The sequence below is a fragment of the Xanthomonas sp. WHRI 7064 genome (genome assembly GCF_040202355.2).
Lineage (GTDB): Bacteria > Pseudomonadota > Gammaproteobacteria > Xanthomonadales > Xanthomonadaceae > Xanthomonas > Xanthomonas arboricola.
On the sequence record NZ_CP167821.1, the window covers coordinates 2574470 to 2632140 of the forward strand.

General features: G+C 65.0%; 44 protein-coding genes and 1 pseudogene (1 of these 45 cut by a window edge). 17 read left to right on the forward strand and 28 right to left on the reverse strand.

Annotated features, from left to right (window positions below):
• Positions 1-2235: the 3' portion of a phosphoenolpyruvate synthase gene (ppsA, locus tag ABQY74_RS11110; protein WP_349791433.1), read on the forward strand. Its footprint begins 144 nt before the window's first position; the window shows 2235 of its 2379 coding nt (coding positions 145-2379); the start codon falls outside the window, past its left edge; the stop codon is at positions 2233-2235.
• A complete protein-coding gene (locus ABQY74_RS11115) occupies positions 2235-3200 on the forward strand; it encodes a mechanosensitive ion channel domain-containing protein (RefSeq protein ID WP_349791435.1) in 966 nt (321 codons plus the stop codon). The genes ppsA and ABQY74_RS11115 overlap by 1 nt, the downstream gene beginning before the upstream one ends.
• Before the next feature lie 197 nt (positions 3201-3397).
• On the opposite strand, the gene orn is transcribed toward ABQY74_RS11115, so the two are convergent.
• The 3 genes from orn to mntR form a co-directional block, all read right to left on the reverse strand.
• Positions 3398-3982, reverse strand: coding sequence for an oligoribonuclease (gene orn, locus ABQY74_RS11120; protein ID WP_024939185.1), 585 nt, complete (start codon positions 3980-3982; stop codon positions 3398-3400).
• Positions 3983-4052: 70 nt separating this feature from the next.
• Positions 4053-4562, reverse strand: a complete 510-nt coding sequence (gene tadA / locus ABQY74_RS11125; protein ID WP_372470096.1) for a tRNA adenosine(34) deaminase TadA — start codon at positions 4560-4562, stop codon at positions 4053-4055.
• Between the two features lie 2 nt (positions 4563-4564).
• Positions 4565-5032, reverse strand: coding sequence for a manganese-binding transcriptional regulator MntR (mntR, locus tag ABQY74_RS11130; RefSeq protein ID WP_024939187.1), 468 nt, complete (start codon positions 5030-5032; stop codon positions 4565-4567).
• Positions 5033-5176: 144 nt separating this feature from the next.
• Here mntR and ABQY74_RS11135 point away from each other — a divergent pair, with 144 nt between their 5' ends.
• The 4 genes from ABQY74_RS11135 to ABQY74_RS11150 all read left to right on the forward strand — a co-directional run bounded on the left by ABQY74_RS11135 (position 5177) and on the right by ABQY74_RS11150 (position 9815).
• Positions 5177-6523 (forward strand): Nramp family divalent metal transporter, encoded by a 1347-nt coding sequence (locus ABQY74_RS11135; protein WP_104573411.1) that lies wholly within the window; start codon positions 5177-5179, stop codon positions 6521-6523.
• A gap of 329 nt (positions 6524-6852) precedes the next feature.
• The gene (locus ABQY74_RS11140; RefSeq protein ID WP_349791439.1) at positions 6853-7677 is read left to right on the forward strand and encodes an alpha/beta hydrolase; all 825 of its coding nucleotides are present in this window, start codon (positions 6853-6855) and stop codon (positions 7675-7677) included.
• Positions 7678-8022: 345 nt separating this feature from the next.
• Entirely contained in the window at positions 8023-9150 is a 1128-nt protein-coding gene (locus tag ABQY74_RS11145; RefSeq protein WP_102251931.1) for a Cache 3/Cache 2 fusion domain-containing protein, read from the forward strand.
• 44 nt (positions 9151-9194) lie between these two features.
• Positions 9195-9815 (forward strand): hypothetical protein, encoded by a 621-nt coding sequence (locus ABQY74_RS11150; RefSeq protein ID WP_349791441.1) that lies wholly within the window; start codon positions 9195-9197, stop codon positions 9813-9815.
• A gap of 837 nt (positions 9816-10652) precedes the next feature.
• On the opposite strand, the gene ABQY74_RS11155 is transcribed toward ABQY74_RS11150, so the two are convergent.
• Together ABQY74_RS11155 and ABQY74_RS11160 are read right to left on the reverse strand one after the other, a co-directional pair.
• Positions 10653-11309: a nucleotidyl transferase AbiEii/AbiGii toxin family protein gene (locus ABQY74_RS11155; protein ID WP_349791443.1), complete on the reverse strand. Its 657-nt coding sequence runs from the start codon at positions 11307-11309 to the stop codon at positions 10653-10655.
• Positions 11306-11797: a helix-turn-helix domain-containing protein gene (locus tag ABQY74_RS11160; RefSeq protein ID WP_102256642.1), complete on the reverse strand. Its 492-nt coding sequence runs from the start codon at positions 11795-11797 to the stop codon at positions 11306-11308. The genes ABQY74_RS11155 and ABQY74_RS11160 overlap by 4 nt, the downstream gene beginning before the upstream one ends.
• 212 nt (positions 11798-12009) lie before the next feature.
• Between ABQY74_RS11160 and ABQY74_RS11165 the strand changes: the two genes are divergently transcribed.
• Positions 12010-18642 carry a DUF3320 domain-containing protein gene (locus tag ABQY74_RS11165; protein ID WP_349791445.1) on the forward strand — a complete coding sequence of 2211 codons (6633 nt, stop codon included), beginning with the start codon at positions 12010-12012 and terminating at the stop codon, positions 18640-18642.
• Positions 18643-18926: 284 nt separating this feature from the next.
• Here the strand turns inward: ABQY74_RS11165 and ABQY74_RS11170 are convergent.
• The 4 genes and pseudogenes from ABQY74_RS11170 to folD form a co-directional block, all read right to left on the reverse strand.
• Positions 18927-19705: pseudogene (locus ABQY74_RS11170) on the reverse strand (tyrosine-type recombinase/integrase); the annotation flags it as partial.
• Between the two features lie 80 nt (positions 19706-19785).
• Positions 19786-21351 carry a glutamine-hydrolyzing GMP synthase gene (guaA, locus tag ABQY74_RS11175; RefSeq protein ID WP_039521782.1) on the reverse strand — a complete coding sequence of 522 codons (1566 nt, stop codon included), beginning with the start codon at positions 21349-21351 and terminating at the stop codon, positions 19786-19788.
• Between the two features lie 100 nt (positions 21352-21451).
• Positions 21452-22909, reverse strand: coding sequence for an IMP dehydrogenase (guaB, locus tag ABQY74_RS11180; RefSeq protein ID WP_016903541.1), 1458 nt, complete (start codon positions 22907-22909; stop codon positions 21452-21454).
• A gap of 90 nt (positions 22910-22999) precedes the next feature.
• Positions 23000-23884 (reverse strand): bifunctional methylenetetrahydrofolate dehydrogenase/methenyltetrahydrofolate cyclohydrolase FolD, encoded by an 885-nt coding sequence (gene folD / locus ABQY74_RS11185; protein ID WP_039521785.1) that lies wholly within the window; start codon positions 23882-23884, stop codon positions 23000-23002.
• A gap of 49 nt (positions 23885-23933) precedes the next feature.
• Between folD and ABQY74_RS11190 the strand changes: the two genes are divergently transcribed.
• Entirely contained in the window at positions 23934-24254 is a 321-nt protein-coding gene (locus ABQY74_RS11190; protein WP_046342931.1) for a DUF1244 domain-containing protein, read from the forward strand.
• Positions 24255-24377: 123 nt separating this feature from the next.
• On the opposite strand, the gene ABQY74_RS11195 is transcribed toward ABQY74_RS11190, so the two are convergent.
• From ABQY74_RS11195 to cmk, 9 genes are all read right to left on the reverse strand, one after another.
• Positions 24378-26234 (reverse strand): monovalent cation:proton antiporter-2 (CPA2) family protein, encoded by a 1857-nt coding sequence (locus ABQY74_RS11195; protein WP_349791447.1) that lies wholly within the window; start codon positions 26232-26234, stop codon positions 24378-24380.
• 172 nt (positions 26235-26406) lie between these two features.
• A complete protein-coding gene (gene galU / locus ABQY74_RS11200) occupies positions 26407-27300 on the reverse strand; it encodes a UTP--glucose-1-phosphate uridylyltransferase GalU (protein WP_016903544.1) in 894 nt (297 codons plus the stop codon).
• The gene (locus ABQY74_RS11205) at positions 27300-29207 is read right to left on the reverse strand and encodes a nucleoside-diphosphate sugar epimerase/dehydratase (RefSeq protein WP_349791449.1); all 1908 of its coding nucleotides are present in this window, start codon (positions 29205-29207) and stop codon (positions 27300-27302) included. The genes galU and ABQY74_RS11205 overlap by 1 nt, the downstream gene beginning before the upstream one ends.
• 13 nt (positions 29208-29220) lie before the next feature.
• The gene (locus ABQY74_RS11210) at positions 29221-30198 is read right to left on the reverse strand and encodes a lipopolysaccharide biosynthesis protein (protein WP_104600467.1); all 978 of its coding nucleotides are present in this window, start codon (positions 30196-30198) and stop codon (positions 29221-29223) included.
• A complete protein-coding gene (gene lapB, locus ABQY74_RS11215; RefSeq protein WP_016903547.1) occupies positions 30198-31376 on the reverse strand; it encodes a lipopolysaccharide assembly protein LapB in 1179 nt (392 codons plus the stop codon). The genes ABQY74_RS11210 and lapB overlap by 1 nt, the downstream gene beginning before the upstream one ends.
• Before the next feature lie 6 nt (positions 31377-31382).
• Positions 31383-31688, reverse strand: coding sequence for a lipopolysaccharide assembly protein LapA domain-containing protein (locus tag ABQY74_RS11220; RefSeq protein ID WP_016903548.1), 306 nt, complete (start codon positions 31686-31688; stop codon positions 31383-31385).
• 65 nt (positions 31689-31753) lie between these two features.
• Positions 31754-32065: an integration host factor subunit beta gene (locus ABQY74_RS11225; RefSeq protein WP_016903549.1), complete on the reverse strand. Its 312-nt coding sequence runs from the start codon at positions 32063-32065 to the stop codon at positions 31754-31756.
• 88 nt (positions 32066-32153) lie between these two features.
• A complete protein-coding gene (gene rpsA / locus ABQY74_RS11230) occupies positions 32154-33839 on the reverse strand; it encodes a 30S ribosomal protein S1 (protein ID WP_016903550.1) in 1686 nt (561 codons plus the stop codon).
• Positions 33840-34022: 183 nt separating this feature from the next.
• Positions 34023-34706 carry a (d)CMP kinase gene (gene cmk / locus ABQY74_RS11235; protein ID WP_039521796.1) on the reverse strand — a complete coding sequence of 228 codons (684 nt, stop codon included), beginning with the start codon at positions 34704-34706 and terminating at the stop codon, positions 34023-34025.
• A gap of 172 nt (positions 34707-34878) precedes the next feature.
• On the opposite strand from cmk, the gene ykgO reads away from it, so the two are divergent.
• The 6 genes from ykgO (at position 34879) to ABQY74_RS11265 (ending at position 39417) form a co-directional block, all read left to right on the forward strand.
• On the forward strand, positions 34879-35004 hold the full coding sequence (gene ykgO / locus ABQY74_RS11240) for a type B 50S ribosomal protein L36 (protein WP_005913193.1): 126 nt from the start codon (positions 34879-34881) through the stop codon (positions 35002-35004).
• Positions 35005-35244: 240 nt separating this feature from the next.
• Positions 35245-35568, forward strand: coding sequence for a hypothetical protein (locus ABQY74_RS11245; protein WP_047128776.1), 324 nt, complete (start codon positions 35245-35247; stop codon positions 35566-35568).
• Between the two features lie 92 nt (positions 35569-35660).
• The gene (locus ABQY74_RS11250) at positions 35661-36695 is read left to right on the forward strand and encodes an agmatine deiminase family protein (protein WP_349791452.1); all 1035 of its coding nucleotides are present in this window, start codon (positions 35661-35663) and stop codon (positions 36693-36695) included.
• An 80-nt stretch (positions 36696-36775) separates the two neighbouring features.
• Positions 36776-37660: a carbon-nitrogen hydrolase gene (locus ABQY74_RS11255; RefSeq protein WP_016904714.1), complete on the forward strand. Its 885-nt coding sequence runs from the start codon at positions 36776-36778 to the stop codon at positions 37658-37660.
• 4 nt (positions 37661-37664) lie between these two features.
• A complete protein-coding gene (locus ABQY74_RS11260) occupies positions 37665-38192 on the forward strand; it encodes an N-acetyltransferase family protein (protein WP_349791454.1) in 528 nt (175 codons plus the stop codon).
• Complete coding sequence (locus ABQY74_RS11265) at positions 38185-39417, forward strand: TraB/GumN family protein (RefSeq protein ID WP_049818118.1); 1233 nt, start codon at positions 38185-38187, stop codon at positions 39415-39417. Before ABQY74_RS11260 ends, ABQY74_RS11265 begins: the two co-directional genes overlap by 8 nt.
• A 121-nt stretch (positions 39418-39538) precedes the next feature.
• Here the strand turns inward: ABQY74_RS11265 and ABQY74_RS11270 are convergent, their stop codons facing one another.
• The 10 genes from ABQY74_RS11270 to ABQY74_RS11315 all read right to left on the reverse strand — a co-directional run bounded on the left by ABQY74_RS11270 (position 39539) and on the right by ABQY74_RS11315 (position 53510).
• A complete protein-coding gene (locus ABQY74_RS11270; protein ID WP_372469830.1) occupies positions 39539-40456 on the reverse strand; it encodes an endonuclease/exonuclease/phosphatase family protein in 918 nt (305 codons plus the stop codon).
• A gap of 65 nt (positions 40457-40521) precedes the next feature.
• A complete protein-coding gene (locus ABQY74_RS11275) occupies positions 40522-43659 on the reverse strand; it encodes a discoidin domain-containing protein (RefSeq protein ID WP_349791458.1) in 3138 nt (1045 codons plus the stop codon).
• 26 nt (positions 43660-43685) lie between these two features.
• Positions 43686-44522: a carbohydrate ABC transporter permease gene (locus ABQY74_RS11280; protein WP_016904891.1), complete on the reverse strand. Its 837-nt coding sequence runs from the start codon at positions 44520-44522 to the stop codon at positions 43686-43688.
• Positions 44519-45403, reverse strand: a complete 885-nt coding sequence (locus ABQY74_RS11285) for a carbohydrate ABC transporter permease (RefSeq protein ID WP_024940601.1) — start codon at positions 45401-45403, stop codon at positions 44519-44521. The genes ABQY74_RS11280 and ABQY74_RS11285 overlap by 4 nt, the downstream gene beginning before the upstream one ends.
• Positions 45400-46758 (reverse strand): sugar ABC transporter substrate-binding protein, encoded by a 1359-nt coding sequence (locus ABQY74_RS11290; RefSeq protein WP_104574734.1) that lies wholly within the window; start codon positions 46756-46758, stop codon positions 45400-45402. Before ABQY74_RS11290 ends, ABQY74_RS11285 begins: the two co-directional genes overlap by 4 nt.
• 3 nt (positions 46759-46761) lie before the next feature.
• Positions 46762-48381, reverse strand: a complete 1620-nt coding sequence (locus ABQY74_RS11295) for a glucoamylase family protein (protein ID WP_039527041.1) — start codon at positions 48379-48381, stop codon at positions 46762-46764.
• A gap of 101 nt (positions 48382-48482) precedes the next feature.
• A complete protein-coding gene (locus ABQY74_RS11300; RefSeq protein ID WP_349791460.1) occupies positions 48483-51470 on the reverse strand; it encodes a TonB-dependent receptor in 2988 nt (995 codons plus the stop codon).
• A 121-nt stretch (positions 51471-51591) separates the two neighbouring features.
• On the reverse strand, positions 51592-52614 hold the full coding sequence (locus ABQY74_RS11305) for a LacI family DNA-binding transcriptional regulator (protein WP_039521810.1): 1023 nt from the start codon (positions 52612-52614) through the stop codon (positions 51592-51594).
• 330 nt (positions 52615-52944) lie between these two features.
• Positions 52945-53214, reverse strand: a complete 270-nt coding sequence (locus tag ABQY74_RS11310) for a BolA family transcriptional regulator (RefSeq protein ID WP_016904540.1) — start codon at positions 53212-53214, stop codon at positions 52945-52947.
• Positions 53211-53510 carry a YciI family protein gene (locus ABQY74_RS11315; RefSeq protein ID WP_016904541.1) on the reverse strand — a complete coding sequence of 100 codons (300 nt, stop codon included), beginning with the start codon at positions 53508-53510 and terminating at the stop codon, positions 53211-53213. The genes ABQY74_RS11310 and ABQY74_RS11315 overlap by 4 nt, the downstream gene beginning before the upstream one ends.
• 350 nt (positions 53511-53860) lie before the next feature.
• Between ABQY74_RS11315 and ABQY74_RS11320 the strand changes: the two genes are divergently transcribed.
• Genes ABQY74_RS11320 through ABQY74_RS11330 form a run of 3 tightly spaced genes read left to right on the forward strand, consistent with a single transcriptional unit; the run spans position 53861 to position 57654 of the window.
• A complete protein-coding gene (locus ABQY74_RS11320; protein WP_016904542.1) occupies positions 53861-54766 on the forward strand; it encodes a ScpA family protein in 906 nt (301 codons plus the stop codon).
• Positions 54744-56015 (forward strand): SMC-Scp complex subunit ScpB, encoded by a 1272-nt coding sequence (gene scpB, locus ABQY74_RS11325; protein WP_349791463.1) that lies wholly within the window; start codon positions 54744-54746, stop codon positions 56013-56015. Before ABQY74_RS11320 ends, scpB begins: the two co-directional genes overlap by 23 nt.
• The gene (locus ABQY74_RS11330) at positions 56008-57654 is read left to right on the forward strand and encodes a pseudouridine synthase (RefSeq protein WP_039527028.1); all 1647 of its coding nucleotides are present in this window, start codon (positions 56008-56010) and stop codon (positions 57652-57654) included. The genes scpB and ABQY74_RS11330 overlap by 8 nt, the downstream gene beginning before the upstream one ends.
• Positions 57655-57671: the final 17 nt, after the last annotated feature.

Genomic DNA, 57671 nt, shown 5'->3' on the forward strand with positions numbered 1-57671 from the left:
GAGGCTTTCAAGGACTTCATCGCGCATAACGATCTGTCCAAGCGCATCTTCGACAAGCTGGCAACGCTGGATGTTGAAGACGTGTCTGCCCTCACCGTTGCCGGCAAGGAAATCCGCGGCTGGGTGATCGATGCTCCGCTGCAGCCGGAACTGGACCGCGATATCCGCACCGCGTACGCACAGCTGTGTGCGGAAAACGGCGGTGGCGAAGTGGCCGTGGCGGTGCGTTCGTCGGCCACTGCCGAAGATCTGCCCGATGCCTCGTTCGCCGGCCAGCAGGAGACCTTCCTCAACGTGACCGGCGCCGACGATGTCGTGCACAAGGTCAAGGAAGTGTTCGCCAGCCTCTATAACGATCGCGCAATCGCCTACCGCGTGCATCATGGCTTCAAGCACGAAGACGTGTTCCTGTCGGCCGGCGTGCAGTTGATGGTGCGCTCGGGCGTCGGTGCGGCTGGCGTGCTGTTCACGCTGGACACCGAATCGGGCTTCCGCGACGTGGTGTTTGTCACCTCCAGCTTCGGTCTAGGCGAGATGGTCGTGCAAGGCGCGGTCAATCCCGACGAGTTCTACGTCTACAAGCCCACGCTGACCGCAGGCAAGCCGGCGATCCTACGCCGCTCGCTCGGCAGCAAGGCGATCCGCATGGTCTACTCGGATGTGCCCGGCGAACGCGTGCGCACCGAAGACACGCCGATGGAACTGCGCAGCACCTTCTCGATCAGCGACGAAGACGTGCAGGAGCTTTCCAAGCAGGCGCTGGTGATCGAAAAGCATTACGGCCGCCCGATGGATATCGAGTGGGCCAAGGACGGCGTCAGCGGCAAGCTGTTCATCGTGCAGGCGCGCCCGGAGACCGTGAAGTCACGCAGCCATGCCACCCAGATCGAGCGTTTCTCGCTGGAAGCCAAGGACGCCAAGATCCTGGTCGAAGGCCGTGCGGTAGGCGCCAAGATCGGCAGCGGCGTGGCACGCGTGGTGCGCTCGCTGGACGACATGAATCGCGTGCAGGCCGGCGACGTATTGATCGCCGACATGACCGATCCCGATTGGGAGCCGGTGATGAAGCGTGCCTCGGCCATCGTCACCAATCGCGGCGGCCGCACCTGCCATGCGGCGATCATCGCGCGCGAACTCGGCGTGCCGGCCGTGGTCGGCTCGGGCAACGCCACCGATGTGATCAGCGACGGTCAGGAAGTGACGGTGAGCTGCGCCGAAGGCGATACCGGCTTCATCTACGACGGCCTGCTGCCGTTCGAGCGCACCACCACCGACCTGGGCAACATGCCGCCTGCCCCGCTCAAGATCATGATGAACGTGGCCAACCCGGAGCGCGCGTTCGACTTCGGCCAGCTGCCCAACGCCGGCATCGGTCTGGCGCGTCTGGAAATGATCATCGCCGCGCATATCGGCATCCATCCCAACGCGCTGCTGGAATACGACAAGCAGGACGCTGACGTCCGCAAGAAGATCGATGCCAAGACCGCTGGCTACGGCGACCCGGTGAGTTTCTACGTCAATCGCTTGGCCGAGGGCATCGCGACGCTGACCGCCTCGGTGGCACCGAACACAGTGATCGTGCGCCTGTCGGACTTCAAGTCCAATGAGTACGCCAACCTGATCGGCGGCTCGCGTTACGAACCGCATGAAGAGAACCCGATGATCGGCTTCCGTGGCGCCAGCCGCTACGTCGATCCGTCCTTCACCAAGGCCTTCTCGCTGGAGTGCAAGGCGGTGCTGAAGGTGCGCAACGAGATGGGCCTGGACAACCTCTGGGTGATGATCCCGTTCGTGCGCACGCTGGAAGAAGGCCGCAAGGTGATCGAGGTGCTGGAGCAGAACGGGCTCAAGCAGGGCGAGAACGGCCTGAAGATCATCATGATGTGCGAGCTGCCGTCCAATGCGCTGCTGGCCGACGAGTTCCTGGATATCTTCGACGGTTTCTCGATCGGCTCCAACGACCTGACCCAGCTGACCCTGGGCCTGGACCGCGACTCGTCGATCGTGGCGCACCTGTTCGACGAGCGGAATCCAGCAGTCAAGAAGCTGCTGTCGATGGCGATCAAATCGGCGCGCGCCAAGGGCAAGTATGTGGGCATCTGCGGCCAGGGGCCGTCCGATCACCCGGAACTGGCCGAGTGGCTGATGCAGGAAGGGATCGAGTCGGTATCGCTGAATCCTGACACCGTGGTGGACACCTGGCTGCGTCTGGCCAAGTTGAAGAGCGAGAGCTAATGGGTATGTTGGGTGCGGTGTTGGCGGCGGCTGCGGGAGCAGTCGCCGCAAGGCCGGTGGCGGCCAGGACGGCGGAGCCGGCGTTCAACTGGGCCAATATCCCGTGGGCGCAATACGCGCTCAACTGGGGGCTGGCCCTGCTGATCGTGGTGGTTGGCATGTGGCTGGCCAAGCAGCTCAGCCAGTGGCTCCACCGTGCGCTGACCCGCGCGCGCATCGAGATCACGCTGACCAATTTCCTGCGCAACGTGCTGTACGCGTTGCTGCTGGTGCTGGTCTTCGTCAGTGCGCTGAGCAAGATCGGCGTGCCGCCGACCTCGCTGATCGCGGTGCTGGGTGCGGCCGGCCTGGCGGTCGGTCTGGCGTTGAAGGACTCGCTGTCCAATATCGCTGCAGGCGTGATGCTGATCGTGCTGCGGCCGATGCGCGATGGCGACCATGTGGTGATTGCCGGCCAGGAAGGCATCGTCGACGAGATCCGGATCTTCCAGACCCGGATCCGCTCGTTCGACGAGCGCATGATCACCCTGCCCAACAGCACCATCACCACCTCGCCCATCGTCAACTACAGCACCCTGCCCAACCGGCGCCTGGAAGTGACCGTGGGCGTGGGCTACGGCGACGATCTGAAGAAAGCCCAGCAGCTGTTGCTGCAGATCGCCAAGGACAACCCCAACATCCTTCAGTCGCCGGCACCGTTCGTGCAGGTCACCAACCTGGGCGAAAGCACGGTGGATCTGATGTTGTTCGCGTATGCGACCAACGGCAATTTCGGCGCGGCCAAGAGCACCACGCTGGAACAGATCCGCAACCAGTTGCTGGAAAACGGGCTCAACATCCCGTATCCGCAGCGCGACCTGCATGTGTATCACCACGATGCCGACGGCAAGCCGATCTCCGACCTACTGCTGAAAGGCATCGCCGACGACGGCGACCTGAGCAAGGGTCCGCCGTTGGCGCGCTGATGCATTCAGTGGCGTGATGGAAAAGCAGAAAGGCCGCATCGAACGATGCGGCCTTTTTGTTGGATGCGCTGCCACTGTGAGGCTTCTGGCCTGCCTGACCGGCAGCAAACGTTGCCGGACGTACGCCTGAGCGTCGTCCGCAACTAGGCGCCCTCAATCAACATGCCAACAGCGTGCAACAACGCCGCGGCCAGCGCTCAGGCCGGTACGTCGGCCTGGGAATCGCCGCCCAGCGCGCCCATGAACTGGCGGTAGTGGCGCAGCTCGTCGATCGAATCACGCACATCGCTCAACGCGGTGTGGGCCGAACTCTTGGCAAAACCATTGGCCACCGTCGGCGCCCAACGCCGTGCCAGCTCCTTGATGGTGGACACGTCCAGGTTGCGGTAGTGGAAGTAGCGCTCCAGGCGCGACATCTGGCGATGCAGAAAGCGGCGGTCCTGGCAGATCGAATTGCCGCACATCGGCGAGGCGCCGGCGCGGATCCACTCGCTCAGGAAGGCTACCGTCTGCGCCTCGGCCTGGGCATGGGTGACCTGGCTGTCGAGCACGCGCTGCCACAGCCCCGAACGGCGGTGCTGATTGCGGTTCCACTCGTCCATGGCTTCAAGCGTGGCCAGCGGGTGGGCGATGGCCAGCTCCGGCCCTTCGGCAAGCACGTTCAACTGCGCATCGGTCACGATGGTGGCGATCTCGATGATGGAATCGCGATCGGTATCCAGGCCGGTCATTTCCAGATCGATCCAGATCAGTCGGTCGTTGCCTGCAAGGGTGTCTGCCATATCGCCGTCCTGTGGAGGGCCGTCGCCGGCCGGATGCTGAAGGGCGCGCATCATACCGCGGCCGCGCCGCTCAGGGCGCGAGGGGCGGCTTGCCGCGCTTGGCCCTGAAGTAATTGGTCAGCCGCAGGCCGGCCTCTGCGGCCAGCACGCCACCGCTGACCTGCACGCGGTGGTTATGGCGCGGGTCGGCGGGCAGATCGAACACGCTGCCGCAGGCGCCGGTCTTGGGGTCGCTGGCGGCGAACACCACCCGCGCGATGCGTGCGTGGATCATCGCCATCGCGCACATCGCGCACGGCTCCAGCGTGACATACAGCGTGCAGCCGATCAGCCGGTGGTTGGCCAGGCGGCGGCCGCCTTCGCGCATGGCCATGATCTCGGCATGCGCGCTGGGATCGTGGCTGGCGATATTGAAGTTCCAGCCCTCGCCCAGCACGGTGCCCCCGGCATCGACCAGCAGCGCGCCGACCGGGATCTCGTCAAAGTCGCGTTCGGCACGCTCGGCCAGTTGCAGGGCGCGTTGCATCCACTGTTGGTCGATCAGCGCCTGCGCCGCATCCACCGACGTTTCCACCGGCATGCTCACGCGGCGCTGCCGCCCTGGCGATCCAGGAAGGCGGCGAACGCGGCCACGGTGGCTTCGCTGACATGGTGCTCGATGCCTTCGGCGTCACGGCGCGCGGTGGCCTCGTCGATGCCCAGGGCAAGCAGGAAACGTTCGACGATCTGATGGCGCTGCCGGCTGGACGCGGCCAGCGCCTCGCCGGCCGGGGTCAGGAACACACCACGATACGGGCGCTGCACCACCCAGCCGTCGCGCACCAGCCGCTTGAGCATCTTGGCCACGGTCGGCTGCGCCACGCCCAGGCGCGCGGCGATATCGACCTGACGCGCCTCGCCACCGTCGACCAGCAGGTCGGAGATCAGCTCCACATAGTCCTCGACCAGCTCGGCGCGGCGCGCTTCGCGCACCTGACGGAAGCTCTCCATATGCACCTGCGCGTCGATCAGCGCCGGCGCGGCTGCTTCCAGCTTTTCGCTCTTGCCCACCCTCATCCCCGTCATCACGTCCGGCGCCAGTGCCGGGATGCGTAGTTTGAAGCACGCAGCCGATCATTACGATTTAAATTGCCAATGCTCAACAGCATAGCAATTGCTATATCATCGGTGTGACTCCCTGCCAGCCTGCGCCGCATGTCCGTCGATCTCCGTCCTCACCCAGCCTCGCCCCTCCCCTTGCCGGCCGCGGCCAATGGCGGGTTGGGCGATCACCACGCCAGCGTCGCCGTACCCAAGGGCGGGCACTGGTGGTTCCGGCTGCTGGCGTTCCTGGGCCCGGGCTACATGGTGTCGGTCGGGTACATGGACCCGGGCAACTGGGCCACCGACCTGGCCGGCGGCTCGCAGTTCGGCTATCTGCTGCTGTCGGTGATCCTGCTGTCCAACCTGATGGCGATCGTGCTGCAGAGCCTATCGGCACGGCTGGGCATCGCGACCGGACTGGACCTGGCGCAGGCCTGCCGGGCGCGCTACCCGCGCGGAGTGAACCTGGCGCTGTGGGGCATCTGCGAACTGGCGATCATCGCCTGCGATCTGGCCGAGGTGATCGGCACCGCCATTGCGTTGAAGCTGTTGTTCGGCATTCCGCTGACCGTGGGCGCCATCATCACCGCGGTGGATGTGGTGCTGGTGTTGTTGCTGATGAACCGCGGTTTCCGCGCGCTGGAAGCGTTCGTGATCGCGCTGCTGTTGATCATTTTCGTCTGCTTCGGCATCCAGATCGCGCTGGCGGCACCGCCGATCGCCGCCGTGCTGGGCGGCTTCATTCCGCGTGCGCAGGTGGTCACCGACCCGCGCGCGCTGTATCTGGCGATCGGCATCATCGGTGCGACGGTGATGCCGCATAACCTGTACCTGCATTCGTCGATCGTGCAGACACGTGCGTATCCGCGTACCGATGCGGGCCGCAAGTCGGCGCTGCGCTGGGCGGTGACCGACAGCACCGTGGCGTTGATGTTCGCGCTGTTCATCAACGCCTCGATCCTGATCCTGGCGGCGGCGGTGTTCCATGCGCAGGGCCGCACCGATGTGCAGGAAATCGAACAGGCCCATGCCCTGCTCGCGCCGATGCTGGGCGTGGGCCTGGCCTCGACGCTGTTTGCAGTGGCGCTGCTGGCCTCCGGCGTCAATTCCACCGTCACCGCCACGCTGGCCGGGCAGATCGTGATGGAAGGCTTCCTGCAACTGCGCTTGCCGCCGTGGCTGCGGCGCCTGCTGACGCGTGGCATCGCCATCGTGCCGGTGGTGATCGTGACCTGGTTGTATGGCGAGGCCGGTACCGCGCGGCTCCTGGTGCTCAGCCAGGTGGTGCTGTCGATGCAGCTGCCGTTTGCGGTGATCCCGCTGGTGCGCTTCGTGTCGGATCGTGAGTTGATGGGCGCGCTGGTGGCACCGCCGTGGCTGGTGCGCATTGCCTGGGTCATTGCGGCGGTGATCGTCGGCTTGAACCTGAAGCTGCTGTGGGATACCGCACTGCAGTGATCCGCCTCGGCGATCTGTCGCAGCCGTCAGCTTGCGGTCGAAGCTGATGGTTGGCGGCGCCTTGCGCGTCCCGTGTGCAGCGACCAGTTCGACGCATGCGCTACTGACCGCATCACGCCAAGCCCGTGATCACGACGTCCGGATTGCATGCCCTCGCCCGCGGCAGCGCCCATGCCTCCGTTCGAGACGCGCCCGGTCGACGCAGCTTTCTCATCTCTGCAACGGCCGCTCTGGCAGCGTTAGCGCTGCAGAGCTTGGCCAGTGCTGTCCCGGCGCTACGCGCCCCTCCCACCACACCGCCCCACCCGACCAACAACGGAGTCAACCCGATGTCCAATTTCGTCACCCGCCCCGACGGCGCCAACATTTTTTACAAGGACTGGGGCAAGGGCCAGCCGGTGGTGTTCTCGCACGGCTGGCCGCTCAGCGCCGATGCCTGGGACGCGCAGATGCTGTTCATGGGCCAACACGGCTTCCGCGTGATCGCGCATGACCGTCGCAGTCATGGCCGCTCGTCGCAGACCTGGGACGGCAACGACATGGACACCTACGCCGACGATCTGGCGGCAGTGATCGAGCAGCTGGATCTGCAGGACGCGATCCTGGTCGGCCATTCCACCGGCGGTGGCGAAGTGGCGCATTACATCGGCCGCCATGGCAGCAAGCGCGTGGCCAAGGTGGTGCTGGTTGGCGCAGTGCCGCCGCAGATGGTCAAGAGCCCGACCAATCCCGGTGGACTGCCGATCAGCGTATTCGACGGCATCCGCGAAGGTATGGCCAAGGACCGTTCGCAGTTCTACCAGGAGTTGACCACGGCGTTCTTCGGCGCCAACCGCGACGGCCACAAGGTCACCCAGGGCATGCGCGATGCGTTCTGGCTGCAGGGCATGCTGGGCGGCCACAAGGGCCAGTACGACTGCATCAAGCAGTTCTCCGAAGTGGACTACACCCCGGACCTGGAGAAGATCGATGTGCCGGCATTGGTGGTGCATGGCGACGACGACCAGATCGTGCCAATCGATGCGTCGGGCAAGCTGTCGGCCAAGATCATCCAGAACGCCGAACTGAAGATCTACCCTGGCGCCCCGCACGGCCTGCCCGTCACCCACGCCGATCAGTTCAACCAGGACCTGTTGGCCTTCGCCAAAGCCTGATCCGGTTCGATTCGCGACACCAAGCCGGCTCGTGAGAGTCGGCTTTTCTATGCGTTTCTCCTTCGCGCCGCCGGCTTCCAGGCGCGCAAAGGCCATCGCGCCGTTTGTCGGCCACGTCCATCGCGCCGCAAGCCTGTGACGTTCTCGACCGTTCTTGAACGCCACGCCACTCGGCGTAACCGCCGCGCTTCCAAAACGATCGGCTTGAGCTATCGTATGCACCGCCAGCGGCGTGGGGGCCGCTTCAGCATCATGCGCAACAGCCGATAACGGCTAGGTCCGACCGCTGCCGGGGGGCTGCGACGGCGTTCGATTCAATCACTAAACGCGTTCAGGGGAATTGCGATGCTTCGTCACTCTTTGCGGGTGCGCCTGCTGTTGCCGGTGCTGGCCTTGGTGCTGGTCGTGGTGGTGGCACTGACGGTCATCCTGGCCATTACCGAAGCGAACCGGGTCAAGTTCGAGACCGGCGACGCGATCGAGCGCCAGTCGGTGTCCTTGCAGACCCTGTTCTCGGTCACCCGCGCGATGATGCTCGATCGCGTCAATTCCTCCATGCGCCAGCTGCGCAAGGAAGCCAACGCACACGGCGCCGCCAGCGTCGGCAACGAAGTGCGCGTGGGCGAGCGCAGCGCCAACGACTTGCTGCTGGGCCAGAAGGCGCAGGCCAACGTCTTCGACATGCTCGACGATGTCACCGCCATCCACGAAGGCACCGCCACGCTGTTCTCGCGTACCGGCGATGACTTCGTGCGCATCTCCACCAACGTCAAGAAGGACGACGGCAGCCGCGCCATCGGCACCGTGCTCGATCCCAACGGCCAGGCCGCCGCCAAGCTGCGCAACGGCGAAAGCTTCTACGGCGTGGTCGACATCCTCGGCAACCCGTACGTCACCGGCTACGAGCCGATCTTCGCCGGCAACGACAAGCGCGTGATCGGTGCCTGGTACGTGGGCTACAAGGCCGACACCCAGGCGCTGGAAAACGTGGTCAGCAGCCGGCGCGTGCTCGACTCCGGCTTCATCGCCGTGTTCGACAGCAAGAACAAGCTGCGCTTCCAGTCCACCACCGGTGCCACCACCGATACCGCCACCATCGAGCGGATCGTCAAGGAAACGCCGGACGACTGGGTCGTCACCAAGCAGGAAGTGCCCGATTGGGGCTTCACCCTGGTGTCGGCATACCCCAAGAGCGACGTCAATGGCGTGATCGTGCGCCAGTCGCTGTGGATCGCCGGCATCGGCCTGCTGGTCTGCGCGCTGTTGCTCGGCCTGCAGTGGGCGTTGATCTGGAGCCGCGTGTTGCGCCCGATCCAGCACCTGACCACCGTGGCCGAAGAGCTGAGCCTGGGCAAGTGGAACCACACCATCGACGAGGTCAACCTCAAGGATGAAATTGGTACCCTGGCGCGCGCCATCTCCCGCCTGTCCAACAGTGTCCGGCTGGCCATGGAGCGGCTCAGCAAACGCTGAGCTGCGCGCCCCCACTCCGTACCAGATGATGCAAGGAAGACGCCATGTCCACTGAATTCCGTCCGCTGATCGAGGTCCTGCGCGAACTCAAGGCGCTGGCACTGAAGAAGGCGTCCGGCTTTCTGTTCATCGTCACCGAGGAGAACCACTCCTGCATCATCCGCCTCAACGCCGGGCAGATCGAAGAGGTGGTGTTCCGCATGCTGCGCAATGATGAGGCGGTGCAACGCCTCACCATGGTCAATGCGGCCAAGGCCCGCTTCCAGGCCGATCCCGGCGCCGGCATGGGCAAGCCCTCGCTGCTGAGCGACGACTCGCGGCAGTGGTTGATGGGCGGTTTCGAACAGGATCTGGGTGGTGCACCGGCTGCGCCGCGGGCAGCGGTTGCAGCGGCTCCGGCACCGGCCGCCGCAACGCCGCTCGCCGCACCGAACGCAGCACCTGCAGGCGCTGGCTCCCCACCCGACGAGCGCGTCCGCGAGGCACTGGAAAAAGTCGCGCTGAATTATCTCGGCCCGATCGCCGGCATGCTCTGCGACGAAGCCTGGGACTCATCGAGCGACATCGAGCAGGTGCTCAACCAGCTCGGCGCCAACCTCTCCACGCCACAGGAAACGCAGAAGTTCATGGCAGATGCGCGCGTGGCGCTGGCCAAGCTGCGCTGACGGGCAACTGCAGTGGATCCAGGATCAAACCGCGCATTGCGCGGTTTTTTTTCGCGCCCACTCGTGCGGAGATAGCGGAATTATCGCTGGCTAATCCGCACTTTTCGCGCTTATGCCATTCAAGAACAAGTCGACGAAATGCCCGATCCGCGATTTCGATGACGGGTCATTCTTCCTGGCATCAAGCGAGAGCAGCTTTGTCGCCGGCCATGAGCTTTTCGTCGACGGTGGTGTCGCTGCGGTTTAGGCCTTGGGCGAAGCGCGTGCGGTGCATGGCGATCACTGCGCGTCGAAGCCGTGCGGATCGTGCAGGCATGACTGCGTCTCTGATCGGAACGCTTCGTCGAGCGCAGGGTATCCCGCTGTGCGGTCTTGTTTGACACAAAGGCTCGATGCAGCCCGCGCTTCTAGAGCGTGGTCCTGTCATCCAGCGACGGCACGAGCGCAGCGAGCATCCCATTATCCGCGAAGGTCGAGCGTACCTGAGTGCAGAACGCCTCACCCTCCCCCGCCAACGGCGGGGCCGGGCGCATGCGCACCCGGACTATTTCACCATCATCGATACCTGCGTCATCTTTTCGACGACTGGCGACAGTCACGAAAACCTGATGTCATTCCCCACTCTGTCATCAACGGGCCTCGTAAACCCCCGTGATTTAAGGGATTTTCAGTAATCGACAAGTCTATACCGTCGCGATCTACCGTCAAAAACACGCGTTTAATGCTGGTGCGGGTTATGGAGCGACCCGCGCGGCGTCGACACTTTCGGGCTTATTGTCGATCACGATGCATCTTAGGGCGCTCCACTACGACCGGGAACGACCACACGCTAAGGGATTACAGTTCGCCCAGGAAGTCCCCGACCACGGCTACGCAATGATCGAAGCTGGGCGTGTAATCCAGCATCGCGATGGCGTTGAACGCGGCGCGCAGGCCGGCATGCGGCGCCTGGATCTGGGACAGAAACGCCTTCCGATGGCGTAGGAGAAACGGCGTCGCCGCCAGAAGCTGCTGAGGCTCGCGCTCGATCACGAGCGCCAGGTCGAAAAGATCACGCGCCGTGACCCGATCGCCACGGTGGTACATCTTCTTGGCAATGATTTCGGCGGCTGTCTCCACCTTCACAGCGCGACCGCCGATATCCCAGGTGTCCCAGGCGTCGTTCAGCAGATTGGGAGCGGCAACGAAGTCGACTTCGCCCTCCTCGAATTGCAGTTTGACGAAGGCGCCTGGCTGCTCAGTGTAGTCCTGCGTCAAGTCCGCCGCCGAGTCGCTCAAACGAGGCGTGACAAAGCCGAGGTACTGCGGATCGGGCACAAAAATGTCGATGTCCTTGCTCAGCCGATGGCGGTAACGGAACATCAGCACGGTTCCACCGCCCAGGGTCCAGAACGGGTCCGTGATGCCGCCGTACTGGCTAATCTCGTCGATCAGCGCCAACGCCCGCGGGAAAAGCTTCTCCCATGGACCGCCGGGCAGTGCCACGGGCTTCATGCCCACAGCGCCCGACGGTGCACGGACAAGGACCCGGCCAGCTTCGCCACGTTGCGCCAGACCTGCCTTGGCGGCAGGTGCGCACGCGAGGCCGCCTCTTCCACGGCCATCACGACGATGGGCACAGGCGCCTCGTCGAGTAAATGTGTCAGGTGAGGGACAAATGGAGCAGGCACTTCGCCACTCGCCAGGGCCTGCTCCAGCGCCTCGGGCGCCAGTTCACGTGCATAGCTGACGCTCACCGTCTTGGCCGCCATCCACAGGCCGCGCTTCTTGCGCCTCGCTTGCGTATCGAGCTTGGGACTGTCCAAGCCCAGTACCGCCGTCACCTGCCCCACACGGTTGACGCCAAGATCGCTCAGCGTGCCATTTTCCAGGCCGACCAGGGTCTGGCGAGACAGTCCGCTCAAGTGTGCCAACTGCGCCTGGGACAGGCCCAGCTCAGTGCGCCGGGTCCGTACGGTATGGCCGATGTCGATGAGGTTCATGGCAGGCGCGATAGTTAGGTTAAATGTCTAATATTTTTTACATAATATACCCACTTATCACCACCTGCAAGAAGGCAGATTTGGCAAGCCGTCGTCCCTATTTCGCTGCGATGGCTCTTATCTAGCCGATATCTTTGCCAACTGGCGCTAATATCCTGGCAGGGCGTAACGGGGCGTAATGCGCGTTATGACAGGGCACTGCAGGGGATTCCATGGACGAGACACAACTGGAAGATTCGGCCACCGCTGCCGAATTGAAAATCGACGTTACCCTGATCGCCAAATTGAACTTGGCGGACTTTCAAAATGCGGTCCCACTGTTGCGGGATCTCTGGCTGGTCAACGAGACCGATCAGAAGCATGAGCAGGTCGAGTTAGTACTGACGTCCGATCCGCCCTTTCTGAAGCCGCGCCGTTGGCGGATCGACGCGCTGGCCGCGGGCTCCCGCTATCCGATCCGCGACCTGGACCTGAATCTGGACGGCGGATTGCTGGCGCGGCTAACTGAGGCCGAGACGGCCACGGTCTCGCTGGCCTTGCGCTCCGTGGGCGCGGATGCGTCCATCCCGGCCCTCGCGCAGCGCGACAGCCATCTGGAGCTGCTGCCACGCAACCAATGGGGCGGCATCTCGCATCTGCCGGACTTGGTCGCCGCCTTCGTCCAACCCAACGATCCGGCCGTGGATCGGCTGCTCAAGCGAACCGCCGAGGTGTTGCGGCAGAACGATCGCAACCCCGCACTGGATGGCTACACCGGCGGCGCCAAACGCGCCTGGGAACTGGCTTCGGCCCTCTGGGGGGCTACGGCTGGCATGCAGTTGGACTATGCCCTGCCCCCGGCCAGCTTCGAGCAGTCGGGCCAGAAGGTGCGCAGTCCCAGCCAGATCGAAAGCTCGGGGCTGGGGACGTGTTTCGACCTCACGTTGCTGTTCTGCGCCGCACTCGAGCAGGCAGGGTTGAACCCCCTGTTGGTCTTCACAGAGGGCCATGCCTTTGCAGGTGTCTGGCTGCAACCAGAGGAGTTTTCCAACACGGTCGTCGACGACGTGACCGCTTTGCGCAAGCGCCTCAGGCTCAAGGAACTGGTGCTGTTCGAGACCACCCTGATCACCCAGCGCCCCACTGTCCCTTTCAGCTATGCCACCGAACGCGGTGCCCAGCAGGTTGATGAATCTCAGGATGCGGGATTCCGCCTGGCCGTGGACATCCGCCGGGCGCGGCTGCAGCGCATCAAGCCATTGGCCAGTGCGGAGGCGGCAGTTGCTACGGCGTCGGACACCGAAGGGTCACCGTCCATGCCCGCCGCGCCAAAGATCGAAGACGCGCCTGACCTGCCCGACAACGCGCCGGCCAATGCGGAAGATGCCAGCCAGCTCGATCCCAAAGACCGGCTGCTTCGCTGGCAACGCAAGCTGCTGGATCTGTCGCTTCGCAACAACCTGCTCAACTTTAAGGCCGGCAAGAAAGCACTCAAGCTGGAAGCACCGGACCCTGGCGCGCTGGAAGACATGCTGGCCAGCGGCCAGTCCCTGAAGCTGCGCCCGCGTCCAGACCTGATGGACGGTGCCGATCCGCGCGATCAGGCCATCTACGAAGCCCGCGAACGCGAGAACGTGCGCCGTGCGCACGCGCTGGAAGCCCTGCAGAAAGGCGAGGTTTTCGTTGGCGTTCCCGAGATCGAACTCGATTCACGCCTGGTCGATTTGTTTCGCAGCGCTCGCACGACTTTGCAGGAAGGTGGTGCCAACACGCTTTATCTCGCCCTGGGCTTCCTGTCCTGGACCCGCGAAGACCGTGACGGTCAGCGCTACCGCGCGCCCTTGATCCTGGTGCCGGTCAGCCTGCAGCGCAAGAGCGCCCGCTCGGGCTTCACGCTCAGCCTGCATGACGACGAGCCCCGCTTCAATCCGACCTTGATCGAGATGCTGCGCCAGGACTTCGAACTGAGCCTAGGCACGCTCGAAGGCGAACTGCCGCGGGACGATGCCGGCCTGGACGTCGCTGCGGTATGGAAGGCTGTCGGCCACGCCATCAAGGAGATCAAGGGCTGGGAAGTGACCGAGGACGTGGTGTTGTCCATGTTCTCGTTCGCCAAGTACCTGATGTGGAAAGACCTGGCCGAGCACAGCGAACAGTTGCGAGAGAACCCGGTCGTGCGTCACCTGCTGGACACCCCGCGCGATGCCTATCCACCGGGCGCTCCGTTCCCGCAAGTGCGCGAACTGGACCAGCACTTCGACCCCAGGCAGGTGTTCTGCCCCTTGCCGGCGGATTCCTCGCAGTTGTCAGCCGTGCTGGCCGCCTCGCAGGGCAAGGACTTCGTCCTGATCGGTCCACCGGGGACGGGCAAGAGCCAGACCATCGCCAACCTGATCGCCCAATCCCTGGCACAGGGCCGACGCGTCCTCTTCGTATCCGAGAAGATCGCGGCGCTGGACGTCGTCTACCGGCGCCTGCGTGAAATCGGCCTGGGCGAGTTCTGCCTGGAGCTGCACTCGAGCAAAGCCCGCAAGCTCGACGTGCTGACGCAGTTGCAATCGGCTTGGTCCAGCAGTGGCCAGGCCGACGCCGAGCAGTGGCGGGGCGAGGCCGAGAAACTCAAACGCCTGCGCGATGCGCTGAACATCTATGTGGAACGCCTTCACCAGCGTCGCCGCAACGGCTTGAGCCTGTTCGATGCCATCGGCACCGTCAGCGCGGGACACGACGTCCCGACACTTCACTTGGCCTGGCCCTCGGCCGATCAGCACGATCATGCTGGCATCGAACAGTTGCGCAGTGCCGTGGACCGCCTGGAAGTCAACGCACAGGCCATTGGCCATGCCGCGCTGGCGCAGCACCCCTTGGCCCTGGTTGGCCAGGGAGACTGGTCGCCCACCTGGCAGCAGCAACTAATCGCCACTGCGCGTGATGTGCTTCCCGCCGCCCAGGCGACGATCGAATCCGCCCAGGCGTTTGTCCATGCCATCGGCCTGCCCTCGTCCACCTTGACGCCCGAAACCTGCGAAGCGCTGCTGCTCCTGGCCCAACGCCTGCCTCTGGCGGCGGGACATGATTGGCGCTTTGTCCTGCGGCCCGACGCACGCAGCCTGAGCCAACGCCTTCAGGAAGGCGCGGCACTGGCGCGCCGCCATGCGGAACTGAACATACAGCTGTCCACGCCGTGGCCCGCTTCTGTCATGACCGCCTGCGCCGACGGGCTGGCCCTGCTCGCCGAGCACCGGCAGACTCGCGCAGAACTCGGCGAGCCCTGGCCGATACGCATCACCGTGCAGCTCAACCAAGGGCTGGGCCTGCTGGCCCAACTCGGCGAGCACCACTCGGCACTATCGGCTCCCTACGGCAAGGCGATCGAACAGCTCGACGTCGCCCAGTTGCAGCAAATGTGGGAACAGGCCGAGCAGACGTTCTGGCCCAAGTCCTGGCTGGGTAAACGCAAAGTCACAGCACAACTGTCCAGCGCTATCACAGGCGGCGCGCAGCCCGACGTCGCCAACGATTTGCAGCATTGGAAGGCCATCCACGCCTTGCGCCAGCAGATCCAGGCCATCGTTCCAGGCCAGCAGTGTGCGGACGTCTGGGCAGGACTGGAGACACAAGAGGACAAGATACGCACGGCCCTGCGCTGGCAAACCGCCCTGGCCGCCGTACGCGAAGGCCAGCCCTGGGAGGACGACGGCTTCGATGCCATCGCCAACGGCCAATGCGGGGCCGCCCTGCAAGCCGATCTGCAACGGGCACGGCAATTGCGCCAGCTCGAGCAAGACATTGCGGCACAGGCATCGCTGGAAACGGCGACCGACGGCCTATGGGCAGGCCACGCCACACCAGTCGACCGCCTGCGTGCCGCACTCGACTTCCTGAGCGACTGGCGCAGCCATGCCCAGCTAGGTGTATTGGATGCCCACACCGTGGTTGAGGAAGGCGCTTGCGGCCCCACGCTGACACGTGACCACCAGACGCTTCGCCAGCGGGCCGATACGGAACAAGCACTGGCCGCCCTGGACGACTTGCGCGAGTCCACCGCAGGCCTGTGGAAAGGTCTCGCCACCCACCTGGATGACCTCGAGCAGGCCTGCCAGCTCCGAGAGGATCTGGCTGCCGTGCTGGCCCGCCTGGCCACCACGCCCGAACAGATCTCTGCCTGCAAGGCACCGCTGCATGCGCTATTGGGCGATGCCAATGCACTGCTGGAGCCAGGTGGTCGAATCGTGCTGGCCGGCGCTCGATACGTGGAGAAATGGGAACAGCTGCTACCCCGGCGCGAGGCACTCGCGACAACCGGACATTTTGCCGAGGCCGCCCAGGCGCAGTGGCAGTCCATATCACTCGACGGGCTGATCGAGCAAAGTCAGTCCATCGTGCGCGCCGAACACGGGCTGCGCAGCTGGTGCGCATGGCGCCAGGCGCGCGACGAGGCGCTGGCACTCGGGCTGCCCCCCCTGGTCCAGGGCATCGAGCAGGGCCGGGTCGGCCCGGACCAGGCACGCCGAACCTTCGAGACCAACTACGCGCGCTGGTGGCTCAACGCCGTGGTCGATCACGAGCCGGTCATCCGCGGCTTCGTCAGCGCCGAGCATGAACAGCGCATCCGCGATTTCCGCGAACTCGACGAACGCTTCACCGCCCTGACCAGGGATTGGCTGCGCGCCCGCCTGTGCGCCGACCTGCCCTCGCAGGACAACGTTAGCCGCAACTCCGAATGGGGGCTGCTACGGCATGAGATGGGCAAGAAGCGCGCGCACCTGCCCTTGCGCGAACTGATTGCTCAGATTCCCGAGGCGCTGACCAAGCTCACGCCCTGCCTGCTGATGAGCCCGCTGTCCATCGCGCAGTACCTCCAGGCCGGAGCCAACGCGTTCGACCTGGTGATCTTCGACGAAGCTTCGCAGATCCCGGTCTGGGACGCGATCGGCGCCATCGCCCGCGGCCGCCAGGTCGTCATGGTCGGCGACCCCAAGCAGTTGCCGCCCACCTCGTTCTTCGACCGCGCCGAATCCGGGCTGGACGACGAAGACGTCGAGGCCGACCTGGAGAGCATCCTCGACGAGTGCATCGGCGCCAACCTGCCGACACGGAATCTGAACTGGCACTACCGCTCCCGTCATGAAAGCCTGATCGCGTTCTCCAATCATGCCTACTACGACGGCGAACTGGTCACCTTCCCCTCACCCGTCACCAACGATCGCGCGGTCAGCCTGCAGCCGGTCTCAGGCACCTACCAGAAGGGCGGTGCGCGGACCAACCCGGCCGAAGCGAAGGCGCTGGTCGCCGACGTGGTGGCGCGCCTGACGACGCCCGGTTTCCGCGAAATCGGGCTCACGATTGGAGTGGTCACCTTCAATGCCGAGCAGCAGAAACTGATCGAGGACCTGCTCGACGAGGCACGCCACCAGAATCCAAGGCTGGAGCCCTATTTCGCCGAGAGCGAACTGGAGCCGCTGTTCGTCAAGAACCTGGAGAGCGTGCAGGGCGACGAACGCGATCTCATCTATTTCTCCATCACCTACGGCCCGGACCCCGCAGGCCAACTGGCTATGAACTTCGGTCCACTCAACCGCCAAGGCGGCGAGCGCCGGCTCAACGTGGCTATCACCCGTGCGCGTCACGAACTGCGCGTATTCGCCAGCTTCCACGCGGAGCAGATGGATTTGGCGCGCACTCAAGCCATCGGCGTGCGCGATCTCAAGCACTTCTTGGAATTCGCCGAACGCGGCGCTCGCGCGCTGGCGGAATCGAACAGAGGCAGCCTGGGGGGCTTCGACAGTCCCTTTGAAAAAGCTGTGGCCACCGCCCTGACCCGGCGCGGCTGGCACGTCCAGCCGCAGATCGGCGCCTCCTCGTTCCGCGTCGACCTCGGCATCGTCGATCCCGACGCCCCCGGACGCTACCTGGCCGGTGTGGAATGCGATGGCGCCACCTACCATCGCAGCGCCACCGCGCGCGACCGCGACAAGCTGCGCGAGCAGGTTCTGCGCGGCCTGGGATGGGACATCGTGCGGGTCTGGTCCACCGACTGGTGGATCGATCCGGCCGGCACGCTCGACAGGCTGGACGCCCGGCTGCAAGCCGTGCTCACGGCCCAGCGCAAGCGGCGCTCCGAACAGGCCGAGCGCGAAGCTGAGGCCGAGCGCCTGGCGCAGGCGGCCATCGCGCAAGCTATGGCGTCAGTAACGAAGCCAGACGAGGAAACGGCGGCCCCAATCCAGGATGCGGGTCCGGTCGCACCAGAAGTCCCGGCGACAGCTCCATCGCAGCAAGTCGAGGAAGTCTTTGCTCGCCAGGTCTCCGCAGCACCAGCCCATGCTGGTATCGCAGAAACAACGCCACCCAAAGCCTCGCTCTATCGGGTCACCCATCCGGCCGAAGCGGTCGCCGGCGCCAATCCCGATCGCTTTTTCGACGACGATTACAACGACACCCTATTGGCCATGATCGCCCACGTCATCGATCATGAAGGCCCCGTGCTCGACGCCCTGCTGGCTCGCCGCATCGCCCGTGCCCACGGCTGGGTACGCACAGGCGGGCGGATCCGCGAGCGCGTGTTCCAACTTGCTCGAGCCCGCCATCGGACGACGGATGAAGAGGTCGGCACGTTCTACTGGCCCGAGCATCTCGATCCTGCAACGGAGCCGCCTTTCCGGGCGCCTGCCGACGAGGACAGCGTGCGGGCGGTCGACGAGATCAGCCTGCAGGAACTGGCTTCGCTGGCCCGTGCTGTGATCGCACAAGGAACGAAAGACGAAGCTGTGTATTACGCAATGGCGCGGAGACTGGGCCTCCAGCAGCTGCGGGCCTCCAGCCGAATGCGCTTGGAGCAGGCCGTGCATTCGACAGGGAATTAGGTAGACATTCTCAGGAGGGGAGCCATGCCACACCAGGAGGTGCTATCGTCGAACCCGGAACAGGGCCTTGCAACGCCCAAGATAGTCCCGGCAGAGCCTTGGCCGCAGGCATCCTCCGAGAGCAGCGAGCGATTGGATGGCGCCACAGATCTGCTTGGCCTGTCACGTCAGCAGCGCAACCTGCTACTCCTGCGTCCCATCTTCCAACTCGAGCGCTACAAGGCGATGCTTGGTGATGAGGCTAGTGGGGACAGTACACTGTTCCACGGCATCGATACCCACTACCTCGCGTTGTCAGCGCAAGTGTGCAAGGCCACGAGGATGTCCATCGCCTGCCGCGACAGGTAGACCACGTGCGGCTTGCGCCGCTTCATCCGCACCTTGGGGATCGTCCAGGTGGCATTTTCGGAATCCACCTCGTTCCACGTCGCTTCGACGAGTTCGCTCTTGCGCACCATCATCAGCAAGACCAGGCGCAAGGCCAGCCGGATGGTCGGATAGGACGCGATGGTCTTCAGTTGTTGGAAGGCCAGCCGGATCTCGGCCGGCGACAGCGCCCGGTCCTTGGGAATGAAGGTCGCGATCGAGGCCGCCTACACGTCGTCGGCCAGGTTGGCGAGCCGTTCGCCGTGCAGGATGGCGAAGGCATAGACCTGCTTCACGATGTCCCGGACGTGGATGGCCGTGGCCGGTGCGTCGGGCGCCTTCACCTTGTTACACAGCGCCCGCAGGTCGTCGGGGGTGACTTCCCTCAGCTTGCGATTCTGGAAGACCGGCAGGATGTCGCGGTCGATGATGTGCTTGCGCATCGACCGGGTGCTGTGGGCTATGCGGGCATCGGCCAGCCAGCGTTCCGTCATCTGGCCGAAGGTCCTGGCGGCCGTCAGCCGCCGCTGGCCCGCTGTTGCTCCAGCGCCGGGGAAAGGCCCTGATCGACCGAGCGCTTGGCGTCGAGCAGCCGCTCCCGCACCATGGCCAGCGACATGCCGGCCGGCTCATACCGTCCGAGGGTGAGCGTCTCGCGGCGTCCATTGAGACAGTAGTCGTAGCGGAAGCTTATTGAAAGCGCAACTTATACTTTTATAATCAAAAAGTTAAAGTACTTCTACCGATACTTGGCGATAGCCTCCGAAAGACGCTCCATCACTCCCACTCGATCGTCGCCGGCGGCTTGCCTGAGATGTCGTAGACCACGCGCGAGACGCCGCGCAGTTCGTTGATGATGCGGTTGCTCACCGTGCCGAGGAAATCGTACGGCAGGTGCGCCCAGTGCGCGGTCATGAAGTCGATGGTTTCCACTGCGCGCAGTGCGATCACCCATTCGTAGGCGCGTGCATCGCCGACCACACCGACCGACTTGACCGGCAGGAACACCGCAAATGCCTGGCTGGTCTTGTCGTACAGATCGGCCTTGCGCAGTTCGTCGATGAAGATCGCATCGGCCTTGGCCAGCAGCTCGGCGTACTCGCGCTTCACTTCGCCCAGGATGCGCACGCCCAGGCCCGGGCCCGGGAACGGATGGCGGTACACCATCGTGCGCGGCAGGCCGAGTTCGACACCGAGGCGGCGCACTTCGTCCTTGAACAATTCGCGCAACGGCTCGACCAGGCCCAGCTTCATGTGCTCGGGCAGGCCACCGACGTTGTGGTGACTCTTGATCACGTGTGCCTTGCCGGTCTTGCTGCCGGCCGACTCGATCACGTCCGGATAGATCGTGCCCTGCGCCAGCCACTTGGCATTGGCCAGCTTGTTGGATTCCTCGTCGAAGATATCCACGAACAGGTTGCCGATGATCTTGCGCTTGGCTTCCGGGTCGCTGACGCCTTCAAGCTTGGCAAAGTAACGATCGGCCGCGTTGACGCGGATCACCTTCACGCCCATGTGCTCGGCGAACATCGCCATCACCTGGTCGCCTTCCTGCCAGCGCAGCAGGCCGGTATCGACGAACACGCAGGTCAGCTTGTCGCCGATCGCCTTGTGCAACAGCGCGGCGACCACCGACGAATCGACGCCGCCGGACAGGCCCAGGATCACTTCGTCATCGCCCACCTGCTCGCGCACGCGCGCGATCTGGTCGTCGATGATGTTGGCCGCCGTCCACAGCGTTTGGCACCCGCAGACATCGACCACGAAGCGGCGCAGCAAGGTCTGGCCCTGCAGCGTGTGGGTAACTTCCGGATGGAACTGCACGCCGTACCAGCGCTTGTCCTCGTTGGACATCGCCGCCACCGGGATGCGGTCGGTCACCGCGGTGACGGTGAAGCCCGGCGGCACCTGCGACACGTGGTCGCCGTGGCTCATCCACACATTGAGACGCGACGCGCCGGCGTGATCGGTCAGCCCTGCGAACAAGGCATCGGCGGCCACCACATCGACTTCGGCATGACCGAATTCGCGCTGGTCCGCCGCTTCCGTCGCGCCGCCCAGCTGCGCTGCCAGCGTCTGCATGCCGTAGCAGATACCGAACACCGGCAAGCCGCTGTCGAACACTTCCTGCGGCGCGACCGGCGCACCCGGCAAGGTGGTCGACTCCGGACCACCGGACAGGATGATGCCCTTGGCGCCGAAACCGGCGATCTCGGCCGGGTCATGATCCCAGGCCCAGATCTCGCAATACACCCCGATCTCGCGGATACGCCGCGCAATCAGCTGGGTGTACTGCGCGCCGAAATCGAGGATGAGGATCTTGTCGCTGTGGATGTTGGTCATTGGCGCCGGGAATCGGGAACGGGGAATCGGGAATGGGCAAAGCGGCGCAGACGCTGGTTCATCGATTCCCGACTCCCGATTCCCCATTCACGCAGAGGCATCAGCCCATGCGGTAATTCGGCGGTTCCTTGGTGATCTGCACGTCGTGGACATGGCTTTCGCGCTGGCCGGCACCGGTGATGGTGACGAACTTCGGCTTGGTGCGCATTTCCTCGATGGTCGCGCAGCCCACATAGCCCATCGTGGCGCGCAGGCCGCCGATCAGCTGATGGACGATGCCACCGACCGGGCCGCGATACGGCACGCGCCCTTCGATGCCTTCCGGCACCAGCTTGTCGGCATCGCTGGAATCCTGGAAATAGCGGTCCTTGGACCCCTTCTCCATCGCGCCCAGGCTGCCCATGCCGCGGTAGCTCTTGTAGCTGCGGCCCTGGAACAGCTCGACCTCGCCCGGGGCTTCCTCGGTGCCGGCGAACAGGCCGCCGACCATCACCGTGGAGGCGCCGGCGACCAGCGCCTTGCCGATGTCGCCCGAATAGCGGATGCCGCCATCGGCGATCAGCGGAATACGGTCCTGCAGCGCCTCGGCGACCATGTCGACCGCGGTGATCTGCGGCACGCCGACACCGGCGACCACGCGCGTGGTGCAGATCGACCCGGGGCCCACGCCGACCTTGACCGCATCGGCACCGGCGTCCATCAGCGCCAGCGCGGCATCGCCGGTGACGATGTTGCCGCCGATCACCTGCAGCTGCGGATACGCCTTCTTGACCCAGGCCACGCGATCGATCACGCCCTGCGAATGGCCGTGCGCGGTATCGACGATGACCACGTCCACGCCGGCCGCCGCCAGCAGTTCGATGCGCTGCTCGGTGTCGCCGCCGACGCCGACCGCCGCGCCGACCAGCAGGCGCGTGGACCCGTCCTTGGCCGCGTTGGGGTTGTCGGTCTTCTTCTGGATGTCCTTGACCGTGATCAGGCCGCGCAGCTCGAAGCTGTCGTTGACCACCAGGATCTTTTCGATGCGGTTGCGGTGCAGCAGCTCCAGCACTTCCTCGTCACTGGCGCCTTCGCGCACGGTGATCAGGCGATCCTTCTTGGTCATGATGTGGCGGACCGGATCGTCGAGCTTCTTCTCGAAGCGCATGTCGCGGCTGGTGACGATGCCGACCAGTTCGCTGCCATCCACCACCGGCACGCCGGAGATGTTGCGCGCGCGGGTCAGCTTTAGCACCTCGCCGATGGTCGTGTCCGGGCTCACCGTGAACGGCTCGGTGATCACGCCGGATTCGAATTTCTTGACCCGGGCCACTTCGCCGGCCTGCTGCGCAGGGGTCAGATTCTTGTGGATGATGCCGATGCCGCCCAGCTGGGCCATGGCCACCGCCAGGCGGTGTTCGGTCACTGTGTCCATCGCGGCCGAGAGAATCGGCAGTTTCAGGCGCAGATCGCGGGTCAGCCGGGTTTCCAGGCTGACGTCCTTGGGCAGGACGATCGAATGAGCGGGGACGAGGGAAACGTCGTCGTAGGTGAGAGCTTCAGCCTGGATGCGGAGCATCGGCGGACCCGAGTTTGGGGAAGCGCGGCATTTTACCCTGAAAGCCTTCACGAAGACACAACGCGACTGCAATGCAGCGTTACACGCGCCTCAGCCAGCCGCGTCGGCCGCCTCCAGCGTGTTCTGCATCAGCGTGGCGACCGTCATCGGCCCGACTCCACCCGGCACCGGCGTGATCCAGGCCGCACGTTGCACCGCTGCGTCGAAACCGACATCGCCGACCAGGCGGCCGTCGTCCAGCCGATTGATGCCGACATCGATCACCACTGCGCCCGGCTTGACCCATTCGCCCGGAATCAGGCCCGGGCGACCGACTGCCACCACCAGGATGTCGGCATTGCGCACGCTGGCTTCCAGCACTTCGGGCGGGGTGAACTTGTGGCAGCTGGTGACCGTGCAACCGGCGATCAGCAGTTCCAGGCCCATCGGCCGGCCGACGTGATTGCTCACACCCACGATGGTCGCGTTGCGGCCGCGCACCGGCTGATCGGTGTGCCCCAGCAAGGTCACGATGCCGCGCGGCGTGCACGGACGCAGGCCGAATTCGCGCAGCGCCAGGTGCCCGACATTCTGCGGATGGAAACCGTCGACGTCTTTGCGCGGATCGATGCGCTGGATCAGGCGATTGGCATCGGGGATGCCCGGCAGCGGCAGCTGGATCAGGATGCCGTGGATCTTGGGGTCGGCATTGAGCTGATCGATCAGCCGCGCCAGTTCGGCCTCGCTGGTGCCCTGCGGCAAGTCGTAATCGAAGGCCTCGATGCCGACCTTTTCCGCCGCACGCCGCTTGTTGCGCACATACACCGACGAGGCCGGGTCGCCGCCGACCAGCACCACCGCCAGCCCGGGGCGCGTCTTGCCGGCGGCCAGGCGCGCATCCACGCGCAGCTTCAGCCCGTCGAGCAGTTCCTCGGCGATGCGGCGACCATCGAGAAGGCGGGCCGGAGCAGAGGCAGCTGGCGCGGAAACGGTCATGGGGCGTCAGGTGTAGAGTCGAAGGCCGTCTATTGTCCCCGATTCCGTCATGACCGACACCACCTCGACACCCGATTCCATCACCACGTCCATCGAAGCGGCCGCATTTCGCCGTCTGTTGCAGCATCTCAACCAGCAGCGCCCGGATGTGCAGAACATCGATCTGATGATCCTGGCCGGCTTCTGCCGCAACTGCCTGGGCGACTGGTACCGCGAAGCCGCCGAAGCGCACGGCCAGCCGATGAGCAAGGAGCAGGCGCGCGAAGCGGTGTACGGCATGCCGTTCGCCGACTGGAAACGGCAGCACCAGAAAGATGCCACACCCGAGCAACTGGAAGCCTTCGCGGCCGCTCAACGCCGGCACGGCTGAGCCGGTCGACTTGTCAGCGCAGGCCGGCACCTTGGTGCCGGTCGCTCTATCACCCCAGGTTTTTTCTCGACCAGCCGAGGCAACCGCAGCACCGACCCTGCTTCGGCTCACGCCGCACACGACTCAGTCGCGAGTCACGGCTTCGGGCCGAGTGGCCTGCGGTACCGCATCGGGATTGAGCGTGCGGCTCTCCCGCCGCGGCGGGGTGAACGGCGTGGGCTTGGGCACGGTCGGCGTGAGATTGCCGTACATCAGCCCTGCCACGGCGCCGGCACGCGTGTTGCCGGCGGCAATTTCCAGTTCGAACCGCTCGGCATCGCGACGCCGGATCTCGCGCGCGATGGTGACCGCCTCGTCCTCGTCCACGCCCAGCTCGACCAGGGCCGCCTGCCCGAACGCCACCGCCGACTCGAAGGTCTCGCGAATCTGGTAGTCCACCCCGGCGGCGACCAACTGCAACGAATGCTCACGGTCGAACGAGCGCACCAGCAACCTGGCGTGCGGGAACTCGTGCCTTGCCAGCTCGACGATGCGATTGGCCGCCTCGCGGTTGTCGATGCACACCGCGATCGCGCGTGCGCTGTGCGCACCGGAGGCATGCAGCACATCGAGCCGGGTGCCGTCGCCGTAGTAGATCTTGAAACCGAACTGTTCTGCGCTCTGGATCATCTCGATGTCGTTATCGATGATGGTCACATCCACATCGCGCGCCAGCAGTGACTGGCTGGCAACCTGCCCGAAGCGCCCGAACCCGATGATCAGCACGCTGCCGGTCTGGCCACTGACGGCTTCCACGCCTTCCAGCGACGGCTGGGCGGCCGGCGTCAGCCGTCGCTGCAACAGCACGAACAGTGGCGTCAGCGCCATCGACAACACCACGATTGCCGTCAGGCTGGCGTTGACCTGCGCGTCGATGACGCCGGAAGCCGATGCTGCCGCGAACAGCACGAAGGCGAACTCGCCGCCCTGCGCCATCAGCACGCAACGATCCAGCGCCTGGCGATGGTCGCTGCGCATCAGCCGCGCCACCGCGTAGATGCACACGCCCTTGCCGAGCATGAGCGCCAGCACACCGGCAACGATCAGCCGCCAGTCTGCCGCAACCACACGCAGGTCCAGGCTCATGCCGACGCCCAGGAAGAACAGCCCCAGCAGGATGCCGCGGAACGGCTCGATATCCGCCTCGATCTGATGCCGGAAAGTGGATTCGGACAGCAGCACACCGGCCAGAAACGCGCCCATCGCCATCGACAGCCCGCCGACCTGCATCAACAGCGCCGCGCCCAGCACCACCAGCAAGGCCGCCGCCGTCATCACCTCGCGCGCCTTGGACGCGGCCAGGATGCGGAACAAGGGATTGAGCAGCCAGCGCCCCGCCACCACCAGGCCGACGATGCAGGCCAGACCGATGCCGATGTCCTGCCAGCGTTGCGTGGCCGCCTGCGGGTCGCCATTGGCGCCCATCCAGGCCACGATCGCCAGCAGCGGCACGATCAACAGGTCCTCGAACAACAGGATCGCCACGATCTTCTGGCCCGGCGGCAAGGCGACATCGCCCTGCTCTGCCAGCAACTGCATCACCACCGCCGTGGAGGTCAGCACGAAGCCGGATGCGGCCACGAATGCCACCGGCGGCGCGAAGCCGAGCAACAGGCCGATGCCGGTCAGCACCAGCGCGCACACTGCGATCTGCAGCGTCCCCAGGCCGAAGATCTCCTTGCGCAGGCTCCACAGGTGCGATGGCCGCATTTCCAGCCCGATCACGAACAGGAACATCACCACGCCCAACTCGGCCACGTGCAGGATCGCCTGCGGGTCATCGAACAAGCCCAGGCCGAACGGACCGATCGCCAGACCCGCGGCCAGATAACCCAGTACCGAGCCCAGGCCCAGACGTCGGAACACCGGGATGGCGACTACGGCAGCGCCCAGCAGGGCCACCACGTTGATCAGTTCGCTGGATTCGGCAGGCTGGCTCATGCCGAGGATTCTAGCCGCAGGCGCGCACCACAAACTTGCACCAGCGTGCGACGTTGGCAAAGCCGCCTGACGTGTCGATCAGCCAGCGGCACGGCGTTCTCGCCCAGCGAGGCCACAAACGACGAACGACGCCAGATGGCGTCGTTCGTGAATGCAGGCGATGGCCAGGCAATCAGCCGCGCGCGTCGGCCTCGGCCAATGCGGTGCGCAGGATTTCCTTGGCCGGCCCGCCATGCTTCTCGTGCTCGAGCGCGAAATGCACGGTGGCCTCGATCAGGCCGATATGCGCGCCGCAATCGAAGCGACGGCCCTCGAAGCGATAGGCGTCGACGGTTTCCTGCTGCAGCAGTCCGGCGATCGCATCGGTCAGCTGGATTTCGCCACCGGCGCCGGCGCCGGTTTCTTCAAGCAGCTCGAAGATTTTCGGGTTGAGCACATACCGGCCGACCACCGCCAGATTACTCGGTGCCACTTCCGGCTTGGGCTTTTCGACGATGGCGTTGATGCGCCCCTTGCGACCATCGAACGCATCGGTGGCCACGATGCCGTAGCTGGCGGTCTTGTCGTGCGGCACATCCTCTACGGCGATGACGCTGCCGCCGGAGGCTTCGGCCACATCGGCCATCTGGGTCAGCGCACCGGCACCACGGTTCCAGATCAGGTCGTCCGGCAGCAGCACAGCGAACGGCTCGTCGCCGACCACGGCCTTGGCACACAGCACGGCGTGCCCCAGACCGAGCGCTTCGGCCTGCGTCACGAAAATGGCGCGCACGCCTTCCGGCAAGGCATGCCGCACCAGCTCCAACTGTTCAAGCTTGCCGGCGCGCTCGAGCTTTTGCTCCAGCTCGTAGGCCTTGTCGAAGTAGTCGGCGATCGAGTGCTTGTAGCGATTGGTCACGAAGATCAGCGTGTCGCAACCGGCCTGGATGGCCTCGTCGACGGCGTACTGGATCAAAGGTTTGTCGATGATTGGCAGCATTTCTTTCGGCACCGTTTTGGTTGCCGGAAGAAAGCGGGTCCCAAGACCTGCGACGGGGAATACGGCCTTGCGAATACGCTTGCTCATTAAAGTCTTCTGACCTCACGTGCGGGGAATGGAACGACCGTATCAGATCGCGCGTCGACTTTCCGTCGAGCAGCCGCAAAATCCGGCATCAGACTGCCGAGCACAGCCTCCATCGCCTTGATGTCATAGCGGTTAACCGCCTCACGCAAGCGCGTCACCAGCTGCAACACCTGCTCGTGCGAGAACTCGCGCACACCGGCTTCCAGAATCTTGGGATGCGCGGTGGGGCGATAGTCTTCGTCCGAATAGAACAGGGTTTCGTGCAGCTTCTCGCCCGGACGCAGGCCGGTATAGAGGATCGCCACATCCTTGCCGGGCTGCTTGCCGGCAAGACGGATCATCTGCTCGGCGAGCAGGCGGATCGGCACCGGCTCGCCCATGTCCAGCGTATAGATCGCACCATGCGAGGCGGAGGCCGCGGCCTGCACCACCAACTGGCAGGCCTCCGGAATGGTCATGAAGTAACGCGTCACATCCGGATGCGTCACCGTGACCGGGCCGCCCTGGCGAATCTGCTCACGGAACAACGGCACCACACTGCCGGCCGAATCCAGCACGTTGCCGAAACGCACTGTGATGAAGCGCGTTGGCGCATCGCGTGCGTCCAGGCTCTGGCAGATCATCTCCGCATAGCGCTTGCTCGCGCCAAGCACGTTGACCGGCTCGACCGCCTTGTCGGTGGAGATGAAGACAAAGGTCTCGATACGTGCACGCTGGCAGGCGCGCGCCACGTTTTCGGTGGCCAGCACGTTGTTGCGTACCGCCTCGCGCAACTGCTCTTCCAGCAGCGGTACCTGCTTGTAGGCGGCGGCATGAAAGACGGCATCCGGCAGCGCGGTGTTCAAGGCATGCGCGACCACCGCCGGGTCGCCGCAATCGCCCAGCACACGGACCACTTCGATATCCGGGAACAACCGACGCAGGTCCGAATCGACGGTCAGCAATGCCAGCTCATCGATCTCCAGCAGCACGATGCGGCGCGCGCCGTGACGGGCGCACTGGCGGCAGACTTCCGAGCCGATCGAACCACCCGCGCCGGTCACCATCACCGTCTTGTTGGTCAACCAGTCGCGAATCAGGCGCCAATCCGGCGTGACCGGCTTGCGGTTGAGCAGGTCCTCGATCGCGACTTCTTTCAGTTCGCCAGGCAACGAGCGCCCTTCCAGCACGTTGATCAGCTTGGGTACCATGCGGAACGGCAGACCGGTACTTTCGCAGATGGCCACCACGCGCTGCATGCCGGAGGCATCCAGCGACGGGATCGCGATGACCAGCAGTTTGGCAGCCGTCTCCTTGGCAATCGACGCAGCCTGGTCCAGGCTGCCTAGAACATTGAGGCCCTGGATCTTGGCACCGTGCAGATTGCTTGCGTCGTCCAGATAGCCGACCGGCACGAATGCGCCGGTGCGGCGCAGATCACGGACCAGACCTTCGGCGGCACGGCCTGCGCCAAGGATCAACACGCGCTGCGCGGCATCGCCGGAGTGCGCGATCTGGTAATCCTTCCAGGCCCGATACAGCAGCCGCGGCGTACCCAGCAGCGCCGACAGAGCGAACGGATAGACGACCAATACCGACAGCGGCACCCCATCCAGGCGGTCATAGGACAGCGCCAGCACGATCGCGACCAGACCAAGAAAACTCGACTTGAAGATATTCCACAAGTCCGGCACCGAGGCGAACCGCCACAGCCCGCGATACAGGCCCATCTTCCAGAACACCAGGCCTTGCGCGACTAGAACCACGGCAGTGCGCCAGTCCCACAACGGCAGATCGGGAGGATCGCTCAGCATGGAGTAACGGCCGGCGTGCAGCAGTTGCCAGCACACCCACACCATCAACAGGTCATGCAGCACCACCGCCGCTTGCGGCAGGGCTTTGGTCAAACGGTCACGCCAGGAAATCATAAAAGTCCATTACTCAGGAATTGCGCAGTCCATCGCGCAGAAAACGCCAGATCGCGGTGGCACCCAGGCCCCATATCAGGGCTCCGGAGACCTGCAGCCAAGTTGCATCATGACGAATTAACACATACAAGCAGACGGCAGCCACGCTAAAAGCGAAATAAATACCGGTTACCGGAACGTGCGTCTCAAGCCTGCGTGCCAGCCGCTGATAAAGATGTTGAGCATGCGGCTCCCACCACCGTTGCCCAACGAGCATGCGAGATAGCAGCGTGAAGCCGGCGTCTACAAGAAATGCTGTCAATGGCAACCAGCTGATCCACCAGCTCACCTGCCCGCTGGCCACTGTCAGCGCCAGCAACGCAGCCAGCACATATCCCAACGCACCACTGCCGCCATCACCCAGAAAGATCCGCGCACGCGGAAAATTGAACGGCAGAAATCCCAGACAGGCTGCGGCGACGGCAAGACCGGCCCAGGCCCAGGCGCCAGGCACGACCGCAGCAAACGCCAGCGCGGCCAGGGCCGCCTGGCTGCTGGCCAGGCCGTTGATGCCGTCCATGAAGTTCCAGACATTGATTAATACCACCGACGCCATGGCGGTGAGCACACCATCCCAGAGATTGCCGGTGTGATGGCTGACCAGCCAGCCCAGCGTGACCGATGCCAACAGATGGATCGCAAAACGCAGCCTGGCCGAGAGCGGACGATGGTCGTCCCACCAACCCACCCCGGCCACCAGCACCAGCCCGGCCGCGAACCAACCCAGGATCGTGCCTGCTGCCGGCCAGAACACGCCGGCCGCCACGCACCCGGACAGCAGCGCCGCCACGATTGCCATGCCACCGCCACGCGGGGTGGCGACCACATGGCTACGGCGTTCACCCGGATGATCGAGCAGCCGCCGATGCAGCGCGTAGCGCCGCAACAACCAGGTTCCCAGTGCCGCGACCGTCAGGTGCGACAGACACCACCACAGCCAGGCCTGCGGCATCAGACCACCGCGTAGTTCAACAGCGGCTTGACCGTGCCCCATTCCTTGCAACTCGGGCATTGCCAGTGGTGCGTCTTCGCGCCGAAGCCGCAGCGGGTGCAACGGTAACTCGGGTTGCGCACCAGCAACTGGTCGGTGATGTGCTTGAGATCCTGCAAGGTGCCGACCGGGTCGCTGCCTTCGGCCAGGGTCAGGTCGATCAATGCCGATTCGCCGCGGACCGATGGCCGGTCCTTGAGCTGACGGCCCAGATAGGCCAGCGCCGGCGCCACGCCATCCTGCGCCTCCATCAGCTGCGTCAACGCCAGCACCGGGGCGATGCCGCGATAGTGCTCGGTCATCTCGGACAGGAAATTACGTGCGCCGGCGATATCGCCAACCCGGCGATAGGCCGCCATCAATGCGGGAATGATCTCCGGCAGGTATTCCGGATCATGCCGCGCAGCACGTTCGAACGCGCGTACCGCCGCTTCGTCGTGTCCACGCTCGGCTTCGATGCGTCCTTCCAGAATGCCGGCGCGCACCGAGGTGCCATCGGCCTGGTAGGCGCGTGCGATCGCCTGCAATGCTTCGTCGGGCTTGCTCAGGCCGCGATAGCGGTCGGCCAGCTCGCACTCGAATTGCGAAATCAGCTTGCCCATCGGCTCGCCGGTGACTTCTTCGTAACGGGTGGCGTTGTCGATCGCCTTTTCCCAATCGCGCTCGGCCTGATAGATGCCGATCAGGTGACGCAGCGCCTGCGGCGCACGCTGATCCAGTTGCGCCAGTTCGGTGAATACGGTCTCGGCGCGATCAAGCAGGCCGGACTTCATATAGTCCTCGCCCAGCGCCAGCAAGGCCTGCACGCGCTGCTGATCGGTCAGGTCGGCGCGTTGCACCAGGCCCTGATGCAGCCGGATCGCGCGGTCGACCTCACCGCGACGGCGGAACAGATGCCCCAACGCGACCTGGGTCTCGAAGGTTTCCTTGTCCAGTTCGGCGATATGCAGAAACAGCTCGATTGCCTTGTCCGGCTGCTCGTTGAGCAGATAGTTCAGGCCGCGAAAGTAGGTGCTGGACAGGCGACTGACCTGGGTATCGCCGTGGCGTTGACCACCGCGGCGGCCAACAACCCAGCCCCCCAGCGCTGCCAACGGCACGAACAGGAAGAACCAGATCCACTCGGTCAGAAAGTCCATACGCGCTTACAGTCCATCAAAGGGGCGCGGCTCGACTGCGGCAGGCGTGATCGGCCTGGCGTCGGTGCGACTGACTGCAACCGCCTTGTTGGCCTGGCGCAGTTTGGAATAGAGGGGAATGACCACACTGACCAGCACCATGCCGGCACCGATCAACACACCGACCAGCAGCGCGACAATGATCGCGATTCCTGAGGTCGTGTGCACACTAGAGAAAAGGAAGTCGAGAGTGACGTCCTGGGAATTGACCGCACCGATGATCAGACCGACCAGCAGGAAGGCCAACATCACCAGCAAGCGAAACACCTTCATGGCCAGACTCCGTCAAAAGAGGCTTAGCTTAACCGAGCCGACATAAACGCAGCGGCAGAATGACCTCAGTCAGCCGCATCCAGCAGATCGACCGGGACCACGGAGCTGACACGCTCGCGCAATTCCTTGCCAGGCTTGAAATGCGGAACATGCTTGCCCGGCAACGCGACCGACTCGCCGGTCTTCGGATTACGGCCAAGACGTGGCGGGCGGTAATGCAGCGAGAAGCTGCCGAACCCGCGGATTTCGATCCGATCACCATCGGAGAGCGCCTGCCCCATCATTTCCAGCAGCGATTTGACTGCCAGATCCACGTCGTCCGCCTTCAGATGCGCTTGACGTCGCGCCAGGATTTCAATCAATTCGGACTTGGTCATGGGAAGACTTGCTTTTTTCGACTGACACATCGGAATCGGCCCGGGCAAGCCCGGGCCGATCCATCACGCTCTTGCGAGCGCTACGCGCTTACTCGGACTTGTTGCTGTTCAACTGTGCACGCAGCAGCGCGCCCAGCTGGGTCATGCCACCGGATGCGGCCGAAGACTGGTATTCCTCCAGCGTTTCGCGCATTTCGGCATCGTCCTTGGCCTTGATCGACAGCTGCAGGGTGCGGCCCTTGCGGTCCATGCCCACGAACTTGGCTTCGATCTTGTCGCCGACCTTCAGGTGCTGGGTCGCATCGTCCACGCGCTCGTTGGCGATGTCGCGTGCGGCGACGTAGCCCTCGATGCCATCGGCCAGGTCGATCGTGGCGCCCTTGGCATCCACTTCACGCACCACGCCTTCGACCTTCGAACCCTTCGGGTTGGACGCCATGTACTGGCCGAACGGATCCTGCTCCAGCTGCTTGACGCCCAGACTGATGCGCTCACGTTCCGGATCGACTGCCAGCACAACGGCTTCCAGCGTGTCGCCCTTCTTGTAGTTGCGCACGACATCTTCGCCGGTGGTGTTCCAGCTGATGTCGGACAGGTGGACCAGGCCGTCGATGCCGCCGTCCAGACCGATGAAGATGCCGAAGTCGGTGATCGACTTGATCTGACCGGACACCTTGTCGTTCTTCTTGTGGGTGGCAGCGAAGGTTTCCCACGGATTGGCGGCAACCTGCTTCATGCCCAGCGAGATGCGGCGACGCTCCTCGTCGACATCCAGCACCATCACTTCGACTTCGTCACCAACCTGCACAACCTTGGACGGGTTGACGTTCTTGTTGGTCCAATCCATCTCGGAGACGTGCACCAGACCTTCGACGCCCGGCTCGATCTCGACGAATGCGCCGTAATCGGTGACGTTGGAGACCTTGCCGAACACGCGGCTGTTGGCCGGGTAACGACGTGCGATGTTGTCCCACGGATCTTCGCCCAGCTGCTTCAGGCCGAGGCTGACGCGGTTACGCTCGCGATCGAACTTCAGCACGCGCACGTCCAGCTCGTCGCCGACGTTGACGACTTCGGACGGATGGCGCACGCGCTTCCAGGCCATGTCGGTGATGTGCAGCAGGCCGTCGATACCGCCCAGGTCCACGAACGCGCCGTAATCGGTCAGGTTCTTGACGACACCCTTCAGGATCGCGCCTTCCTGCAGTTTGTCCATCAGCTGCTCGCGCTCTTCCGAGTGCTCGCTCTCAACCACGGCACGACGCGAGACCACTACGTTGTTGCGCTTGCGGTCCAGCTTGATCAGCTTGAACTCAAGTTCCTTGCCTTCCAGGTAGGCCGGGTCGCGCACCGGGCGCACATCCACCAGCGAACCAGGCAGGAACGCGCGGACATCCTTGATGTCCACGGTGAAACCACCCTTGACCTTGCCGCTGATGCGGCCGGTGATGGTTTCGTTCTTTTCCAACGCCTCTTCCAGCTCGTCCCACACCATTGCGCGCTTGGCCTTCTCGCGCGACAGCACGGTCTCACCGAAGCCGTTCTCGATGGAATCGAGGGCAACCTTGACCTGGTCGCCTACGCCGACATCGATCTCGCCAGCGTCATTACGGAACTGCTCGATCGGCACGATGCCTTCGGACTTCAGGCCAGCGTTGATCACCACCACGTCGCCGCGCACTTCCACGACGGTACCGGTGACGATCGAGCCCGGCTTCAGCTTCGCCAGATTGGCTTGACTGGCTTCGAACAGTTCAGCAAAAGATTCTGTCATTTGAATTTTACTCAGTTGAACACACGGGCGTTGATCGTCGGATGCGACAGATGCCAAGCGCCCAGCCTGTTGGTCGACTCCGGACAGCGAGTCGGTTAAGTAGTAATAGAACCGCCACACGGGATGTGCGACGGAGCCTTGGAACGCCTTACGGTCGGCGGGACATGCCCGCTTGCGGAACGCTTACGACGACGTGCGAGCGGCTAACAACCCGACCACACGCTGGACGACATCCTCGATCCCCATTCCGCTGGTATCGATCAGCACGGCGTCTTCGGCCGGCCGCAATGGCGCCACCACCCGCTGCGCATCACGGGCATCTCGAGCCATGATCTCGCGCAGCAGGTCGTCAAAGATAACCGAAACACCCTTTTCCATCAACTGTTTATGGCGACGGCCCGCACGTTCCTCGGCACTGGCGGTCAGAAACACCTTGAAGGCGGCATCGGGGAAGATCACCGTGCCCATGTCGCGCCCGTCCGCGACCAGGCCGGGCGCCTGCCTGAATGCGCGTTGGCGTTCCTTCAACGCGCTGCGCACCTCGGGAATGGCCGCAATCGCCGAGGCCAGCGCGCCGGTGGTCTCCAGGCGCAGTTCGCCGGTGGCGTCCACGCCATTGACCAGCACCCGCAGCCCTGCCTCGCCGGCATCGTCGAACTCCACCCTGGTGTCGAAGGTGCAGCGCACCAGCGCGGCCGGGTCGGAGACATCCAGATCGGCCCAGCTCGCCGCCACGCCCACCGCGCGATACAGTGCGCCCGAATCGAGGTAATGCCAGCCCAGCCGGGCGGCCACGATCCGGCTCACGGTGCCCTTGCCGGCGCCGGAGGGACCATCGATGGTAAGGACGGGCGAAAGGTCGGTCATTCAGGTTTCCGGAAGGTCATCAGGCGGTAGTGTAGCGCTGCTCGCGGGGATTGCGATGCAACCACTTGAAAGCACGACGAAAAGCCGGTTAGAATTGCCGGCTTAATTCCGGGTGCACCCTCGATAGCGGGCACTCTTCCATCGAATCCAACCGTTTACGCCGAGGTGTGCCATGAAAGTCCTGTCCTCCCTGAAGTCTGCGAAGACCCGTCACCGCGACTGCAAGGTGGTCCGCCGCCGCGGCAAGGTCTTCGTGATCTGCAAGTCGAACCCGCGTTTCAAGGCGCGTCAGCGCTAAGCTTTCGCCGCGCGTGCAAGACCCGAGAAAGCCGCCTCCGGGCGGTTTTTTCTTGGCCGATGCTTCATGCCGACGATTGCCTTAGGCAGGCTGGGGTGCGCGGATGCCCGGCCGGCTCCGCGTAACGGTTGCGCTGGCAGACGTCCGGCGCGGCGTTGGGTAACACCGATCTGCAAGCACGCTGGTCCTGGTTTTTGCTGTAATCACCATCCGAATCTTGTCCACTGGGGAGTAGATGACATGCGCAACCGTTTGTTTGTCCTGCCGCTGATCGCGCTGATGGGGATCAGTGCCGCTGCGTCGGCCGATACGCTGCTGATCGACCGCGCACAGCAGAAGCCTGCCGCTGCCCTGCCCTTGCGCGGCGACAGCATGAGCCAGGTCGAAGGCCGTTATGGCGCGCCGCAGGAAAAGCTGCAGCCGCGCGGTGGCCAGAAGCGCCAGTGGCCGACAATCCACCGCTGGGTGTATCCGGCCTTCACCGTGTACTTCGAAAAGAGCCGGGTGATCGACGTGGTGGCCAACCAGGCCGATGCCAACGAGATCGGGCCCAAACCTCTTTGATGCGAGTCCCTCGCAAGAGCCCGCACATCCATGTGCGGGGATTTGAATTAACAGCCTGGGCTCGCCTGGGCATTGATGGGTAATTTTCAGGTATGACCGATCGCGTTCGCTTTCCTGCCGAGTGGGAATCTCAGTCCGCCGTGTTGATTGCGTGGCCGCATGCGGGCACCGATTGGGCCGAGCGTCTTGCCGAGGTGGAAGAGACCTATATCGCGCTGGTCACGGCGATTTCCCGTTTCGAGCCGGTGATCGTGTGCGTGGCCGATGACGACCTGCAGATCTACGCGGAAGCGCGGCTGCGCTCGGCACGGGTGGACATGGCGCAGGTGCGCTTCGTGGTTGCGGCCTACAACGACACCTGGCTGCGCGATTCGGGCCCGATCACGCTGCGCCAGGACGGCGGTTTCCGCCTGATGGATTTCCGCTTCACCGGCTGGGGCGGCAAGTTCGAGGCCAGCCTGGACGATCAGTTGGTCACCTCGCTGGATGCGGCGCAAGTGTTCGTGCCCTCGCAGGTGCAGACGGTGGACTTTGCACTGGAAGGCGGCGCGATCGAGACCGATGGTGCGGGCACCTTGCTGACCACCTGGAAGTGCCTGCACGAGCGGCATCCGCAGCGCACGCGCGATTCGCTGAGTGCCGATCTTGCCGCGTGGCTGGCGCAGGACCGCGTGCTGTGGCTGGATCACGGCTATCTGGAAGGCGACGACACCGACGCGCATATCGATACGCTGGCGCGCTTCGCCGGCCCGGATGCGATCGTCTACCAGGGCTGCGACGTGGCCAACGATTCGCATTACACCGAACTGCAGGCGATGGGCGCCGAACTGGCTGCGTTGCGCAAGGCCGATGGGCAGCCGTATCGGCTGTTCGTGTTGCCGTGGGCCGAGCCGATCCTGGATCAGGGCCGGCGTCTGGCTGCCTCGTACGCCAACTTCCTGATCGTCAACGGTGCGGTGCTGATGCCGGCTTACGGCGACAAGGCCGATGCGGGCGCGCAGGCGGTGCTGGCCGAGGCGTTTCCGCAGCACGTCATCGTGCCGGTGCCGTGCCGCCCATTGATCTGGCAGAACGGCAGCCTGCATTGTCTGACCATGCAACTGCCCGCCGGTCTGCTGGCTGCCTGAGTCACTCCTGTTCCGGCCGGCAGGCCGGTGTTACACCATTGCGCGCTACCTTAGTGCGTCACCTAGCTGGACGAATCGCCATGACCCGTCATCTCCTTCCCGTCGCGCTGATCCAGGAGCGCAACCACGGCGACGCCGCGGCCAATCTGGCCATCATCGAATCGCGGGTGGCCGAAGCCGCCGCACAGGGCGCCAAGCTGGTGCTGCTGCAGGAACTGCACAACGGTGCGTATTTCTGCCAGCACGAGTCGGTGGACGAATTCGACCTGGCCGAGCCGATCCCCGGCCCCAGCACCGAGCGGCTAGGCGCGCTGGCCAAGCAACACGGCGTGGTGCTGGTGGCCTCGTTGTTCGAGCGCCGCGCGGCCGGGCTGTATCACAACACCGCGGTCGTGTTCGAAAAGGACGGCCGCCTGCTCGGCAAGTACCGCAAGATGCATATCCCGGACGATCCGGGCTTCTACGAAAAGTTCTATTTCACCCCGGGCGATCTGGGCTTTGCGCCGATCGATACCTCGGTCGGCCGGCTCGGTGTGCTGGTGTGCTGGGACCAGTGGTACCCCGAAGCGGCGCGCCTGATGGCGCTGGCCGGTGCGGAACTGCTGCTCTACCCCACCGCGATCGGCTGGGATCCGGATGACCAGCAACCCGAGCAGGAGCGCCAGCGCGATGCCTGGGTGCTCAGCCATCGCGGCCATGCGGTCGCCAACGGGGTGCCGGTGCTGTCGTGCAACCGCGTCGGCCATGAGCCCTCGCCGTTGGGCGCGTCGGGCATCCAGTTCTGGGGCAACAGCCATGTGCTGGGGCCGCAGGGCGAGTTCATCGCCGAAGCCGGACAGGACCCGACCGTGCTGGTCTGCGACGTCGACCTGCAGCGCAGCGAACACGTGCGCCGCATCTGGCCGTTCCTGCGCGATCGCCGTATCGATGCGTATGGCGACCTGCTCAAGCGCTATATCGACTGACCGCATGCCAGTGGAGTTGCGCGAAGTCCGCGACGCGGACATCCCGGCCATCACCGCGATCTATGCGGAGCAGATTGCCGGGGTCAACAGCTACGAATACAGCGCACCATCGCGCGATGAGATGGGTGCACGCGTGCGCGCAAGCGTGGATGCCGGCTACCCTTACCTCGTTGCCGAGCGCGATGGCGTGGTGGTGGGCTATGCCTACGTCGGCGCCTATCGCGCACGCGCCGGCTACCGCTGGACCGTCGAGAATTCGATCTATCTCGCCAGCGGCGCGCAAGGCCACGGCATCGGCAAGGCCTTGCTCGGCGAGCTGATCGCACGCTGCCAACAGCGCGGCTATCGACAGATGATTGCGGTGATCGGCGATGCCGACAACCTGGCATCGCGACGGCTGCATGAACGTTTTGGTTTTCGCACGGTCGGAGTGTTCACCGGTATCGGCCGCAAGCACGGTCGCTGGCTGGACGGTGTGCAGATGCAACGCGCGCTCGGCTCCGGTGACACCGCCCCTCCTTCTGATGAATGACCCAATGACTGAGCAAACCACCCACGTTCTGGACGATGCGCTGTCCGGCCAGCCGCATCGCATCGTCGAACGCGATGGCGTGCGCTATACCCTGCTCGGCACCGCGCATGTCTCGCTGGCCAGCGTGGCTGCGGTGCAGCGGGCGATCGGCAGCGGCCGCTACGACGCGGTGGCGGTGGAACTGGACGCGCAGCGCCTGCAGGCGCTCAGCGACCCGGATGCCCTCGCCCGCCTGGACCTGGTGCAGGTGATTCGCAAGGGCCGGGTGGCCTTGTTTGCGGCCAACCTCGCCCTGGCCGCCTACCAGCGCCGCCTGGCCAAGCAGCTCGGTATCGAGCCGGGCGCGGAATTGAAGGAAGCGGTGAACCTGGCGCGCGCGCAAGGCCTGCCGGTGCACCTGATCGATCGCGAAGTCGGCCTGACCTTCAAGCGCGCGTCCGGGCGGCTGGGATTCTTCGGCAAGATGAAACTGGCCGGCGGCCTGCTCGGCGGTCTGTTCGCGGCCGACGAGGTGGGCGAAGAGGAAATCGAAAAGCTAAAGCAGGGCGACATGCTGGAGGCGAGCTTCGGCGACTTTGCCAGCGAAAGCCCGGAGCTGTACGAGACCGTGATCGCCGAGCGCGACCAGTACATGGCCACGCGCCTGCGCGAGGAAGCCACCACCGATCAGCGCGAGATCCTGGCGGTGGTCGGTGCAGGACACCTGGCCGGGCTTGCACGCCACCTGGAGCAGGACACCGCCGCACCCGGCCCGTTGCGCGAGTCGCTGGAATACGTGCAGCAGCGCAAGCGCATTCCGTGGATCACGCTGGGCATCCTGGCGGTCATCATCACCGGCATCGGCATCGGGTTCTGGCGCGGCGGCCTGAGCATGGGCGCGGACCTGTTGTTGCAGTGGGCGATGTATACCGGCGGACTGGCGGCGCTGGGCTGCCTGCTGGCCGGCAGCCACCCGTTGAGCATCCTCACCGCGGCGGTGGTGGCGCCGTTCAAGCCGTTCCGTCTGAGCGTGCCGACCGGTGCGTTCGCCGCCCTGGTCGAAGTGCATATGCGCAAGCCGGCCTATGGCGACTTCCTGTCGCTGCGCGACGATGCGCAGACCTTGCGCGGCTGGTACCGCAATCGCGTCTCGCGCGTGGTGCTGACCTTCCTGCTGACCAACGTCGGCAGCATGGCCGGCGTGTGGCTGGCCGGTGTGCAGATCTTCAATCGCCTGCATGGGTGAGCGTGGCGGCGCTGCAATCCGTTGCTTCTCGTAGGAGCGCACCTGGGCGCGATGGGGCGTTACCGATAACGCCCCGTCGCGCCCGGGTGCGCTCCTACGGCATTCGATCGCTTGCGCGCGGCTACGGCGCGGACTGCGCCTGTGGCGCGAGCTGCAGGCGCACCCAGACGCCGTAGTGATCCGAGGCCCAGCGCCCCTCGGCATACGGGGTGTCGAACAGGATGCGTGCTTCGCGGGCCAGTAGCCGGTTCTGCTGGAAGAACACGTGGTCGATCCGCGCCGGCGTGTCGAACACATGCAGGTTCAAGGTGCTGACGGTGGCATCGCTGTTGCGATGCACGCTGCCGTAGCTGTCGCCGTAGCCCTTGCGTAGCGCTTCCAGATCCAGGGCATCGGCGGCGGTGTTGAAATCGCCGGCGATCACGACCGGGGCCTGATCGCTGTTTGAAGCAATGAAATCCAGCAGGTCGGCGACCTGACGCGTGCGTGTGGCCGTGCCACGTGCATCGGCACGTTCGTTGAGGTGGGTGACGTAGACGTTGATCGGCTGGCCGTCGACATCGACCTGCAGATGCGCGGCTACGCGGTAATCGTCCAGCGGCTGCAGCAGGCGCTGATGCCGGGCCAGCACCGTGCGCCGACTCAACAAGGCATTGCCGTAGCGCTTAGGCGCACCGACCGGATCGGCCGAGGCGAAGGTGTAGTCATAATCCAGCTTGCGCGCCAGCCAGGCGGCCTGGTTCTCCACGCTGCCGCGGCGCTCGATCACTTCCTGCAGTGCGATCACATCCGGCGCCAGTTGCTTGAGCTGTCTGGCGATATAGGCGCGACGCGCCGGCCAGTCTTCGCGGTCGTGATGCAGGTTGAGCGTGACCAGGGTCATCTCGCGCTGCGCCGCGCCCGGCGACTGCACTGCCGGGGATGCGTGTGCTGCCGGGGATGCGTGTGCTGCCTGATCGGTCTGGTTGAGCTGTGCGGGTTGCGCGGCCTGCACGGCCTGCGTGGCGTGTGCAGCGACAGCGCACAGCAGCAGCGCCACCCACGCGACCGGCCACCCGCCGCCGCGCCGCGCCGGGGCTGCCCGGGTCGGTCGAGCTGCGTGGGTCATTGCGAGGCGCGCTCGGCCCGCCGCACCGCGCTGGGCACATCGATCTGCACATTGGCCGGCAGCTGTTGAATCCGCAATTCGCCGTTCTGCCATTCGGCAGATTCACCGTTGATGCTGGCCTTGCCCGGCGTGCCCTGGTACGGCCACGGTAACACCACCCCGCCCGGCGGCAGGATCAGGCCCGGCTGCAGTTGCAGCACCAGCTGCTTGTCGGTGCGCTGCAAGGTGTAATTGAGGCGCCCGTACGGTGTGCGCAGCTCGGCGATGCCGATGCCCTTGCCCTCGAACCAGCGCGACGGCGTGCCGGCAGCGATCACCAGGCTGGCGTCGGATTCGCGTCCGTAGGCGAACATGTCCAGCACCGAGCGCACGAAATCCGAGGCGACCCAGGCATGTGGCAGGTCGCCGACGAAGAACGGCGTACGCGGCGTGCGCGAGACCACTTCGGCCCATTGGTTCCAGGGTTGCGGTGCACGGTCCTTGAAGAAGAACGCAGTGGCGTCCCAGGCGCGGTCGCGCCAGCCCAGACGCACGAACGCGGCCACGTTGCGCCATTCGTAGGGCGTGTAGTCCTTCCACGCGCGCTTGCCGTCGCGGCGGTCGGAAAATTCCTTCCAGTAGCGCTCGAAGGTATTGGTCAGCAGGTCCTGCGGCAGGCGTTGCTGCTCGCCGCCCGGGGCCAGCGCGATGGTGGTCGAGGTTGCATCGAAGTCGCCCAGCTCGGCCGAGCCGGGCAGGAAATCGAGACTGTGCTGGCGCACCGCCGCCCCCAGCGAGGCAACCAGGTCGCCACTGAATTCGTCGCGTGCAGTGCTGAAGCGGGCAACCTCATCCGGCTTGTCGAGTGCGCCGGCCAGCATCGCCGCATCCTTGTAGCCGCGCAGCGCCCAGAAGTTGTCCCAGTACGAATGCACCGGCTTGGCCGAATAGCCTTCGTGGCTGATCGACACCGGCATCATTCCGTAGAAGGCCGGATTGCGCATGAAGTTGTCTTCGGTGCGCTCGCTGGCGCGCAGCTTTTCCATGTAGTCGTAGGCGCCGGTCACGTGCGGCCACATTTTTTCCAGGAACGCCTTGTCGCCGGTGTAACGGTAGTACTCGGCGATGTTGAAGATCAGCTCGCCATGGCTGTCGTTCTCGGGCACCGGGTCGCTGCCGCGGTCGTCCACGCAGCACGGCACCATGCCGTCGGCGAACTGATACGGGGCAAACCAGTCGACGTACTCGCGCACCACGTCTTCGCGGCCGAGCCGCAGCAGGCCTTCGGAAATCATCGCGCCGTCGCGGATCCAGCTGCGCGAATACGAGCGGGTGCCCGGCTGCAGGCGCGGGCCGATGCGCGAGATCAACATGTGCGCCAGCGCGGTGCGCAAGGTGTCGACCACCGGCTTGCCTTCGGCCGGCACGCTGATGCGCACGCGATCGAGCTTGCTGCGCCACTGCTGGGCTACCTGCTGCTGCGCCTTGTCGGCATCGAAGCCGGCCGGCAGTTGCGCGGTGCCGGTCTGCGGAATCACCAGCGCCACCTCGCGCTGTTGGCCGGGCTCCAGCTTCCAGCGATACAGCAGCACGCCCGAGGCCAGGCCGGTTTCGTCCTTGACCTGGGTGATCGTCGGCGGCGTGGCGGCGGTGAGATGGCTGACATCCATGCCGCTGTCGAAGGCGCTGGCAAAGCCGGCATCCGGACGCTGTGCGGCGAACACCCGCGGCTTGCCGTTGACGCTGACCTGCGCGCCCTCCACCGCCAGTTGTTCGATCCGGCTGACGCCGCCCAGGGTATTGAGGAACTGCGCCGGCGGGTTGACCTGGAACGGCCGCACCGCCAACGCCAGGGTGAAGTCGCGCGCCTCTTTGCCGGTGTTGTGCAACTGATAGCGTGCGACCAGTTGCGCCTGATCCGGGGTGCCCTGCACGAACGCGGTCACGCGCAGGTTCATCAGGTCGTGATGCCAGTCGACGCTGGGAATCGGCAGGTAATCGTCCTGCAGGCTCTGCTCGCTGCTGACATCGGACCAGTGCAGCAGCTTGCCGCCGGTGACCACGAACGGCTCGATGCTGAAACCGCCCTTGCCCACTTCCACCGCGCCGTCCTCGCCGATCAGGCCCTGCTCGGTGCCGCCATCCAGACCCAGGATGGTCCAGTACGGCTGCTCGCCGGAGAAACCGCGCGGATAGCTGCCGCGCGGCATCTGCGCGGCCAGCGACTTGATGAAGTCATTCGGGGTCGCCGCAAACGCCAGCGGCTGCAGCTGCACTTCCTTGATGCCGTAGCGCCAGTTGGGGCCGTCCTTGAGATCGAAGCGCAGGTAACGCGCCTCGGTGTCCGGCAGCGCCAGCCAATCGGTGCCGCCGGCACCGGCCGTGACGGTGCGTAGGTCGCGCCAGCCGCGCCCGTCGCTTGACGCGCGCACCACGTATTGCGAGGCCTGCAGGCCGGGGACCCACTGCACCACCGCGCCGCCGAATTCGCGCACCTTGCCCAGGTCCAGCGTGACGGTCTGTTGCTTGACCGCGCCGCTGAGCCAGAAGGTCTCCGGCTTGCCGTCGGCCAGGCGTTGTTCCAGTGCGGGCGCGGTATCGGTGATGGCCTCGGCCTTCAGCGGCGAGGTGTCTTCCGGCGGCAGCGGCGTGAGCGTCAGGCGGTCGAAGCACACCGTGCCCTTGCCGCCGACCTTGTTGTAGATGGTGAACTCGACGTCTGCGCTGCTGCGCAGCTGCTTGTCCTGGCCCGGACCCCAGGCCTTTTCGATGTTGCGCTTGCGATAGCCGACGGTGGTCCAGTTCTTCGGGAAGTTGAAGCCGGGCCGGTTGACCCACCACACATTGTCGCCGCTGGCATCGATCAACTTGACCTGCAGGTCGTTGGACGGCGAGTCGCCGCGCAGCGCAAATCCGATGCGGTAATTGTCCGGATAGTCGATCGGCAGGTTGCGACGGATGCCGACATAGCCGGACACGCCGTTGAAGTTGTAGTCCAGGCACAGCGCATGCCCGCCGGCGCTGGTGGCGACCGGCCGCAGCGAGCCGCTGACCTGGTTGGACACCACCAGGCGCCAGGCGCCGATGTCGTTGAAGCCGTCGAGCACGCGTTCCTGCGCCTGCGCCGTGACCGCAGAGGTGGCAACAGCGGTCATGGCAAACAATCGCAGGAACATTGGCTTCACCCCTTCACACTCCCTAGCAGAAGACCTTGGATGTAGTAGCGCTGCAGCGCGACGAACAATAGCAGCACCGGAATCACCGTCACCACTGCGCCGGCCATCATCAGCTCCACGTCCATGATGTGCTCGCGCGACAGTGCGGCCAGCGCCACCGGCAAGGTGTACTGCTCCTGGTCGGTCAGCACGATCAGCGGCCACATGAAATCGTTCCACGAGCCCATGAAGGTGAAGATGGTCAGGGTGACCAGCACCGGCTTGAGCATCGGCAGCACGATCTGGAAGAAGATCCGCATCTCGCTGGCGCCGTCGATGCGCGCGGCCTCGATCAGTTCATCGGGAATGCTGCGCGCGTACTGGCGCACCAGGAAGATGCCGAACACCGTCGCCAGCGCCGGCACCACCACCCCGCCGATGTTGTTGACCAGATGCAGCTGCTTCATCAACAGGAACAACGGCAGCATCGCCACCTGCGCTGGAATCACCAACGCGGCCATCAGGATCTTGAAGATGCGCTCACGGCCGACGAACTGCAGCTTGGCGAACGCATAGCCGGCCATGGTGTTGATCAGCAGCGAGCCGAGCGTGATCAGCCCGGACACCATCAGGCTGTTGGCGAAATTGCGCGCCATGCCGGTGCGCGCGAACAGCTCGTGGTAGTTGGCGGTGGTGAACGCCGAGGGCAGCATCGGCGGCGGAAAGCGGCTGGCCTCGCCGGTGGGCATGAACGACACCGACAGCATCCACAACAGCGGCGCCAGGCTGACCAGCGCCAGCAGCAGCAGGCCACCGTTGATCAGCACGCCATTCCAGCGCGATTGGCCGACATCACGACTCATATCAAATCCCTCTTGCGGCCAAAGCGCAGCATCACGGTGGTCACCGCCAGGATGATCAGGAACAACAGGAACGCCACCGCCGACGCGCGGCCGAGGTTCCACCACTTGAAGCCTTCCTCGAACATGAAATACAGCACGCTCACGGTGCTTTGCAGTGGGTCGCCGCGGGTCATCACGTAGGGCTCGGCAAACAGCTGGAAGTAGCCGGAGATGGTGATCACCCCGACCACCATCAGCACCGGGCCAAGCATCGGCAGGGTGATATGCAGGAACTGCTTCCAGCGCGAGGCGCCATCGATGCGCGCGGCCTCATACAGGTCCTGCGGGATCGCCTGCAGCCCGGCCAGGAAGATCACCATGTTGTAGCCGAAGTTCTTCCACACCGCGAACAGCATGATGGTCGGCATCGCCCAGCGCGGGTCGCCCAGCCAGTCGATCGGGGCGATGCCCAGATGGCTCAGACCGAAGTTCACCAGGCCGTACTTGATGTGGAACAGATAGCGCCAGATCACCGCCACCGCCACCAGCGTGGTCACCACCGGGGCGAACAAGGCGGTGCGGAACAACGCCTTAAAGCGCGAGGCCTTGGCATTGAGCAGCAATGCGGCGCCCAGCGACACCCCGATCGACATCGGCACGCCCAGCAGCACGAAATACGTGGTGTTCCACAACGACTTCCAGAACAGCGGCGTCTGCAGCAGGTCGATGTAGTTGCCCAGGCCGACGAAGCGCAGATGGCCGCTGTCGGCCAGCGCGTACAGATCGAAGTCGGTGACGCTGAGCACCAGCGCGGCAAACACCGGCACGCCGAAGAACATGCCCAGCACCAGGATCGACGGCGCGGCGAACACCCAGCCGGCGACGGAATTACGCTTCATCATCGTGCCGCTCCCTCGCCCGCTGCCGGTGCTGGCGCTGCGGCAGGTGTCGCCGCAGGCGTTGCCGTTTCACCAGCCGGACCGACATGCCCGCCCTCCTGTTCGAAGATCCAGCGGCGCTTGGCCAGAATCTCGTCCACGCGTTTATCCAGTTCCTGCACGGCGGCCTCATGTGATTGGCCGCCACGCACCACGCGCTCGGTCACCAGGCGCATTTCCTGCACGATGCGCTCCCACTCCAGCACTTTGGGCGTGGCCTTGACCCGCTCCAGCTGGTCGCCGAAGGCATGCGCCAGTTCGTCGTTGGCCAGCGAGGGCAACTTCCAGGTGCTGCGGCGCGGCGGCAGGTCGCCGATGATGGCGTGGAAGCGCGCCTGCACCTGCGGCTGCGACAGGTATTCGATCAGCTTCCAGCTGGCGTCCTTGTGCTGCGACGACTTGAAGATCACCAGGCTGGAACCGCCGGCAATGCCCGCGCCCAGGCCGTTGGGCCCCGGCAGCGGCGCAGTGCCCCACTTGCCTTCCATGCCCGGCGGCTGGCGCAGCTTGAACTCGCGCACGTTCCACGGGCCGGACAGATAGAACGCGTAGTAGCCGTTGAAGAACTCGTACCAGACATTGGAGACCTGGGTCTCGGAGACCTTCGGCGCCCAGCCTTTCTGATACATGGTGTCGTAGAAGCCCAGCGCCTTGCGGAAGCCTTCGCCGCGGAAGTTGCCGTAGTTGTCGTGGTCGCGCAGCAGGCGGTCGTCCTGCTGCAGCGCGAACGACAGCTGCTGCTCGAATTCGTTGAGCGGCATCAGGATGGCGTAGCGGTCCGGGCCGACCTTGCGCTTGATCGCCGCCATCACCTGTTCCATCTCGGCCCAGGTCTTGGGCATCTCGCTATAGCCGGCCTCGCGCAGCAGGTCCTTGCGATAGAACAGCAGCCGGGTGTCCACATACCACGGCACGCCATACAGGGTGCCGTCGACCAGATTGGTGTCCCACACGCCGGGGAAATAATCCTGCGGGTCGACGATCCTGGAACGCGCCACATACGGCTGCATCGGTTCCAGCGTGTCCAGCAGGGCGAACTCCGGCAGCCAGGTGTTGCCGAGCTGGCACACGTCCGGCAAGCCATCGGCGGCAAAGGCGGTCAGCAGTTTTTCGTGCGCCGCCGTCATCGGGATGTTCTGCACATCCACGTGGATGTCGGGATTTTGCTTCTCGAAGTCGGTCACCAGCTCGGCGACCACTTCGGCCTCCTTGCCCATGGCCCAGAAGCGCACGGTGGTCTTGCCGGGGTCGGAGCGTTCGCATCCCGCCACACCCAGACACAGTGCGGCGGAGATCATCAACAGTTTCAAAAGGCGCACGGATTACTCGGGTTTTTGGCGTTGCGAGGGGTCTTGCTGGGCCTGGGCGGCGGCGGCACGCGACTCGGCCATGCCCAGCGCGCGGGCGGCGGCCTTTTGCTCATCCTTCTGCGGCGCCGGCTGCGGCTCGCCTTCGGGAGTGAGCCAGCCGCCGGTGAAGCCGGCGCGTTCCAGACCGGCCCGGATGTAGGGGTTCTTCTTCATCACGGTCCAGACGAACTCGTTCTGGTAGTTGGCGATCATCGCCAGGATCGGGCCCTGGTCGATGGCGATGTAGTCGCTGGCCACCCAGCCACGGTCCGGCACCATGCGCCCGGTCTTGAGCGGGATGTCGTAGTTGAAGCTGGGATTGAACGAGTCCAGAAAGCCGTAGCTGGAATACAGGAAGTCGCCATAGCGCTTGTGCATTTCTTCGGTGGCCGGGATCACCACTTCCGGGGCGAACACGATCGAGGAAATCGCCGCCGACGGCACGATGGTGCCGTCGTCGAAGTTCTCGCGCAGGCCGGCGCCGCGCGAGGAATAGTGGCGGAACTGGCGCTGCTCGCCACGGTATTCCTGGCTGGTGTTCTGCGGGCCGTCACCGGCGGTCAGGCCCCAGACGTTCTCGCCGTAGTCCTTCCACTTCATCGGGTTGTCGATGGCGTAGTCGCGCTGGGCCAGGGTGGCGCGGCGGCTGTTGAGGAAATAGTCGATGCCGCGTTCGCGCATGTACTGGTCCTGGATATCGCGGAAGTCGATCCAGACATGGCTGTACTGGTGACCGAACAGCGGGCCGAAGGACAGGTATTCCTGGCCCTGGTAGACGCCCCAGTCGTTGTTGTAGGTGCGGGTCCAGCTGGTCCAGGCATCCACGTCCACGCCATGGGTCGGCGAGCCGAGCGCGAGGATGTACAGCATCATCGCCTCGTTGTAGCCCATCCAGTCGTGGTCGATGAAGCCGCTCTCGGGGAACCAGCCCATCGAGATCAGCGGCGCGCGCTGCTGCAGCCAGCGCCAGTCCACGCGCTTGTACAGCGCATCGGCGATCTGCCGGATCTCCTTCTCGCGCGGGTCGTCGCCGTCGTAATACGACTGGGTGAACAACACGCCCATCATCAGCAGCGCGGTATCCACGCTCGACAGCTCGACCCAGCTGTCGTAACGGTTGCCCTGCTGCATGTCCAGAAAGTGGTAGTAGAAGCCCTTGTACCCGGCCCTACCGGTCCGCTGCGGCCCCATTGGCGCATCGCGGAAAAATTTGAGTGTGGTCAGGGTGCGGTCGATTGCCTGATTGCGACTGACCCAGCCGTTCTCGATGCCGATCGGGTACGCGGTCAGCGCGAACCCCACCGAGGCGATGCTGGCGAACGGACGTGATGGAAACCGGTCCGGCGACAGCCCATTGAGTTCGTTGGTGGTATCCCAGAAAAACTGGAAGGTGCGGCGCTCGATGTCCGAGAACAGCGGCGGCAGCGCCGGCTTGACCGGCTTGGGTGGCAGCTGCGCTTCGACCAGGATGACTTTCACTGGCGCCTTCTTTTCGGCCACTTTGGGTTCCTCGGCCTGCTTGCAGGACGCCAGCACCAGCGCACCCAGCAATAGTGGAATCGTCAACCAATACGAAGTCCTGCCCCTGTTCATCCGCCCCCCACTTGTGTAATCGATTACATCTCGCACGCCAACCTACCCTATCCAAGCGCCGAGTTCGACCGCCCCGGCAACTGCCGGGGCGGTCGAGTACCTCACCAGTTCAAGCCGAAGGCCAGACGGAAGGTACGCATCGGCGACGCCAGCACGCCAGTCGGGGTGCCGTAAGCCGTGTTCAAGTCTCCGAGTGTCCCGGTCTCGCCGTTAAAGTTGGCGTAGTTCACCCAATTGAACACGTTGAGGATATCCGCACGCACGTTGAATTTGACACCTGCGCCGGTATCCCACTCTTTATTGGCGGCGATGCTGAACTCCTTGTAGCCCAGCGTGCCGTCCGGCTTGAACTGCACGATGTAGCACTGGTCGTTGCCGGCCAGGCAGTTCTGCCCGTAGCGCGCGGTCTGGCTGGCCAGCGACAGCTTGCCGGACAGCTTGATCTCGTACGGCAGCTCGTAGATGCCGGTGACCACCAGGCGATTCTTCGGAATGCCGCCAGCCTCGCGCCAGCCGTAGTCTTCAACGCGCTCGCGGTCCAGTGCGTAATGCTCGCCGAACTGGCGATTCTCCTTGGCATCGGAATAGGTGTAGGCCACCGTCAGGCCCCAGCCGGACTCCTCGTCGAACGGCTTTTCGACCTGCAGGGCGAGCTGGTTGTTGCGGGTTTCCACGCCGTTGGTCCCCAACACGATGGCGCTGTAGCCATCCGGGCCGTCGGTCGGCGAGCCGGAAGTGGTGCCCGGCTGGAAGAACGACCCGTCCGGCAGACGGTTGCCGCGCACGAACGCGAAGCCGTCATGGCTTTCGATGCGGCTCAGGGTCACGTCGGTGAACCAGTCCTGGCCCCACAGCGGCACCATGTTGCGCATGCCGATGCTGAATTGATCCGAGTACGGGGTCTTGATGTTGTTGTCGATCAGGTAGACCTCGCGACCGCCGCCGCCACTGCTGGTTGCCGCCAGTGCGTCGAGACCTTCCTGGGTGTTGTAAGCCGGATTCCAGGCCACGCACGGGTCGCCCAGGCAGGCTTGGCTATTCTGGTTGTTGGGGTTGGTGAAGTAATAGCTGTAGGACTTGAACGAGTTGTTGAGCTGCTCGAGCGCCAGGTAATCGAAGATGTTGCGGTCGTAGGCGCGGCCGGCACCACCGTAGATCACGTGGGCCTGATCGCCGAACAGGTCGTAGGAGGCACCCAGGCGCGGCTGCCAGGCATTCTTGAATGCCTTGCGGTTGTTGCCGGTGCTGATGAAGTTGTTGATGTTGTAGTTGGCGTTCTGCAGGTTGGGCCAGTTCTGCAGCGCACCGGCGACGTCGGACGGGGTCACGAAGTCCAGGAACGCCGGGGTTTCTTCGTAGTCATAGCGCACGCCCAGGTTCAGGGTCCAGTGCTCGTTGACCTCCCAGTCGTCCTGCAGGTAGATGCCGTACTGCTTGTTCTTGGACACCACCGAACCGCCACCTTCGACCAGCGGCGCACCGAAGCGCACCCGGTACGGCGTTTCGAGATCGCCGAGGATGTTGTAGTAGTACTGCGGGTTGGCCGGATTGAACTGGGTGGAATCCAGATCGATGCTTTTGAACTTCACGCCCATCTTGACGGTGTGCGCGCCGTGCCATTCCAGGCTGTTCAGGGTCAAATCGTCCTGGAAGGTCCAGCCCTTCTGACCCTTGCGCTGGAAGCTGCTGCCGGCGCCGGCGGACAGCACTTCGTCCTCGATGCCGCGCACTGGCGCATAACTCAGCACATAGCCGGTGCCGTTGTTGATCGGCGCCTGGTTCCAGAACGCGCTTTCGTAGCTGAGGTTGGCTTCGTTGAGGAAGTTGGCACCGCTGTACTGCCAACGCAGGTTGGCGCGCTTTTCTTCCTGGCCGTTGATGCTGCCGTGCTCCAGGGTCGAGGTGCCGCCGACATCGTTGAGTTCGTCTTCCTTGCGGTACTTGCCGCTCAGCTCGAACAGGCTGTTGTCGCCGATGGTCCAGTCGATCTTGGCAAAGTACAGGTCTTCCTTGAACGGCGTGCTGTAGGTGGCGACCAGCGGCTGCAACTGCGTGGGCAGCTGATCGACGCGGTCCGAATAGATCGAACCGGGGATCACCACGTTCGGGGTGGTGTATTCCTTGGCTTCATAGGCGACGAAGAAATGCGCCTTGTCCTTGAGGATCGGGCCGCTGAAGGTGGCGCCGTACTGGGTTTCCTCGAAGTCGTCACGCACGCCGGCGCGCTTTTCCAGCGGGCTTTCTTCGCGCCAGCTGTCGTTGCTGGTATCCCAGAAGAAGCTGCCGTGGAAATCGTTGGTGCCGGACTTGGACGAGGCCACGATGGCCGCGCCGCTGACCTGGTCGAACTCGGCCTTGTAGTTGGAGGTGATGACCTTGTACTCGCCGATCGCCGACTGCGGGAACGGATTGCCGCGGCTGGAATCCTGGCCGCTGACGCCGCCGGTCAGCACGTAGTTCTTCTGGCTCACGCCGTCGATGTAGACGTTGGTGCCTTCGGCCGAAGTAGCGCCCGAGCGCACCTTGGTGGTGCCGTTGGCCTCGCGGGTGAACTGCACGTTCGGCACGGTGTCGGCCAGTTCCAGGAAGTTGCGCGTGGCGCGCGGCAGGTTCTGGATCTGCACGTTGGAAATATAGGTGGCGTTTTCGGAGGTACGGGTTTCCACCAGTACCGGCGGGGCCTTGACCTGCACCGCGTCCAGCGTGGTGGCGTTACCACCGTCAGCCGTGGCCGGTTCGCCGCCGACGCCCAGGTTCAGGGTCGCGGTCTGGCCGACCTGCACGGTGACGTTCTGCGAGGTGGTCTGGCCGTTGGCGGTGACGTCCAAGCGGTACGAACCCGGCGGCAGGCCGCCGAGCGAGTAGCCGCCATTGCTGACCTGCACGGTGCGGGTCAGGCCGGTGGCGAGATTGGTCGCGGTGACCTGGGCCTGGCTGGCAGGTGCCGAGTCGACGGTGACCTGGCCGCGGATGGTCGCCGCAGCACTCTGCGCAAAGGCCGGTGCGGCACCAAGCAACAGGCAACTGGCCAGGGCGCAGCTGAGCAGCTTGCGCGCCGGACTGGCGGAATGGGGGTAGTGGTGGCGCATTGGTCCCTCCAGGGATCGGTACAGATTGTTGTTGTGGCGTTGCGACTTGCAGGAACGACCGCTGCGGGGGGCAGCGGGAGCGGACAGAACGTCCGCGAAAAGGGTCAGCGGGCAGGAAACCTCAGGGGCCGGGCTCGCCGGCGCCGCAGGAGGCGCGGATCACCAGCTCGGGCGTGAGCAGTTGGCGGATGCCGTCATCGCGGCCGGGCTGGTCCACCAGCCGCATCAGCCGGGACATCGCCTGCTCGCCCAGGCGCGCGATGCTGACCCGCATCGTGGTCAGCGCCGGGTGGACGAAACGGGCCAGTGGAATATCGTCGAAACCGGCCAGTGCCACATCGCCAGGCACCGAGACATCGGCCTGGGCAAATGCGTACAGGCAGCCCAGCGCGGTCATGTCGTTGGCGGCGAATACCGCGTCGGGCAGCGCGCCGCCGGCCAGCATCGCCTGCCCGGCGCGGTGGCCGGAGGCCTCGTCGAAGTCGCCGGGGAATTCGATGCCTTGCGCGGTATCGCCGTAGGCGGCGATCGCATCGCGGAAGCCACGCAGGCGTTCGCGCGCATCGAAATTGAGGGCCGGCCCGCCGATGAAGGCGATGCGTCGATGTCCGGCCGACAGCAGATGTTCGGTCATCGCCATCGCGCCGGCATGGTCGTCGATGCTCAGCACCGGATAGGCATCGCCGGGAACGTGCGCGTTGATCAACACCGTAGGCAGCGCCTGCGGCAGGTTGTCGGTGAGGAACCCGGGCTGCTCGGCGTACGGCGACAGCACCAGCAGACCATCCACGCGCCCGCGCATGGACTGCAGCGCCCTGCCCTGCGCTTCCGGGTCACCGTGGTAACTGGACACCAGCAGATGCTGGCCGGCGGCGCGCGCCGCACCATCGATCCCGCGGATCAGCTCGGAAAAGAATTCGCCATACAGATCGGGCAGCACCACGCCCAGGGTCTGGGTGCGTCGGCTGCTCAGGCTGCGGGCTGCCGCATGCGGGCTGTAGCGCAGCCGCGCGGCCACGTCCTGCACCAGCTGGCGCACCGGCCCGGCGACGTTGTCATGCCCATTGAGCGCACGCGACACCGTTGCAACGGAGACCTGTGCTTCCCTGGCGACATCTTTGATGGTGACCGCACCCTTGGCCATTCGTGTCGCCCTCCGCGACCGAGTTCCCAAAACTGGCGCGGACTGTAAGCGTTTTCATACAAGGGCGTAAACCCCTGTCTTCACGCCCGTGAAAACGCTTACAGATCAAGCATCTGCAAGTGATGAATACGTGAAGCGATGTGTTGCGACGCAACAAATACCGCCCATATGTCCACATCTGCAGGCCGACGGCGATCACGGTTGGGGCAGTTTGGTCCGCTGAACAGCAAGCGGTCGCCCCCGTAGGAGCGCACCCGGGCGCGACGGGGGCTATCGGTAAGGCCTGTCGCGCCCGGGTGCGCTCCTACGATTGCGGGTTGAGTGGCCTGGTTACCCTGCCTCGCCCGGCGCGATCGCCTCGATCGACAGCGCGTGGATATCGGTCTGCATCATCTCGCCGACCGCGGCGTAGACCGCGCGGTGACGCGCCAGCGGCGGCTTGCCGGCAAAGGCGGCGCTGACCACGCGCACATTGAAATGCCCACGCCCGTCGCGCGCGCCGGCATGCCCGGCGTGGCGATGGCTGTCGTCCACCACCTCCAGCTCGGTCGGCGCCAGCGCCGCCTGCAGCGCGGTACGGATCCGCTCGACCCGGCTCATGGCAGCACCCGGCGGAACGGGCGGACCTCGGTGCGCACGTAGACGCCCGCCTCGACATACGGATCGGCATCGGCCCAGGCGCGGGCGTCGTCCAGCGCGTCGAATTCGGCGATGACCACGCTGCCACTGAAACCGGCCGGGCCCGGATCCTCGGCATCGATCGCCGGGCATGGGCCGGCCACCAGCAGGCGACCTGCCGCCGCCAGCGCCTGCAAACGGGCCAGATGCGCCGGTCGCGCCTGCTGCCGGGCCGCCAGTGCGTCGGCCCGGTCATACCCTTCGATTACGTACCACATAGGCCACCTCGCCCAAGACGTGAAGAACAGCCTCGGGATTCTAGCCGCCTCAGCGCTGGACACCGCCCCCGCGTACGCATTACCCTTGCCATCACTGCACACGCAATCGGACGCAGCGGCCCGTCGGCCCAGGCCCCACGCCTCCTCGACGACCGATTCGCTGCCCACCGCCGACCCGCGTAGACGACCTCCTCGCTGTTCCGTCGCCGCATGCCACGCGGCGCACGTTGTATGTGGATTTGTAGGATCGTGCTGGCACGGGCACGACATTGATCGCAATAACTCAAGGCAAAGCCCTGCAGGCGCGGCTCAGACCGCGGCCGGCGACCGTAAGACCCGATGTCGACCTGATGAATTCCGAACTCGCGCACGACGCGAATCCGCCAGCCACGAGCGCGCCGCCACAGCAGCAGGAAATGCCGCTGGCGGTGGTGCATGGGCAACCGGTGCTGCAGATCCCGCAGGATCTGTATATTCCGCCGGACGCGCTGGAAGTCATCCTGGATGCCTTCGAAGGTCCGCTGGACCTGCTGCTGTATCTGATCCGCCGCCAGAATCTGGACATCCTGGATATTCCCGTCGCCGAGATCACCCGGCAGTACGTGGATTACATCAACGTGATGCAGGAGCTGCGCTTCGAACTGGCGGCCGAATATCTGGTGATGGCCGCGATCCTGGCCGAGATCAAGTCGCGCATGCTGTTGCCGCGCCCGCCCAGCGAGGAAGGCGAAGAAAACGATCCGCGCGCCGAGCTGGTGCGCCGGCTGCAGGAATACGAACGCTTCAAGCAGGCTGCCGAGGATCTGGACACCCTGCCGCGCATGGGCCGCGACAGCGCGCCGGTGCAGGCGCATCTGCCCGAGCGCGCCGCGGTCAAGCTGCCGCCGCCGGTGGAACTGAAAGAAATGCTGATGGCGCTGTACGACGTGCTCAAACGCGCCGAGCTGTTCACCGGCCATGCGATCAAGCGCGAGGCGCTGAGTGTGCGCCAGCGCATGGGCGATGTGCTGAGCCGTCTGGACGATGGCAGGTTCTATCGCTTCGAATCGCTGTTCACGACCGAAGAAGGCAAGCTCGGCGTACTGGTCACCTTCCTGGCGCTGCTCGAACTGGCCAAGGAGCAATTGCTGGACATCGTGCAGGAGGCGCCGCTGGCGCCGATCTACGTGAAGTCGCTGGCCTTGGGCAACACCAATGCGCCGCTGCAGTTCTCCAGCGAATTCGACGACAGCGATGCCGCCAACGAACCTCTCTGAAGCCGATCACCGAATGGATCAAGCGTTGATCACCCGCATTATCGAAGCCGCCCTGCTGGCGAGCAGCCAGCCGCTGACGCTGGCGCAGCTGCAAGGCGTGTTTCCGGAAGAAGAACCGGCGCCGCCCGGCAGCGTCGAGCGCGCGCTGGAACTGCTGCGCGACGGCTGCGCCGAGCGCGGCGTGGAGCTGGTCGAGGTGGCCTCGGGCTTCCGCTTCCAGGTCAAGGCGGACGTGCATGGCTGGGTCGCCCGGCTGTGGACCGAGCGCCGCACCAAGTACACCCGCGCCACGCTGGAAACCCTGGCGCTGATCGCCTACCGCCAGCCGATCACCCGCGGCGAGATCGAGCAGGTGCGCGGCGTGGCGGTCAGCAGCAACATCATCCAGGCGCTGGAAGAACGCGAGTGGATCCGCGTGGTGGGCCACCGGGACGTGCCCGGCAAGCCGGCCCTGTTCGGCACCACCAAGGGCTTTCTGGATTACTTCGGGCTCAAGCGATTGGACGAGCTGCCGCCATTGTCTGAGTTGAAGGACATCGCCGAGCTGGAACCGCAGCTGCCGCTGGACCGCGACGGCCAACTGGATGGGGCGGTGCCGGCGTCGGCGGCGATGGGTGCGGAGCATGCTGAATCGGGTCCGGAGACAGATCCAGACCCGGATATGGCGGATGCAGACGGCGCCGGCGCCGATGCGGCGATTGCCGCCCGGACTGACGCGGCGGCGGATGCAGGTGCTGACGTGGACGCCGACCCGGGCGACGCCGCGCCGGAACAGCGCGATGCCGAGGATGTGCTGCCTGCATCGGACAGCACCACCGATGCAACCAGCGACAGCGACGATGCAATGCACGTCGATGCCGATACCGAGCTGGCCGTTGATGCCGATGGCGATGGCGATGGTGATACCGATGTTGATGTAGACGACAGCGACCAGACCGCCAGCCCAGGCACTGCAGTCGACGACGAAATCGAACACCACGCCGACGCGGTCGATGACCACGCCAGCGCCGATGAACTAAGTAACCAAACACCGCAACACCCCGAGCATGCCTCGGCGCAGGACCCAAACCCGCTGGACCCAGATGACGCCCGTGAGGGCGACCCCGACACCGCGCCGGGAACGCGCGCGGATGCAGTGAACGAAGACGAAGACAACGCCGTCGCGACGACGACCGTGGCTGTTGACGAAGCCGATTCCGACCCAGAGGCCGACCCAGAACGCGTCGGCCGGAGCCAGACACATGAGTGACACCCCCCGCAAGCTGTCGTTGAACAAGCTTTCCCTCAAGCGCGACAGCGCGCCCGAAGCGCCCAAGCTGGAAGAGCGCCTGCACAAGGTGCTGGCCCAGGCCGGACTGGGGTCGCGCCGCGCGCTGGAACAGCGCATTGCCGATGGCCTGATCAAGGTCAATGGCGCCGTCGCGCAGACCGGCATGTCGGTGCGCAGCGGCGACAAGATCGAGCTGGATGGCCGCAGTTTCGTGGCCAGCGCGCTGACCGAGCCCTCGCGCGTGCTGATCTACAACAAGCCCGAAGGCGAAGTGACCACCCGCGAAGACCCCGAAGGCCGCCCGACCGTGTTCGAGTCGCTGCCGGCATTGAAGGGCTCGCGCTGGATCGCCATCGGCCGCCTGGACATCAACACCACCGGTCTGCTGCTGCTGACCACTGACGGTGAGCTGGCCAACGCGATGATGCATCCCTCCTACGAGGTCGAGCGCGAATACGTGGTGCGCGTACGCGCCCCGGAAGGCGAGGACAAGGTCTCCGACGCCATCATCGAGCGCCTGTCGCGCGGTGTGCTGCTGGAAGACGGCGGCGCCAAGTTCGACGAGATCGAACGCATCGGCGGCACCGACTCGCACGACTGGTTCCGCGTGGTGGTCAAGGAAGGCCGCAACCGCGAAGTGCGTCGCCTGTGGGAGTCGCAGGGCTGCCAGGTCAGTCGCCTCAAGCGCAGCCGCTACGGCAAGATCTCGCTGCCGCGCGAATTGCTGCGTGGGCAGTCCATCGAAGTGGCGCAGGACAAGGTCGACAGCCTGCGCGCCGAACTCAAGCTGGAAGAAGGCGCGCCGTCGGCGCTGACGCTGCAGCCGGTGATCGGCCAGCGCCGCGCCGCCAAGTCCACCGTGCACGTCTCGCGCGATGGCCGCAGCAATGCCTACGTCAACGGCCAGACCTCCGGCGCCGACGAAGGCCGTGAACTGCGTCGCTTCGACAACCTGCGCGAAGATCGCGGCGGCCGTGGCCGTGGCAAGCCAGGCGGTTTCCGCGGCGGCCTCACCGTCAGCGGCGAAGCGGCGGCCAAGCAGTCGCAGCAGCGCCCGTTCAAGCAGCGCGCTCCCGGCAAGGGCGACCGCGCCCTGCCAGACGGCAACCCGGCCGCGTTCCGCAGCTGGTATGTGCCCGATGGCGTGAGCACCGGGCCGAGCGGCCACCGCAATGCCGGCCCCAGTGGCCCCGGCACCGGCCAGGCACGCCCGTACGCGAAGAAGGGTCCGGGCGGCGCACGTCCAGGTGGCGGCGCGGGCAATGCACGTCCCGGCGCAGGCGGCGCGGGGCGTGGCGGCGCCGGTGGCGGACAGGGCCAGTCGCAGGGTCAGGGCCAGGGTCAGCGCAAGCACCCGTACGGCCATCCGGGCAACGCGCCGAGCTTTCCGTCCGATCACGCCAACCCGGGTTTCAGCCCGTATGGCGCGGCACGTCCTGCGGCCGGTCGCCCGACCGGCGCACGCGCGGGTGGCCCCGGTGGCAACCGTGGTCCGGGCGGCAATCGCGGTCCGGGTGGTCCGGGCGGCGCGCCGCGTGGACCCGGCGGCCCGGGTGGTCGTCCCCCCGGTGGCGGTAATCGTCGCCCGCCAGGCGGCGGCGGTAATCGCGGTCGCTAAGCTGCGGCACGCGCAAT

Bases quoted from the DNA above. Each gene is read 5' to 3' on its own strand.
- ABQY74_RS11115 (WP_349791435.1), top strand. From the start codon at position 2,235: ATGGGTATGTTGGGTGCGGTGTTGGCGGCGGCTGCGGGAGCAGTCGCC.
- orn (WP_024939185.1), bottom strand. From the start codon at position 3,982: ATGGCAGACACCCTTGCAGGCAACGACCGACTGATCTGGATCGATCTG.
- tadA (WP_372470096.1), bottom strand. From the start codon at position 4,562: ATGCCGGTGGAAACGTCGGTGGATGCGGCGCAGGCGCTGATCGACCAA.
- ABQY74_RS11135 (WP_104573411.1), top strand. From the start codon at position 5,177: ATGTCCGTCGATCTCCGTCCTCACCCAGCCTCGCCCCTCCCCTTGCCG.
- ABQY74_RS11140 (WP_349791439.1), top strand. From the start codon at position 6,853: ATGTCCAATTTCGTCACCCGCCCCGACGGCGCCAACATTTTTTACAAG.
- ABQY74_RS11145 (WP_102251931.1), top strand. From the start codon at position 8,023: ATGCTTCGTCACTCTTTGCGGGTGCGCCTGCTGTTGCCGGTGCTGGCC.
- ABQY74_RS11150 (WP_349791441.1), top strand. From the start codon at position 9,195: ATGTCCACTGAATTCCGTCCGCTGATCGAGGTCCTGCGCGAACTCAAG.
- ABQY74_RS11155 (WP_349791443.1), bottom strand. From the start codon at position 11,309: ATGAAGCCCGTGGCACTGCCCGGCGGTCCATGGGAGAAGCTTTTCCCG.
- ABQY74_RS11160 (WP_102256642.1), bottom strand. From the start codon at position 11,797: ATGAACCTCATCGACATCGGCCATACCGTACGGACCCGGCGCACTGAG.
- ABQY74_RS11165 (WP_349791445.1), top strand. From the start codon at position 12,010: ATGGACGAGACACAACTGGAAGATTCGGCCACCGCTGCCGAATTGAAA.
- guaA (WP_039521782.1), bottom strand. From the start codon at position 21,351: ATGACCAACATCCACAGCGACAAGATCCTCATCCTCGATTTCGGCGCG.
- guaB (WP_016903541.1), bottom strand. From the start codon at position 22,909: ATGCTCCGCATCCAGGCTGAAGCTCTCACCTACGACGACGTTTCCCTC.
- folD (WP_039521785.1), bottom strand. From the start codon at position 23,884: ATGACCGTTTCCGCGCCAGCTGCCTCTGCTCCGGCCCGCCTTCTCGAT.
- ABQY74_RS11190 (WP_046342931.1), top strand. From the start codon at position 23,934: ATGACCGACACCACCTCGACACCCGATTCCATCACCACGTCCATCGAA.
- ABQY74_RS11195 (WP_349791447.1), bottom strand. From the start codon at position 26,234: ATGAGCCAGCCTGCCGAATCCAGCGAACTGATCAACGTGGTGGCCCTG.
- galU (WP_016903544.1), bottom strand. From the start codon at position 27,300: ATGAGCAAGCGTATTCGCAAGGCCGTATTCCCCGTCGCAGGTCTTGGG.
- ABQY74_RS11205 (WP_349791449.1), bottom strand. From the start codon at position 29,207: ATGATTTCCTGGCGTGACCGTTTGACCAAAGCCCTGCCGCAAGCGGCG.
- ABQY74_RS11210 (WP_104600467.1), bottom strand. From the start codon at position 30,198: ATGCCGCAGGCCTGGCTGTGGTGGTGTCTGTCGCACCTGACGGTCGCG.
- lapB (WP_016903547.1), bottom strand. From the start codon at position 31,376: ATGGACTTTCTGACCGAGTGGATCTGGTTCTTCCTGTTCGTGCCGTTG.
- ABQY74_RS11220 (WP_016903548.1), bottom strand. From the start codon at position 31,688: ATGAAGGTGTTTCGCTTGCTGGTGATGTTGGCCTTCCTGCTGGTCGGT.
- ABQY74_RS11225 (WP_016903549.1), bottom strand. From the start codon at position 32,065: ATGACCAAGTCCGAATTGATTGAAATCCTGGCGCGACGTCAAGCGCAT.
- rpsA (WP_016903550.1), bottom strand. From the start codon at position 33,839: ATGACAGAATCTTTTGCTGAACTGTTCGAAGCCAGTCAAGCCAATCTG.
- cmk (WP_039521796.1), bottom strand. From the start codon at position 34,706: ATGACCGACCTTTCGCCCGTCCTTACCATCGATGGTCCCTCCGGCGCC.
- ykgO (WP_005913193.1), top strand. From the start codon at position 34,879: ATGAAAGTCCTGTCCTCCCTGAAGTCTGCGAAGACCCGTCACCGCGAC.
- ABQY74_RS11245 (WP_047128776.1), top strand. From the start codon at position 35,245: ATGCGCAACCGTTTGTTTGTCCTGCCGCTGATCGCGCTGATGGGGATC.
- ABQY74_RS11250 (WP_349791452.1), top strand. From the start codon at position 35,661: ATGACCGATCGCGTTCGCTTTCCTGCCGAGTGGGAATCTCAGTCCGCC.
- ABQY74_RS11255 (WP_016904714.1), top strand. From the start codon at position 36,776: ATGACCCGTCATCTCCTTCCCGTCGCGCTGATCCAGGAGCGCAACCAC.
- ABQY74_RS11260 (WP_349791454.1), top strand. From the start codon at position 37,665: ATGCCAGTGGAGTTGCGCGAAGTCCGCGACGCGGACATCCCGGCCATC.
- ABQY74_RS11265 (WP_049818118.1), top strand. From the start codon at position 38,185: ATGAATGACCCAATGACTGAGCAAACCACCCACGTTCTGGACGATGCG.
- ABQY74_RS11275 (WP_349791458.1), bottom strand. From the start codon at position 43,659: ATGACCGCTGTTGCCACCTCTGCGGTCACGGCGCAGGCGCAGGAACGC.
- ABQY74_RS11280 (WP_016904891.1), bottom strand. From the start codon at position 44,522: ATGAGTCGTGATGTCGGCCAATCGCGCTGGAATGGCGTGCTGATCAAC.
- ABQY74_RS11285 (WP_024940601.1), bottom strand. From the start codon at position 45,403: ATGATGAAGCGTAATTCCGTCGCCGGCTGGGTGTTCGCCGCGCCGTCG.
- ABQY74_RS11295 (WP_039527041.1), bottom strand. From the start codon at position 48,381: ATGAACAGGGGCAGGACTTCGTATTGGTTGACGATTCCACTATTGCTG.
- ABQY74_RS11300 (WP_349791460.1), bottom strand. From the start codon at position 51,470: ATGCGCCACCACTACCCCCATTCCGCCAGTCCGGCGCGCAAGCTGCTC.
- ABQY74_RS11305 (WP_039521810.1), bottom strand. From the start codon at position 52,614: ATGGCCAAGGGTGCGGTCACCATCAAAGATGTCGCCAGGGAAGCACAG.
- ABQY74_RS11310 (WP_016904540.1), bottom strand. From the start codon at position 53,214: ATGAGCCGGGTCGAGCGGATCCGTACCGCGCTGCAGGCGGCGCTGGCG.
- ABQY74_RS11315 (WP_016904541.1), bottom strand. From the start codon at position 53,510: ATGTGGTACGTAATCGAAGGGTATGACCGGGCCGACGCACTGGCGGCC.
- ABQY74_RS11320 (WP_016904542.1), top strand. From the start codon at position 53,861: ATGAATTCCGAACTCGCGCACGACGCGAATCCGCCAGCCACGAGCGCG.
- scpB (WP_349791463.1), top strand. From the start codon at position 54,744: ATGCCGCCAACGAACCTCTCTGAAGCCGATCACCGAATGGATCAAGCG.
- ABQY74_RS11330 (WP_039527028.1), top strand. From the start codon at position 56,008: ATGAGTGACACCCCCCGCAAGCTGTCGTTGAACAAGCTTTCCCTCAAG.